General features: G+C 68.7%; 45 protein-coding genes and 1 pseudogene (1 of these 46 running past the window's edge). 12 read left to right on the top strand and 34 right to left on the bottom strand.

The genetic code is table 11. From position 1 onward, the window contains the following. The 3 genes from VFY73_RS28895 to VFY73_RS28885 all read right to left on the bottom strand — a co-directional run. Window positions 1-205, bottom strand: partial view of a formate dehydrogenase subunit alpha gene (locus tag VFY73_RS28895; protein ID WP_329725050.1) — the 5' portion only. It extends 2,783 nt beyond the left edge of the window; 205 of the gene's 2,988 nt are visible here — the first part of the coding sequence; it begins with the start codon at window positions 203-205; its stop codon lies off the left edge, out of view. 51 nt (window positions 206-256) lie between these two features. Beyond that, complete coding sequence (locus tag VFY73_RS28890) at window positions 257-475, bottom strand: formate dehydrogenase (protein ID WP_329725049.1); 219 nt, start codon at window positions 473-475, stop codon at window positions 257-259. 94 nt (window positions 476-569) lie between these two features. Continuing rightward, window positions 570-1,262, bottom strand: coding sequence for an arylesterase (locus tag VFY73_RS28885; RefSeq protein WP_329725048.1), 693 nt, complete (start codon window positions 1,260-1,262; stop codon window positions 570-572). Between VFY73_RS28885 and VFY73_RS28880 the strand changes: the two genes are divergently transcribed. Further along, window positions 1,261-1,935 (top strand): ABC transporter ATP-binding protein, encoded by a 675-nt coding sequence (locus VFY73_RS28880; RefSeq protein WP_329725047.1) that lies wholly within the window; start codon window positions 1,261-1,263, stop codon window positions 1,933-1,935. The genes VFY73_RS28885 and VFY73_RS28880 overlap by 2 nt on opposite strands. Window positions 1,936-1,947: 12 nt before the next feature. Here VFY73_RS28880 and chrA read toward each other — a convergent pair whose 3' ends face one another. The 6 genes from chrA to VFY73_RS28850 all read right to left on the bottom strand — a co-directional run bounded on the left by chrA (window position 1,948) and on the right by VFY73_RS28850 (window position 7,740). Next, window positions 1,948-3,312, bottom strand: a complete 1,365-nt coding sequence (gene chrA / locus VFY73_RS28875; protein WP_329725046.1) for a chromate efflux transporter — start codon at window positions 3,310-3,312, stop codon at window positions 1,948-1,950. 220 nt (window positions 3,313-3,532) lie between these two features. Beyond that, entirely contained in the window at window positions 3,533-4,330 is a 798-nt protein-coding gene (locus VFY73_RS28870; protein ID WP_329725045.1) for a peptidylprolyl isomerase, read from the bottom strand. Between the two features lie 151 nt (window positions 4,331-4,481). Further along, a complete protein-coding gene (locus tag VFY73_RS28865; RefSeq protein WP_329725044.1) occupies window positions 4,482-4,769 on the bottom strand; it encodes a BolA family protein in 288 nt (95 codons plus the stop codon). Next, complete coding sequence (locus VFY73_RS28860) at window positions 4,766-5,419, bottom strand: septation protein A (RefSeq protein WP_329725043.1); 654 nt, start codon at window positions 5,417-5,419, stop codon at window positions 4,766-4,768. Before VFY73_RS28860 ends, VFY73_RS28865 begins: the two co-directional genes overlap by 4 nt. Window positions 5,420-5,738: 319 nt before the next feature. Continuing rightward, on the bottom strand, window positions 5,739-6,158 hold the full coding sequence (gene msrB, locus VFY73_RS28855) for a peptide-methionine (R)-S-oxide reductase MsrB (protein ID WP_329725042.1): 420 nt from the start codon (window positions 6,156-6,158) through the stop codon (window positions 5,739-5,741). Between the two features lie 70 nt (window positions 6,159-6,228). Next, entirely contained in the window at window positions 6,229-7,740 is a 1,512-nt protein-coding gene (locus tag VFY73_RS28850) for a protein adenylyltransferase SelO (protein ID WP_329725041.1), read from the bottom strand. A gap of 164 nt (window positions 7,741-7,904) precedes the next feature. On the opposite strand from VFY73_RS28850, the gene VFY73_RS28845 reads away from it, so the two are divergent. The 6 genes from VFY73_RS28845 to VFY73_RS28820 all read left to right on the top strand — a co-directional run bounded on the left by VFY73_RS28845 (window position 7,905) and on the right by VFY73_RS28820 (window position 14,514). Next, complete coding sequence (locus VFY73_RS28845) at window positions 7,905-10,700, top strand: TonB-dependent receptor (protein WP_329725040.1); 2,796 nt, start codon at window positions 7,905-7,907, stop codon at window positions 10,698-10,700. Next, on the top strand, window positions 10,687-11,475 hold the full coding sequence (locus VFY73_RS28840) for a DUF1223 domain-containing protein (protein WP_329725039.1): 789 nt from the start codon (window positions 10,687-10,689) through the stop codon (window positions 11,473-11,475). The genes VFY73_RS28845 and VFY73_RS28840 overlap by 14 nt, the downstream gene beginning before the upstream one ends. Before the next feature lie 24 nt (window positions 11,476-11,499). Continuing rightward, window positions 11,500-12,939 (top strand): PLP-dependent aminotransferase family protein, encoded by a 1,440-nt coding sequence (locus VFY73_RS28835; RefSeq protein ID WP_329725038.1) that lies wholly within the window; start codon window positions 11,500-11,502, stop codon window positions 12,937-12,939. A gap of 19 nt (window positions 12,940-12,958) precedes the next feature. After that, window positions 12,959-13,447 carry a hypothetical protein gene (locus VFY73_RS28830; protein WP_329725037.1) on the top strand — a complete coding sequence of 163 codons (489 nt, stop codon included), beginning with the start codon at window positions 12,959-12,961 and terminating at the stop codon, window positions 13,445-13,447. Window positions 13,448-13,843: 396 nt separating this feature from the next. After that, on the top strand, window positions 13,844-14,038 hold the full coding sequence (locus tag VFY73_RS28825; protein WP_329725036.1) for a YqaE/Pmp3 family membrane protein: 195 nt from the start codon (window positions 13,844-13,846) through the stop codon (window positions 14,036-14,038). A 14-nt stretch (window positions 14,039-14,052) separates the two neighbouring features. Next, a complete protein-coding gene (locus VFY73_RS28820) occupies window positions 14,053-14,514 on the top strand; it encodes a hypothetical protein (RefSeq protein ID WP_329725035.1) in 462 nt (153 codons plus the stop codon). A 4-nt stretch (window positions 14,515-14,518) separates the two neighbouring features. On the opposite strand, the gene solA is transcribed toward VFY73_RS28820, so the two are convergent. After that, complete coding sequence (gene solA, locus VFY73_RS28815; RefSeq protein ID WP_329725034.1) at window positions 14,519-15,646, bottom strand: N-methyl-L-tryptophan oxidase; 1,128 nt, start codon at window positions 15,644-15,646, stop codon at window positions 14,519-14,521. Between the two features lie 113 nt (window positions 15,647-15,759). Between solA and VFY73_RS28810 the strand changes: the two genes are divergently transcribed. Continuing rightward, window positions 15,760-17,124, top strand: a complete 1,365-nt coding sequence (locus tag VFY73_RS28810; protein WP_329725033.1) for an SWIM zinc finger family protein — start codon at window positions 15,760-15,762, stop codon at window positions 17,122-17,124. Window positions 17,125-17,143: 19 nt separating this feature from the next. Continuing rightward, window positions 17,144-19,849 carry a DUF6493 family protein gene (locus VFY73_RS28805; RefSeq protein WP_329725032.1) on the top strand — a complete coding sequence of 902 codons (2,706 nt, stop codon included), beginning with the start codon at window positions 17,144-17,146 and terminating at the stop codon, window positions 19,847-19,849. A 14-nt stretch (window positions 19,850-19,863) separates the two neighbouring features. Here the strand turns inward: VFY73_RS28805 and VFY73_RS28800 are convergent, their stop codons facing one another. From VFY73_RS28800 to VFY73_RS28695, 22 genes and pseudogenes are all read right to left on the bottom strand, one after another. Beyond that, on the bottom strand, window positions 19,864-20,865 hold the full coding sequence (locus VFY73_RS28800) for a hypothetical protein (RefSeq protein WP_329725031.1): 1,002 nt from the start codon (window positions 20,863-20,865) through the stop codon (window positions 19,864-19,866). Window positions 20,866-20,950: 85 nt separating this feature from the next. Beyond that, window positions 20,951-22,459, bottom strand: coding sequence for a DUF6519 domain-containing protein (locus VFY73_RS28795; RefSeq protein ID WP_329725030.1), 1,509 nt, complete (start codon window positions 22,457-22,459; stop codon window positions 20,951-20,953). A 24-nt stretch (window positions 22,460-22,483) separates the two neighbouring features. After that, window positions 22,484-24,691, bottom strand: coding sequence for a hypothetical protein (locus tag VFY73_RS28790; RefSeq protein ID WP_329725029.1), 2,208 nt, complete (start codon window positions 24,689-24,691; stop codon window positions 22,484-22,486). Then, window positions 24,688-27,849 carry a putative baseplate assembly protein gene (locus VFY73_RS28785; RefSeq protein WP_329725028.1) on the bottom strand — a complete coding sequence of 1,054 codons (3,162 nt, stop codon included), beginning with the start codon at window positions 27,847-27,849 and terminating at the stop codon, window positions 24,688-24,690. The genes VFY73_RS28790 and VFY73_RS28785 overlap by 4 nt, the downstream gene beginning before the upstream one ends. After that, window positions 27,849-30,356, bottom strand: a complete 2,508-nt coding sequence (locus tag VFY73_RS28780) for a putative baseplate assembly protein (protein WP_329725027.1) — start codon at window positions 30,354-30,356, stop codon at window positions 27,849-27,851. The genes VFY73_RS28785 and VFY73_RS28780 overlap by 1 nt, the downstream gene beginning before the upstream one ends. 16 nt (window positions 30,357-30,372) lie before the next feature. Beyond that, complete coding sequence (locus tag VFY73_RS28775; protein WP_329725026.1) at window positions 30,373-30,729, bottom strand: GPW/gp25 family protein; 357 nt, start codon at window positions 30,727-30,729, stop codon at window positions 30,373-30,375. Window positions 30,730-30,738: 9 nt separating this feature from the next. Then, complete coding sequence (locus VFY73_RS28770) at window positions 30,739-31,092, bottom strand: hypothetical protein (protein ID WP_329725025.1); 354 nt, start codon at window positions 31,090-31,092, stop codon at window positions 30,739-30,741. Window positions 31,093-31,103: 11 nt separating this feature from the next. After that, window positions 31,104-31,640, bottom strand: coding sequence for a phage baseplate assembly protein V (locus tag VFY73_RS28765; protein ID WP_329725024.1), 537 nt, complete (start codon window positions 31,638-31,640; stop codon window positions 31,104-31,106). Beyond that, window positions 31,637-32,764 carry a hypothetical protein gene (locus tag VFY73_RS28760; RefSeq protein ID WP_329725023.1) on the bottom strand — a complete coding sequence of 376 codons (1,128 nt, stop codon included), beginning with the start codon at window positions 32,762-32,764 and terminating at the stop codon, window positions 31,637-31,639. Before VFY73_RS28760 ends, VFY73_RS28765 begins: the two co-directional genes overlap by 4 nt. 20 nt (window positions 32,765-32,784) lie before the next feature. After that, complete coding sequence (locus VFY73_RS28755; protein WP_329725022.1) at window positions 32,785-33,108, bottom strand: LysM domain-containing protein; 324 nt, start codon at window positions 33,106-33,108, stop codon at window positions 32,785-32,787. Window positions 33,109-33,133: 25 nt separating this feature from the next. Further along, window positions 33,134-33,787, bottom strand: coding sequence for a hypothetical protein (locus tag VFY73_RS28750; protein WP_329725021.1), 654 nt, complete (start codon window positions 33,785-33,787; stop codon window positions 33,134-33,136). A gap of 13 nt (window positions 33,788-33,800) precedes the next feature. Beyond that, window positions 33,801-34,628: a DUF4157 domain-containing protein gene (locus VFY73_RS28745; RefSeq protein ID WP_329725020.1), complete on the bottom strand. Its 828-nt coding sequence runs from the start codon at window positions 34,626-34,628 to the stop codon at window positions 33,801-33,803. Between the two features lie 11 nt (window positions 34,629-34,639). Then, complete coding sequence (locus tag VFY73_RS28740; RefSeq protein WP_329725019.1) at window positions 34,640-42,802, bottom strand: DUF4157 domain-containing protein; 8,163 nt, start codon at window positions 42,800-42,802, stop codon at window positions 34,640-34,642. Beyond that, a complete protein-coding gene (locus VFY73_RS28735) occupies window positions 42,799-43,173 on the bottom strand; it encodes a hypothetical protein (protein WP_329725018.1) in 375 nt (124 codons plus the stop codon). Before VFY73_RS28735 ends, VFY73_RS28740 begins: the two co-directional genes overlap by 4 nt. Next, window positions 43,170-45,314 carry an ATP-binding protein gene (locus VFY73_RS28730; RefSeq protein WP_329725017.1) on the bottom strand — a complete coding sequence of 715 codons (2,145 nt, stop codon included), beginning with the start codon at window positions 45,312-45,314 and terminating at the stop codon, window positions 43,170-43,172. The genes VFY73_RS28735 and VFY73_RS28730 overlap by 4 nt, the downstream gene beginning before the upstream one ends. Beyond that, window positions 45,311-46,633 carry a DUF4255 domain-containing protein gene (locus tag VFY73_RS28725; RefSeq protein WP_329725016.1) on the bottom strand — a complete coding sequence of 441 codons (1,323 nt, stop codon included), beginning with the start codon at window positions 46,631-46,633 and terminating at the stop codon, window positions 45,311-45,313. Before VFY73_RS28725 ends, VFY73_RS28730 begins: the two co-directional genes overlap by 4 nt. After that, window positions 46,630-47,559, bottom strand: a complete 930-nt coding sequence (locus tag VFY73_RS28720) for a hypothetical protein (RefSeq protein WP_329725015.1) — start codon at window positions 47,557-47,559, stop codon at window positions 46,630-46,632. Before VFY73_RS28720 ends, VFY73_RS28725 begins: the two co-directional genes overlap by 4 nt. Next, window positions 47,556-48,332 carry a hypothetical protein gene (locus VFY73_RS28715; RefSeq protein ID WP_329725014.1) on the bottom strand — a complete coding sequence of 259 codons (777 nt, stop codon included), beginning with the start codon at window positions 48,330-48,332 and terminating at the stop codon, window positions 47,556-47,558. Before VFY73_RS28715 ends, VFY73_RS28720 begins: the two co-directional genes overlap by 4 nt. 33 nt (window positions 48,333-48,365) lie before the next feature. Then, on the bottom strand, window positions 48,366-48,890 hold the full coding sequence (locus tag VFY73_RS28710) for a phage tail protein (RefSeq protein ID WP_329725013.1): 525 nt from the start codon (window positions 48,888-48,890) through the stop codon (window positions 48,366-48,368). Between the two features lie 35 nt (window positions 48,891-48,925). Next, window positions 48,926-50,527: a phage tail sheath family protein gene (locus VFY73_RS28705; protein WP_329725012.1), complete on the bottom strand. Its 1,602-nt coding sequence runs from the start codon at window positions 50,525-50,527 to the stop codon at window positions 48,926-48,928. A 369-nt stretch (window positions 50,528-50,896) separates the two neighbouring features. Beyond that, entirely contained in the window at window positions 50,897-51,577 is a 681-nt protein-coding gene (locus tag VFY73_RS28700; RefSeq protein ID WP_329725067.1) for a LysR substrate-binding domain-containing protein, read from the bottom strand. 84 nt (window positions 51,578-51,661) lie between these two features. Then, a pseudogene (locus VFY73_RS28695) lies at window positions 51,662-51,787 on the bottom strand (LysR family transcriptional regulator); the annotation flags it as partial. 137 nt (window positions 51,788-51,924) lie between these two features. On the opposite strand from VFY73_RS28695, the gene VFY73_RS28690 reads away from it, so the two are divergent. The 3 genes from VFY73_RS28690 to VFY73_RS28680 all read left to right on the top strand — a co-directional run bounded on the left by VFY73_RS28690 (window position 51,925) and on the right by VFY73_RS28680 (window position 54,608). Then, the gene (locus VFY73_RS28690; RefSeq protein WP_329725011.1) at window positions 51,925-52,893 is read left to right on the top strand and encodes a tripartite tricarboxylate transporter substrate binding protein; all 969 of its coding nucleotides are present in this window, start codon (window positions 51,925-51,927) and stop codon (window positions 52,891-52,893) included. 75 nt (window positions 52,894-52,968) lie between these two features. Beyond that, window positions 52,969-53,667 carry an RraA family protein gene (locus VFY73_RS28685; RefSeq protein WP_329725010.1) on the top strand — a complete coding sequence of 233 codons (699 nt, stop codon included), beginning with the start codon at window positions 52,969-52,971 and terminating at the stop codon, window positions 53,665-53,667. Continuing rightward, on the top strand, window positions 53,664-54,608 hold the full coding sequence (locus VFY73_RS28680) for an NAD(P)-dependent oxidoreductase (RefSeq protein WP_329725009.1): 945 nt from the start codon (window positions 53,664-53,666) through the stop codon (window positions 54,606-54,608). Before VFY73_RS28685 ends, VFY73_RS28680 begins: the two co-directional genes overlap by 4 nt. 50 nt (window positions 54,609-54,658) lie before the next feature. Here VFY73_RS28680 and VFY73_RS28675 read toward each other — a convergent pair whose 3' ends face one another. After that, window positions 54,659-56,770: a TonB-dependent receptor gene (locus tag VFY73_RS28675; protein WP_329725008.1), complete on the bottom strand. Its 2,112-nt coding sequence runs from the start codon at window positions 56,768-56,770 to the stop codon at window positions 54,659-54,661. A 9-nt stretch (window positions 56,771-56,779) separates the two neighbouring features. Next, window positions 56,780-57,671: TonB-dependent receptor plug domain-containing protein (locus VFY73_RS28670; RefSeq protein WP_329725007.1), on the bottom strand; the 892-nt coding region annotated here is incomplete at its 5' end.

The following is a 57,671-nucleotide window of genomic DNA, read 5'->3' as shown; positions in this document are numbered from 1 at the left end:
CGGCGGCGCGGGCCTTGCGAACCAGCATCAATTCGCCGGCAGCGATGCCGGCCCCGACACCCAGGCCCGAGCGGCGCAGGAACGCACGCCGGTCCATCGTCGGCATGGCGCGGGCGACGCCGCGGGACAGGCTGGCCACGAGGCTGGACGAGCCAGCGCCGGGGGGGCTTGCGTCGTTGGAAGGAGCTCTGCGGATCAGCAGCATGGTGTCTCCTGGCGGCCGCCCCGGCCGTGCCGGAGCACCTCGGTGAATGCGTCAGACCTTGGCGGTCTGGTAGTAGCGCTGGACGTGCGCGCTCAGGCGGTAACCACCGCCCTGCGGCTTGGGCACGGGGTCGGTGTTCGTGGTGGCAGGCGCCACCGGCACCAGGGGCAGGGCCACCGCGGTGGCCGCCAGCGCACCGGCGGTACCGGCGCCGGCGAACAGGCGTCGGCGCGACACGGCGGGTGGGTTCGATGGGGTCAGGTCAGCCACGGCAAACCTCCAGGCAGTGGGACCGCCAGATATGTAAAGGTTTGCATGTGTCGGGCGCCGAAGCACCCGTAAATACCCTTGAGACGGCGCGGATTCAGCGCAACGAGGCCTGAATCAGCGGGCGCAGCGTCGGCCAGACGTTGTCGACGATCAGCGGGTGGGCCTTGGCCAGCGGGTGGATCCGGTCGCCCTGGAACCAGTTTTCCGCGTCGGGCCGGTCGCCGACACCCTTCAGCAGGAACGGCACCAGCGCAATGCGCTCGGCCTTGGCCACGTCTTCGAAGCTCTTGGCGAAGTCCTCGGTGTACTGGCGGCCATAGTTGGGCGGCACCTGGATGCCGGCCAGCATCACCTTGGCGCCGGTGGCCTGGGCACTGCGGACCATCGCGGCCAGGTTGTCGCGTGTCTGGGCGAGTGGCAGGCCACGCAATGCGTCGTTGCCTCCCAGCTCGATCACCACCACCTTGGGTGCATGCGTCTTCAGCAGCGCCGGTAGCCGGCTGCGGCCGCCGGCGGTGGTGTCGCCGCTGATGCTGGCGTTGACCACCTCGATCGCCAGCTTCTCGCGCGCCAGCCGCTCGCTCAGCAGGGCGACCCAGCCGCTGCCGCGCGCCAGGCCGTACTCGGCCGACAGGCTGTCGCCGACAACGAGCAGCTTGGCCGGTGCAGCCGCCTGGGCCGGGATGCTGGCCGCCAAAAGCAACGCCGCGAGCCAGACGCTACAGTCGGCCACGAGCCGGCGGGCGACGCCTTGCCACGCCTTGACGAAGAAATTCAATCCACGCATGTCTGAACCCATCATTGCCGTCGAACACCTGACCAAGCGGGTGACCGATTCAACCGGCACGCTGACGATTCTCCACGACATCAACTTCACCCTGCGGGCGCAGGAGTCGGCGGCGATCGTCGGCGCCTCGGGCTCGGGCAAAAGCACGTTGCTGGCGCTGATGGCGGGGCTCGACGTGCCGAGCGAAGGCCGCGTCGTGATCGAGGGTGAAGACCTCTTCGCGCTCGACGAGGATGCACGTGCGGCGCTGCGCGCCCGCAAGCTGGGCTTCGTGTTTCAGAGCTTCCAATTGCTGGGCAACCGCACGGCGCTCGAGAACGTGATGCTGCCGCTGGAGCTGGCCGGCCGGCGCGATGCGCGCACGCTGGCGACCGAGATGCTGGGCCGCGTTGGCTTGAGCCAGCGTCTGTCGCACTACCCGCGCGTGCTGTCCGGTGGCGAGCAGCAGCGCGTGGCGCTGGCGCGCGCGTTCGTCGTGCGGCCACGCCTGCTGCTGGCGGACGAGCCGACCGGCAGCCTCGATTTCGCGACCGGCGAGACGGTGATGGCGCTGATGCTGGAACTCAACCGCGAGGTCGGCACGACGCTGGTGATGGTGACGCACGACCGCGCGCTGGCCGAGCGCTGCGAGCGCCAGTTGCACATCGAGGCCGGGCGCCTGCTCGACGCCTGAGCGTCAACCCCCTCAGCCCAGCAGCGGGCGCACGAGGCTGATCACCAGGCCGGCCAGCGCCGAACCCACCACGACAGGGATCACGCCGAGCTTGAAGCGGAACAGCGCCATCGCCGCGCCGGCACCGATGAGCGCCGACAGCCCGTCGAACGGCCCCGACCAGCCCTGCGGCCACAGCACGTGCCAGGCGAAGAACACCGCCAGGTTGACGATCACGCCGACCACCGCGGCGGTGATGCCGGTGAGCGGCGCAGTGAACTTCAGGTTGCCGTGGGTCGACTCGATGAACGGCCCGCCGAGCAGGATGAAGAAGAACGACGGCAGGAAGGTGAAGAAGGTGACCACGGTCGCGGCTGCTGCGCCGGCGAGGAACAGCGACTCGCTGCCGAAGATGGCCTTGGTCCAGCCGCCGACGAAACCGACGAACGAGACGACCATGATCAGCGGGCCGGGCGTCGTCTCACCCAGCGCCAGGCCGTCGATCATCTGCGTGGCGGTCAGCCACTGGTAGTGGTCGACCGCGCCTTGGTAGACGTAGGGCAGCACGGCATAGGCGCCGCCGAAGGTCAGCAGCGCGGCCTTGGTGAAGAACCACGCCATCTGGGTCAACACGGCCTCCCAGCCGTATGCAGCGGTCAGCGCGCCCATCGCGGCGGCCCACAGGCCGACGAAGACGACGATCACGCGACACAGGCGAGCCCAATTGAAGCGCGCATGCGCCGGCGTCGGCGTGTGGTCGTCGATCAGGGCGGCGCCGTACTGCTTCTTCGCCGCACCATGGCCGCCGCCGGCGCTGAACTTGTCCGGGGCGACGCGCCCACCGACGTAGCCGATCAGCCCGGCCGCCAGCACAATCAACGGGAACGGCAGCTGCAGCGCAAAGATCGCGACGAACGCGCCGGCCGCAATGCCCCAGAGCCACGCATTCTTCAGCGCCCGTGAGCCGACCCGGTAGGCGGCATGCACGACCAGGGCGGTGACGGCCGGTTTGATGCCGTAGAACATCCCCGCGATGACCGGCACATGGCCATAGGCCATGTAAACCCACGACAGGCCGATCAGGATGAACAGCGACGGCAGCACGAAGAGCCCGCCCGCCACGATGCCGCCGGCGGTGCGGTGCAGCAGCCAGCCGATGTAGGTGGCCAGTTGCTGTGCTTCGGGGCCTGGCAGCAGCATGCAGTAGTTCAGCGCGTGCAGGAAGCGGTTCTCGCTGATCCAGCGGCGCCGCTCGACCAGCTCCTCGTGCATGATCGCGATCTGCCCCGCCGGCCCACCGAAACTGATGAAGCCCAGCTTCAGCCAAAAGGCCAAGGCCTGGGAGAAGCTCACGTTCGCAGGGGCGGCGGGACTGGTCGTCAAGGTGTCGGTCGTCATGGCTATCAACGCGTCGTTGCGTGCGGGCCGGATGGGCGCGGCGAACGATACAGCCTGTGGCGCACCCAACCAGCCCGCCATGGCCGAAGGAAATCGTTCAAGCAGAGATGGCCCATGAAAAAGGCGCCCCGCGGGGCGCCTTCGTCGTGGTGAGGTGGCTCAAGCAGGGCACTGCGCTGGCGGCAGCGCCGGCCGGCCCTGGTTGCTCACCTCGAGTCGCTTACTGCTGGGCGAACTTGTAGTCGGTCTTGGCGGCCTTCTTCAGGTCGTCCTGGTACTTCTGCAGCTTGGTCTGCTCGACGCGCTGCATCAGCTGCGGCTTGACTTCTTCGAACGGCGGGAAGGTTGCTTCGCGGCTGTCTTCCAGCTTGATGATGTGGTAGCCGAACTGGGTCTTGACCGGGGTCTCGGTCATGTCGCCCTTCTTCAGTGCGGTCAGCGCGGCGCTGAACTCGGGCACATAACTGTCGGGCTTGGCGTAGTCGAGGTCGCCGCCGTTCTCGGCCGAGCCGGGATCCTTCGAGCTCTTCTTGGCCAGGTCTTCGAACTTGCCGCCGGCCTTGATTTCGGCGATCAGCTTCTTGGCCTCGTCTTCGTTCTCCACCAGGATGTGGCGAGCGCGGTACTCGGTGCCCGACTGCGCGGCCTTGACCTTGTCGTACTCGGCCTTGGCTTCTGCGTCGGTGGCGGGGTTCTTCTTCTTGAAGTCTTCGAACAGCTCGCGGATCAGCACGGTCTGGCGCAGTAGCTCCATCTGCTCCTTGTAGGCGGCGCTGGTCAGGATGCCCTTCTTCTCGGCTTCCTGGACGAAGATCTCGCGCATCACGACTTCGTCGCGGGCACGCGTCTGCAGCTCGGGCGTGGCCGGCTGGCCGCCTTTCGTCGCTTGCTTGATCAGCATATCGACGCGGGCCTTTTGAACGGGCTTGCCATTCACGGTGGCCACGTTTTGCGCCTGAACGGCGAGCGGCAACAGGATGGCAGCGGCAGCCAGGACGGCGGTGGATTTCAGGTTCATGCGTGTCGCCTTTACGTGGTGACTCGTGACGAGGGTCAACGGTGTGGAACTAGGGGGTTGCTTGTCAGGCATGCCGCGTCAATCGCGACCTGGAGGCAACGCGCGGCATGAGCCTCGCGTGGACACTAGGCGGTTTGCGCCAGCTACTTCTTCAGGGTTCATCCGGTGCGCGGGCGTCGATCGCCAGTGCGTGGATGCCCCGCGGCATCAAAGTGCTCAAAGAATCATACACGAGGCGATGTCGTGCCAATCGTGTCAAACCGCTGAAGCGATCGCTGACGATTCGCACCGACAAGTGGCTGCCTTCGCGGGCTCCGGCGTGTCCGGCGTGGGCGGCGCTGTCGTCGCGCACCTCCAGCTCTAGCGGGCTCAAGGCTTGCTGCAGGCAGGCTTGCACCGCGGTCGCGCTGACGTGCGGTTTGTCGGCCGGCGTGTTCATCGTTTTCCTTCCGGCGGTGCCTCGGCGGCGGCTTCCTCGTCGGGCAGGTAGCGACTCATGTACACGCCTTGACCCAGGAAGAAGGCGAACATCAGCCCGGTGGCGCCAAACACCTTGAAGTTGACCCAGGTGCTGGTCTCGAAGTTGTAGGCAACCCAAAGGTTGAGCAGGCCCATCAAGCCGAAAAACAGCACCCACGCGAGGTTCAGCCGGCGCCACACCGGGTCCGGCAAGACGATCTGTTCGCCGATCAAACGCTTCAACAAACTCTTACCAAAAACCGCCTGGCTGATCCAGAACGTCAGGCCGAGCGTCCAGTACAGGCCACTGGGTTTCCATTTGATGAAGGTGTCGTTGTGGAACCAGATCGTCAGGCCACCCAGCACGACCACCAGGCCGAGGCTGACCCACAGCATCAGATCGACCTTGCGGCCGCGCAATTTCAGGATGGCCACCTGCGCCAGCGTGGCGACGATCACGACGAGCGTTGCGAGCAGCACCGGGGCCTGCTCCGGCGTGACCACGCCGCCGGACACGAGTTGCCCGAAATGCTCCGAGGCGAAAGCGGCGGCCGCTTGCGGGTCGCTCCCGGTGTAGCGAAAGGTCACAAAAAACAGGACCAGGGGCAGGAAATCGAGCAGCAGCTTCATGAAAACAGGCAGGCCGGCCCACCGGCGGCAGGCGCGGGCCGGAGTCTACAGAACTGTCGCCCCCTAGGTCCGCCGTGGGCGGCCCGTCGCCCAAGGGGATCAAGCAGTAGGTGCGGCCCGTCGCTGCTTGAGGCCACGGACCGCCGCTGCACCAGGCGCTCCCGCAGGAGCCGTCGCCCTTCAAGTGGCGTGCGCGGATCCCCTCGGGGGGCTGAGGTCGGACACAAACAGTCCTGAGGACTGTTTGTGCCTACCGAAGGGCCGAGCCTCTGGCTCGGCGCGGCCCGCAAGGCAGGACCCGGAAGGGTCCGTGGGGGCCCTATTTCCCCGCGTCGAAATTGATCGCCGCCGAGTTGATGCAAAAACGCTCGCCGGTCGGTGCGGGGCCGTCGTCGAACACATGGCCCAGGTGCGACCCGCACTTGGCGCAGCGCACCTCGACCCGTGTCATGCCGTGTGACTCGTCGACCACCCGCTCGATGCGGCCGTCGTCGACCGCCTGCCAGTAGCTCGGCCAGCCGCAGCCGGCGTCGAACTTGGTGCCGGACTCGAACAGCGTCTCACCGCAGCCAACGCACTTGTAGACGCCACTTTGCCAGTGGTCCCAGAAGCGGCCGGTGAACGCTCGCTCGGTCGCGGCGTGGCGGGCGATCGCGTATTCGGCGGGGCTGAGTTGCGCGCGCCACTCCTCATCGGTCTTTTGGACCGGGTAGCGGGGGTCGTCATGTGCATGGCTCATGCCTGCCCCCCGTTCGCCGAGGGGGGAGCGGCCCGGCACTCGGCCCGAAGAAAGATGATGAATGCAGTCGTCATGAGGAACAGCTCACTTCAAGGTGTTGGGCCCAGTCGGGCGGGAAGGCGGCATCCGCCTCGTGCTCAGGCTGTTCGTCGAACGGGCGGCTCAGAACTTTCAGCAGGCGCATCACCTCGCTGAAATCGCCGGTCTCGGCGCGGTCGATCGCCGTCTGGGCGAGGTGGTTGCGCAGCACGTATTTGGGGTTCACCAGGCGCATCTGCAAGGCCCGCGCGGCGTCCTGGCTGTTCTCGCCCGCCAGCCGGCCCGCGTAGCGCACGGCCCAGGCGTCGAACGCGGTCCGGTCGATGAAGAGGTCGCGCAGGCCGCCGTTGGCGGCGTCGGGTGCGGTCGAGAAATCGCATAACCGGCGATGCGCGATCGTGAAGTCAGTCTTCTCGATGGCCAGCAACTGCAGCCAGCTGTCGATCAACGCCGCGTCGTCGTCGCGCGCTTCGGCCAGGCCCAGCTTCGCCCGCATCACACCAGTCATCGCCTGGCTGAAGGCCTCGGGGTAGGGGGCCAGCGCAGCCTGCAGGCCGTCGACGTTGTTGTCGACCAGCGGTGCCAACGCCTGGGCCAGCGCATGCAGGTTCCACCAAGCCACCTGCGGCTGCGCGGCAAAGGCATAGCGGCCGCGATCGTCCGAGTGGTTGCAGATGTGGCGAGGATCGAAGCCGTCGAGAAAGCCGAACGGCCCATAGTCGATCGTCAGGCCGAGGATCGACATGTTGTCGGTGTTCATCACGCCATGGCAGAACCCCACCGCCTGCCACTGCGCCATCAGCCGCGCGGTGCGCTCGGTCACCGCCTGAAGCAGTGCCAGCACCGGCGCAGGCTCGTCGCGGCACTCGGGGTAGAAGCGGTCGATCACGAAGTCGGCCAGCTGCGCCAGCTCGGTCGGCTTGCCGTGGTGCGCGAAATGCTCGAAATGGCCGAAGCGGATGAAGCTCGGCGCCACACGCGTGGCTACCGCCGCCGTCTCGATGCGCTCGCGCCGCACCGGCAGGCGCGAGCCGGTGACGCACAGTGCCCGCGTGGTCGGGATGCCCAGGTGGTGCATCGCCTCGGAGCACAGGAACTCGCGGATCGACGAGCGCAGCACCGCGCGGCCGTCGCCCATGCGCGAGTACGGCGTGAGCCCGGCACCCTTGAGCTGGATCTCCAGCGGCCCCGACGGCGTGTCCAGCTCGCCCAGCCACAACGCGCGGCCGTCGCCCAATTGGCCGGCCCAGACGCCGAACTGATGCCCGCTGTAGACCGAGGCCAGCGGCTGCATGCCGGGCCACAGCGCGTTGCCGCTGAAGACCTGCAGCGGTGGTGCATGGCCTTTGGCATGGCCGGTCTCGCGCCAGTCGGGCCCCCAGCCCAGCAGAGCGGCGCAATCGTCGCTCCAGGCCACCCAATGCGGATCGGGCATGCCGGTCGCGCCGAGTTCGGTGAAGAAGGCCGAGCCCAGGGTGGCAAAGCGGTTGGACCAGGCCAGCGGGGTCGTCGGGGCCGGCGCAGCGGCAGTGCGGTCGTTCATCCGCCCAGTGTAGGCAGCACCGCCTTCAGCACAGCGGGCAAGGTTTTCAGCAAGGCGCCGTGCCCGCCGATTGGGCCCAATCGCTGCGCCCGAATTGGGCCCCTGCGATCGATTGGGCCGATCCCAGAATTTCCGGCATTCCACACCAACGCAGGAGAGTCACGATGCCGCAACGCCGCCGCCGCACCCCCAGCCGCCTCTTCCACCCCACCCCCTTGGCCGGGGTGCTGGCATGGGCCTTCGGCATGGGTGCCATGGCATCGGCCTCGGCGCAACCGGCCACGCCGCCCGAGCCCGAGGCCAAGCCGCAGCGGGTGGAGATCACCGGCTCGTCGATCAAGCGCATCGAGGCCGAGACCGCATTGCCGGTGCAGGTGATCCGGCGCGAAGAGATCGAGTCGTCCGGTGCGACCAATGTCGAGCAGCTGCTGACCCGCGTCGCCGCGGCCACCAGCGGCGGTTCGGTCTCCGCGTCGATGGCCGCTGGCGCCACCACCGGCGGCCTGTCGAGCGCGTCGCTGCGCGGCCTGTCGGGCACGCGCACGCTGATCCTGATCAATGGCCGGCGCGTGAGCGCGTTCGGCGCCATCGGCGACAGCGTGTCGGTGGACGTCAACTCGATCCCGCTGGCCGCCATCGAACGCGTCGAGGTGCTGAAGGACGGGGCTTCGGCCGTGTACGGCAGCGATGCGGTGGCCGGTGTCATCAACTTCGTGCTGCGGCGCGACTACCGCGGCGCCGAGGTCGGCCTCGAGTACGGCAACTCGACGCAGGGGGGCGGCTCGATCACCCGCGCCAGCATGCTGTGGGGCCATGGCGAATCGGCGGTCGACGGCCACAACGTCACACTGATCGGCACCTACCAGAAGGAAGAAGGCCTGCGAGGGCGTGACCGGGACTTCGCCAAGTCGAGCGTCAATGTCGACCACCTGAACGACACAACCTCGGGCAACTCCTTCCCGGCCAACATCTTCTTCAACGGCCGCAGCTATAACCCGATGGCGCCGGACTGCGATCCGTCGGTGTCGAGCCCGCTGTTCGGCCCGGCCGTGTGCCGCTACGACCCCGCGCCCTCGGTGCAACTGGTGCCGCCGACCGAGCGCATCGGCTTCATGGCCAGCGCGATCTTGCCGTTGAACCCCGACATCGAGGCCTTCGGCGAGCTGTCGTACGGCCGCACGACCATCCGCACGGTGATCCAGCCGGTGCCGATCTCGGACCAGTTCGCGCTGCCGCCGAACCACCCGCTGTTCAACGTGGCGCCGTACAACGGCAACGCCACCATCGTGCTGCGGCCCGATTCGCCGTACTACCCGACCGACTTCGTGCGCGCGCAGCTCGAGCCGGGCGACCCGCTGCCGGACGTGCTGGTGCGCTACCGCTCGGCCGTGACCGGCGACCGCGACCTGACCGACATTGTCGAGCCAGCGCGCGGATTGGTCGGCCTGCGCGGCACGCTGGGCGCCTGGGATTTCGACGCCGCGCTGCTGCACAGCCAGTCGAAGGTGACCGAGCGGGTCAACAGCGGCTACCCGTCGTATGCCGGCATCCTGCCGCTGCTCAACAGCGGGCGGGTCAACTTCTTCGGCCCCAACACATCGGACGTGCTGGCCGAGATCGAGGCGACGCAGTTCCGTGGCAACGCCTATGTCAATCAGACGAGCCTGAGCAGCCTGGCGGCCAAGGGTTCGACCGAGCTGACCAGCCTGGCTGGCGGCGCGCTCGCGCTGGCGCTGGGGGGTGAACTGCGGCTCGAGGCCTACGAGTCGTCGCCGAGCGTGACGATCCAGTCCGGTGACATCACCGGCTACGGCGGCAACTTTCTGCCGGTCGACAAGGACCGCCAGGTCAAGGCGGTGTTCGCCGAGCTGAACGCGCCGCTGCTGAAGGGCCTGGAGCTGGATTTCGCGGTGCGCCACGACCGCTACGAAGGTTCGGGCTCGGCGACCACGCCGAAGGCCAGCGTTCGCTGGCAGCCGATGCGCGAGCTGCTGGTTCGCGGCTCGGTTGGCCGGGGCTTCCGCGCGCCGAGCCTGACCGACCTGTTCGGCCCGCAGACGACCGGCGTCACCGCCAACGGCCTGAGCGACCCATTGCGCTGCGGTGTCGACGGCAACAACAGCTCGAACGATTGCCAGACGCAGTTCCCGATCCTCGCCGGCGGCAACCCCACACTCGAGCCCGAGCGCAGCCGCAACACCACGCTGGGCCTGGTGATCGAGCCGATGGCCGGGCTGTCGCTGGGCATCGACGCCTTCGACATCCACCTCGGCAAGACCATCGTCGCCGGCGTGCCGGCCGGCAACATCCTGGCCGATCTCGACCGCTTCGGCCACCTCGTCCGGCGGGGCCCGCCGGACGATGCGTTCCCGAACCTGCCCGGGCCGATCATCGAGATCGACCAGCGCCAGATCAACCTGGGCGAAAGCCGGATCCGAGGGCTGGACATCGATGCCAAGCTGCGCTGGCCCAGGCTGCCGATCGGCGACATCGGCGTCAGCCTGAACGGCACCTACTTCCTGAAGTACGACGTGCAGGCGCCGGACGGCACCTTCTCGGACGGCATCGCCGACGCGAACAGCCTGGCCAGTGCCAACGCGGCTGGCATCATCCCGCGCTGGAAGCACTACCTGGCGTTCAACTGGCGCTTCGGCCCCTGGTCGGCCACGCTGGCGCAGAACTACCAGACCGGCCACAAGGACGTACCGGGCACCTTCGAAGACACCGAAGACCCGGCCTTCAAGCCGCGCCGCGTCAGCGACTACACGACCTACGACCTGCTGGCCAGCTACCAGTTCAGCCGCGCGCTGGAGCTGGGCCTGGGCGTGAAGAACCTGCTCGACACCGATCCGCCCTACACCAACAACGGCGGTCAGTCCTTCTTCCAGTCGGGCTACGACCCGAGCTATGTCGACCCACGCGGCCGCTTCGTCTACCTGCGCGCCAATGTCCGCTTCTGATGTCATGCTCGGCACGCTCGGCCTGCTGATCGTCGCTGCGGCCCCGCACGGCTTCGCCGCCGCGTCGGATCAAGGTTCGGGTGCGACACGACTGGCTTGCCGCATGGCGCCGCCCGGTGCGCGCATCGTGCTGGCCGAGCTGTACAGCTCGGAAGGCTGCGACAGCTGTCCGCCGGCCGAGCGTCGCTTCGGCGCGTTCAATCCCGGGCTGGAGCTGGTGCCGGTGGTCTGGCACGTCGACTATTTCGACAGCCTGGGCTGGGTCGACCGTTACGCACTGCCCGCCTCGTCGCAGCGGCAGAAGGCGTTGGTCGCGGCGGGCGGCGTGCCGGCGGTGGTCACGCCGCAGGTCTTCGTCGACGGCTTGGCGTTCCCAGCCTGGCGCGACGAGCGGGCGCTGCGCTCTCGCCTGTTGCGCCAGGCCGCGCAGACGCCGACGGTGGCGCTGGTGCTGCAGGGCCTGGCGCGCGACGGCGACCACCTGCGCTTCGAGCTGCGCGCCCAGGCGGCACCTGCCGCACCGCCGATCCAGCTGCAGGCGGTGCTGCTCGAAGGGGGGCTGGTGTCGCCGGTGTCGCAAGGCGAGAACCGCGGCGTCACGCTGCACCACGAGCACGTGGTGCGCGCCGTCGCGGGGCCGGTGGCGGGGGCCGGCCCCTGGCGTGCGCAACTGGCCTTGCCGAAGCCCACGCCGGCTGAGCTGGCGGTGGTGGTATGGGCGCAAGACGAGACTGGCCGCACGCTCAATGCGAGCTGGGCGCGCTGTACGCTGTAAGCCCGCGAACCATTCATCCCCGCCATGCACCTTGATCTCGACGGCGACGGGCCCCAGTACCTGCAGCTCAGCCGCGCGATCCGCAGTGCCGTGCAGCAGGGCCGGCTGGCCAGCGGCACGCGGCTGCCGCCCACGCGCGAACTGGCGCAGACGCTGGGCCTGGCGCGCAACACCGTCCGCGCTGCTTACGAGCACCTGGGTGCACAAGGGCTGGTCGAGGGCCGCGTCGGGGCGGGCAGCTTCGTCCACGCGAACGGTCACGACAGTGCGCCGGGTTCGACACCGGCGTCTTCGAACGGCGCCGCGCCGGCGCCCTCGGCGTACGCCCGCCGTGCGCGCGAGCTGCGGCGCGAGTTCCCGGCTTGGCAACGCCACCAGGGCGTGCGCTACAGCCTGCAATACGGCGAGCCGTTTGCCGATGTCCTGCTGCCCGAGCAGTGGCGAAACGCGTTGGCGCGAGCGGCGCTCTACACGCCGATGGGCTACCCGGCGATGGCCGGCGCGCCCGCGCTGCGCGAGGCCGTGTGCAAGTACCTGCGCGCCCGCCGCGCGGTGGACGCCACGCCGGACAATGTGCTGATCGTTGCCGGCACCCAGCAGGCGTTGGCGCTGTCCGCACGGGTGCTTCTCGACGAAGGCGATACCGCGGTGGTCGAAGACCCCGGCTACTTTTCGGCCCGCCACACCTTCCTGGCCCATGGCGCGCGGCTGGTCGGCGTGCCGGTTGACAAATCCGGCCTGATCGTCGACGAGCTGCCGCAGCGGCGGCCGGGGCTGGTGTTCGTCACGCCGTCGCACCAGTTTCCGCTCGGCGCGGTGATGTCGCAGCGGCGGAGGCTGGAACTGCTGCGTTATGCCGCGCGTCACGACACCTGGGTCGTCGAGGACGACTACGACGCCGAACTGCGCTACGACAGCCGCCAGGTGGCCGCGCTGCGGGCGATGGACCGCCAGGGGAGGGTCATCTTCGTCGGCAGTTTCTCGAAGGTGCTGGCGCCGTCGATCCGGCTCGCCTACATGGTGCTGCCGACGGCCCTGCGTGAGGACTTCGTCACCGCCAAGCGCCTGATGGACCTGGGATGTCCGGCCATCGAGCAGGCGGCGCTGGCCCACTTCATGGAGACCGGTGCATTCGAGCGCCATCTGCGCCGCGTCGTGCGCGCGCTGCGGGCGCGCCGCAACGCCTTGTTCTCGGCCATGCAGCAGCATGGCGCCGACTGGCTGGAGCTGCACGACAGCCATGCCGGCATGCATGTGGTGGGCCGGCTCAAAGGCCGAGCGGCCGCCCGGCAAGACGAGCTGATCGAGGCGGCGCGGCTGCGCGGCGTCGGCGTCTACACGCTGGCGCAGCACTACATCCGGCCGCCGGCCCAGCCGGGGCTGTTGTTCGGCTTTGCGGCGCTGTCGCCGAGCGAGATCGAAGTGGCGGCGCGCCAGCTGGGCCGCGCCGCGAGCGAGTTGTGAACGAAACCGCGAGGAGACGATGAACCAACCTGCACTGATGGCCATCCTGGCCGGCGGCGGCATGGCCGCGTTGAACGACGGCCTGTTGGCCTGCATTTTCTGGGGCGTCACCCGCGGTGCATCCCCGGAGCGGGTCTTCCAGAGCGTCTCGGCCGGGCTGCTGGGCCGTGAGGCGGCGATGGCCGGCGGGCTGCCCACGGCGCTGTTGGGCGTGGTGCTGCACGTCGTCATCGCGATCGGCATGGCGACGGCCTTCGTGCTGACTGCGCAGCGCGTGCCGGCCCTGCTGCGCTGGCCCTGGCCGCTGGTGGGCCTGGCCTACGGCGCGGTGCTGTATGCGGTGATGCACGGCGTGGTGGTGCCGCTGTCGCGCGCCTCGGCGCCGCCGTTCTGGTGGCCCTGGGCGATGGCCGACGTCGGTAGCCACCTGCTGCTGTGTGGCCTGCCGATCGTCTGGGCGGCTCGGTACTGGTTGGTCGCTGCGCCGCCCGTCCGCCTGGGAGGCTGATGTCAGCCGCGGCGCGGCCGGCATAAGAAAAGCCCGCGACCATTCGCATGGTGGCGGGCTTACTTCCGAGCGATGTGCAGTTGCACAACGACGCATCGCTCTGCACAGGGTCACGGGTTCCCTGGTTCCGCCCAGTCTGCGGCCGGTTGCGTGCTTGCGATGTCGCCATTGTGCGTGGCGGCACGGTCGGTGATCGATCGATTAGACGGCGCAATCGCCACCATCTTGACAGTTGGTATCCCCGTTCGGGCGCGAATTGGGCAGACCCTGAGCTGCCAGGGGTTGGCGGCGTCCGGCCCTCGGGCACTCGACCGGAGAATTGCGCTAACCTTGCAAGTCCTGGGAGTCGCGCGTCCGCGCGGCTCGGCGTCCTTTCAACCCACAGATCTCACTGCCATGCGTCTTCTTCTGGCCATGCTCCTGCCCTGGCTCCAGTTCTTCACCATCGGCCGCCCGTTCGCCGGCATCATTTGCCTGTTGCTGCAGCTGACGATCATCGGCTGGCTGCCGGCGGCGATCTGGTCGGTCTATGCGCTGAGCCAATACAAGACCGATCGGAAGATCGAGAAGGCGATGGCTGCACGGGGCTGACGGCAGCGACGCCCATGCCTTCGTTCGCTGTTCGCACCGAACTGCGCGTCACGCCCGCGGCGTTCTGGGCGCGGATGTCGATGTCCGCGGTGAATGCCGAGTTGTCACCGCTGGTGCGCATGACGTGTCCCGATCGATGGCGTCGGTGCCCGCTCGCCCAGTGGTCGACGGGGGCCGTGCTGTTTCGCAGCGTCGTGCTGCTGTTCGGCGTGTTGCCCGTCGATCTGCATTCACTGCGGCTCGAGTCGATCTACGCCGACGAGCGCGGTTTCCTCGAGCGCTCGTATTCGTGGTGCAACCGGCAATGGCAGCATGAGCGAACCACCACCGCCACGGCGGCGGGCTGCATCGTCGAAGACAAGGTGTCCGTCGAAGGCCGGATTCCGGCCGTCACGATGCTGCTGCTGCCCGTCTACCGATGGGTCTTTCTCCATCGGCACCGGCGATTGAAGGCGTTGTACGGGGCGGCTCTCTGACTGTCTAGCGCCATCGAAACAAACCGAGATCGAAGTGTGCCGGCTTGCCCTGCACCAGATCGGCGACGATCTCGCCGATCACCGGCGCGAACTTGAAGCCGTGTCCCGAGCACGGGCTGGCGACCAGCACCTGGGGCTGGTCCGGGCAGCGGTCGATCCAGAAGTGCTCGTCCGCCGTGTTGGTGTACAGGCACACCGACGATGCGAGCCGATGCCCGTCGGCGGCCGGCACGAACCGGCGTACTGCGGCGCGCAGCTCGTCGACGTCCCGCGAGGTGACCTCGCGCCGCACAGCGTCGACCGTGCTTGTTTCCCCGCCGTGGTGGAAGGCCAGCTTCACGCCGGCGCCCATGTCGGGCAGGCCGTAGAAGAAACGGGTGCCGTCGATCTGCCACAGGTGAACGGGGCAGCGGGTGGGGCCGAACGCCGCGGCATCGGCCGTTGGCGCCAGCCAGTGCAACACCTGCCGCTCGACCCGAAACGGCAGCCGCAGGCCAGGCAACAGCGAAGCAGCCCACGCGCCGGCGCTGATGATCAGTTGCCGGGCCCGGCAGTGGCGCAGCGCCGTGAAGACACTCACGTCGCCGCCATCGGGCTGCCAGCGGTCGACAGGCTCGTCGAAGTGCAGGGTGGCGCCGCAGCGCCGGGCCTGATCGAGCTGCGCCGCCACGCAGGCTTCGGGCGCCAGCACGCCGGCGCGCGGCTCCCATACGCCCACCATGTCTGCCTCGGGCTGGAGGACCGGAAAGCGAGCGCGGATTTCTGCCGCCGACAGCAGTTCGTGCGCCAGGCCGTGTTGCTGCGCGCTGCGGCGAGCGCCTTCGACCAGCACGCTGTCGGGCGCGCCGATCATCAGGCCGCCGGTGGGCGACAGCAGCGAGCTGCCCGTGCGCCGTTCCAGCTCGCGCCACAGCTCGAAGGCCCGCTGCACCATGGGCACGTACAGCGGATGCTCGAAGTAGGCCTCGCGGATGATCCGCGAGTCGCCATGCGAAGAGCCCATGGTGTGGGGTGGCGTGAAGCGGTCGAAGCCGACCACGTCGAGCCCGCGCCGGGCCAGCTCGAAGGCCGCCGCGCTGCCCATGGCGCCCAGGCCGATGATCGCGACGTCGTGGGTTCGTTCGATACTCATGGGTCAAGCCTACCTCGCCGGGCGTCGTGTGGGTGGACCATGGGCCGCGCGGGCCGCGGCGGCCCGTCGTTCGAGTTCTGTCTGGGCACGCGGGGCGTGCGGAGGATGTCGCGATGAGCGCTGCGCCGGTTCACCATGTGTACCGCTACGCCCACCCGTCGTTCGTGGTCGCCGGCGCGCGGCCCCGCCTGACGCTGGCGACCTCCATTTCCGAAGCCGGTGCCGGCGCCCATTTTTTCGAAGGGCAGATGCTGGCGCCGCGGCTGGTGGGCGAACTGTTGTCGGCGGTGCACCTCGTCGTCGGCTCGCGCTTCTTCACGCCGGCCAACACCGTGTCGCGCATTCTTGCGCTGGCCGATCCCGTGGTCACGGCCGGCGGCGGGCTGCTTCGCTTCGAGGGCTTCTCGGCCTGTTGCAGCACCTACGTGCGGGTGGATTTGCTGCCGACGGCCTACGACGGACAGGTCATCGGCACGGGCACGACGAACGTCGACTTCAATGCGCCGATGCGGGCCGCGCTCGCCGGCGTCCGCGACGAAAACGGCCTGCAGTTGTCGGTCGGGCCCGAGGCGGTGGGCCTGCGCAGCGGTGCGACCGAGGTCATCGAGCGCAAGGTTGAACTGCCGACGCGCTGGATCCGCGGCATGGTCGAGGTGCAGTCCTGCCAGTCGGCCATGCGGCGGCGCTTGGAGTGCACCGGTGTCGAGGCGCTGCGCTTTCTTCGCACGCTGCCGAAGGCGTCGACCAGCCGCACGCCGCTGTGGGTGGCGGCGGGGCCGGCCGGACTCTTCACGACGACACGGCCCGTCGACCGCGGCGTGCGGCTGACCGACGCCCGCCGCTTGCGCGTGCTCGAAGCCTTGTTGCCAAAGGCGCAGACGCTGAGCGTGTATGCCGACGACACGCAGCAGGCCAGTGCCTGGGTGGTGGACTGCGGGACGGCCCGGCTCACCCTGGCGTTGAGCGCTGAGGTGTGGCGCGGGTTTTCCGGCGAGGGCCAGGCCTTGCGGGCCCTGCTGCAGGCGGCCACGCGGGGGGCGCCGATGCTGGCCCGGGTTCGCTCTGCGCTGCATTGGCAGCCGCGGCTCGATGCACGGCAGCTGGCGAACGAACTCGGCCTGGGCGTGGCGGAGGTGACGGACGCGTTGCACGTACTCGGCGCCTGCGGCCTGGCCGGTTTCGACGTGACCGACGGGCACTACTTTCACCGCGTGCTGCCGCTGGACTTGTCGGCGGTGGACGACATGCACCCGCGGCTGGCGGACGCCAAGGCCTTGCTCGATGCCAACGCCGTGACCGTGCTGAAGGCCGAGCCGTTCGAGGCGACGGTACGCAGTGGCGAACTGTCGCACCGGGTGCGCGAGACGGCCGGTGAGCTGCATTGCACCTGCCCGTGGTTCGCCGCGCACCGCGGCCAGCGTGGCCCGTGCAAACACGTGCTTGCCGCCGAGGCGAGCCGAACGACTGGACAGCACTGACCACTGCATTTGACACACGATGTTTGAACCGAACACCCCACTTGAAGTTGCGATCCACTCGGGTGATGCCGATGCGACGCTGACCCTGCTGCGCGACCAGACGGCCGATCAACGTGCCAGCCACCGCGCGGGGCTGAAGCGGATGCTGAAGCTGGTGCAGGCCGCGCACTGGGGCGCCCAGCCAGGCGAGTGGGGCGAGAAGCCGACACCTGCGCAGCGGCAAAGCCTGTCTGCCGCCATCGTCTTGTGCGGAACGGCCGAGGATGTGGTCGAAGCGATGGTGGACGACGACCTGCTGGTCGCGCTGGGCCGGGAATGGCACCCCCGATCGCTCGATGGGCTGGTGCAGGCGATGCTGGCGCATTCGCCCCATTGGATCCGCACGGCGCAGCGACTGATCTCGGCCGGCCTGGCACCGCGGCCGGACAGCGATGGCTACACGCTGGGCTTGATGGCATTGCCGTACATCACCCGCAGCGCCGAACGGCTGAAGGCATTGTTCGATGCCGATGCGGGCCTGCGGCCCGCCTTGCTGCGCGTCTTCAGCGTCGAGGGCACGGCCGACGTCAGCCTCGCATCGAGCGACAAGTACAACCATGTGCCCGAGCTGGCCTGGGGCCGGCTGTTGCTGTCGCTGGTCGACGATGGGCTCACCACCCGCGCCGAGCTGCTGGACTTGACCCTGGGTGCCCTGGAGAAGGATTGGCCGCAATTCCGGGCGGGTTGGTTCTCACGCTTTCATGCCGAGCTGGCACCGGAACCCACCGCGATGCAGCCCCACCTGTCGCGCTACCTGGGGTTGTGCGCGAGCCGCATTCCGCCGACGGTGGCGCTGTCACTCGACGCATTGCGCCAGCTGGACGCCGCGCACCCGATCGAAGGTGCTGCCTTGCTCGCGGCGCTGCGGCCGGTGATGGCCTCCTCGGTGAAGGGGCAACTGGAGGCAGCGATGAAACTGCTCGATCGGCTGGTGCAGCGCGAGCCGGCCCTGTCGACACGGGCCTCCGACGTGGCCGCGATGGGGCTGCTGCACAACGCGGCGCCGGTGCAGGCGCAGGTGCTGCGTCGGCTGGAGACCTGGGGTGTCGACGATGCGCTGCGGGCACGCCTGCCGGACTTCATGCCCGGCCTCGCGGCAACGAACCGTTCCCGGTTGACCCAGCTGATCGGTGACGACGAGGCTGCGATCGAGCCCGACGCTTCGCAGTCTTCGTCGCGGGTGACGCGGCCCGCTCATCCGTTGGACGATGGTCGCCGCCTGCCTGCGCCGGGGGATTTGCAGGAGCTGGTCGAATGCATCGCCCACGTGTTCGAGCATGCCAACGACGTCGACGCCTTCGAGCGCGCCGCGGCACGGCTGGTCGAGGTTTCGCCCATTGCGGAGGCCGACAAGCCCTTGTTCGCCCCGGTGCGCAAGCGTGCGGCGAAGATGCAGCGGCCGCTTCCGCGTGGGCTGGCTCGGCTGCTGCTTTTCGTGCTGGACGGCACCGGGCCGACCGGGCGAGCCGTGGTCGACCATGCCGCCAGCGCCAGCCTGGCCGAGCAACTGCTCAGCGTTCGCATCGACGATCTCATCGCCGTCGCGGCGCAGGGCCGGCACCTGCCGCCGTTGTCGGCGCCCACGCACCGCGGCGGCTTCATCGCCGCCGAGATCTTCATCCAGCGGGTGGCGGCGCATCGGGCTGCGGGTCTGCTGTCGTCACGGGCCGAACAGGTGCTCGGCTTGTTGCGCTTGTGCCCGGACGGTTCGCGCCAGCTGTGCGCCGCGGCGCAGCGCTTGCCGGATGGGGCGTTGACGCAGGCCTTGCGCTACGCCCTGCACGACGACGTGGCGCACGGCGACGATGCCGAGCTGTTCGCGGCCGCCGCACGCATCCGCCATCCGCGCGAAGACGATCGGGCGCTCGATGCTCGCCACGCCGGCCTGGGGCCCGACGGTGCGCTTGCCGCGCGCTGGGTGTGGCGCACCGAGAGCGACTCGCACGAGGTGGAAGGCAAGACCTACACCCATCACAAGCTGTTTGTCGATGTGCTGGTCGAGCGGGGCGATGTGCCGCCGGAACGGCTGGCCGTGCTGCGCCACCCCAGCGCCGGCGCCACGGGCAGCTGGGGCCGCCCGTGGACCTTTGCGGGATTTGACGAAGGCGCTATCCGCTACTCGGCGACGCTGCTGCCTTCAGACCCGGGCGCGTACTTCGCCGAAGGCGCGCGCGTGGTCGGCAACAACCTGGACTGGTGGGAAGCGCAGTGGCAGAACCGCGCCTACCTCGACATGCTGCTCGACCCGGTGGCGCCGATGACACCGATCGCGTGCCTGCTGCTGGTGCTCGGCCTGGCCGGCAAAGAGCCGGGCCAGGGCGCGATCTCGGTGGATGCGCTGGTGCAGGCCCACGCCGACGGGCGGCTTGGCGAGTCGGGTGACCTGGCCGATGCCTTGCGGGCCCTGCTGGCCACGCCCTTGCTCAAGGCGGCCAGGCTGCACAAGAGCCTGCTCGCGGCGATCCGCGCCGACGCGGCGATTTCGTCGATGGTGTTCCACCTGCTGTGCGCGGCGTTGCAGGCCCGGCCCGAAGATCCGCCGCGCGACACCGCACTGCTGCTCGACCTGCTGCTGGAGCTGAAGATCAGCGGCGCACGCGCCTTGCCAGCCGCAGCCCGGCAGGCCTTGGCGGCGATGAAGCTGACCGGCAACGGCCGCAAGCTGCAGCAACGGCTGATGGCCTGAAGCCTGAGGCCGGCCTACCGCCGCGCCGTGTAATCGGCGCCCAGCTTGTTGCGCCCGTCGTTGCCGCTGATCAGGCCCGGGGCGATGCGCCAGACCTTGCCGTTGCGCAGGTCGCCGATGACCAGCGAGTAGGTCGCGTCGTAGGCATCGCTCGAGAACGCCAGCAGGTCTTCGTCGACCGGCGCCGGGTCGGAGTTGTCGCGGTCGCAGTCGTTCAGCGCCGGCACCTCGGGCTTGCCGCCGGCTTGGCCGATCGGGTGGCGCAGGATCTGGTCGTTGCGGGTGCCGGCCAGCGTGCGGGTGTAGAAGTAGGTCGAGTAGTCGCGCACGATGGGGTAGTACTCGTGGGCACCGGCGGGTGGGGTCGAGAACTGGGTGGCCTTGCGGGTGTGCATGTCCATGCGCCAGACGCGCATCGCATCGCCGGTGCCGACGATGTAGAACAGGTACTTGCCCGAGGGCGTCAGGTACGGCATCGACTCTTCGGTCGTCCAGCCGTCGTGGGTGACCACGTCCCACGCGCTGACGCTGCGGCCGTCGGCGGCCAGCGTGCCGATGCGGATGTCGCCTTCGTGCTTGATGACGATGGCCGCGCCGTCGAAGCTGTACTTCGGGTCTTCGTTGCGCCCCCCGATCGTCGCGGTCAGGTTGGCCGGGGCTTGCGGCGAGCCGAGTGTCCAGCTGAACACATGCCAGTTGCCATCCTGGCGGCCCATGAAGACCAGTCGTTGGCCGTCGGGCGAGAAGCGCGCATTCATCGGGTCGACGATGTTCCAGGCGGCGCTGTCGATCCGGGCCAGGGTCTTGGCGGCGAAGTCGTAGAGGAACAACCGCGAACTGCCGTCGCCATAGGCCACGTAGGAATGGAAGACCAGGCGGCCAGGCAGGGCCGGGAAGGTCGCGGCAGGTTCGAGCGGATGCTGGGGCACGCAGCCGGTCGCCGCGGCCTGCGCCGCTGCGGTGGTGCCGGCCAGCAGCGTGGCGGACAAGGTCAGGGCGAGGGTGGTCGATGGCATGCGCTGCATCGTAAGCAGCGCATGCCGCCACGTCGGTGTGGCATTGCAAGCAAACGAATCTGGCCGGTGCGGGCTTGCCGGCGCCTCAGCCGCCCGCCTTGCGGCGTCTCGTGTGCTTGGCCGCTTCGGCCGGTGGGCCCGGCGCGCGTGTGGGGCGCCGCCCTGGCACGAGCGCGTCCCGTGGCGGTGGGGGCGATGCGACCGGTGGCGAGGCGAGCGCACATTCCACCTGCTCCAGGCTCAGGCAACGGCGGCAATGGCTGAGGATCTGCAGCCCGTCGGCATCGTCGAACAGCAGCACGCCCAGCGGTGCGTGGTAGTGGACGATGCCTTGTGGCCGCTGCATCGCCTCGGGGGTGCCCTCGGCGGGCCAGAGGATGCCTTGCGTCGCGACGCGGGCGGGGATCAGCCAGTATTCACCGCTGCGGTACTCGCCGCCGGCCTCGAAGGCGACCTGGATGCCATCTTCGAGGTCCAGCCAGGTCAGCGGCGGGCCGCTCGACTCGACGATCGGCACGGCGCCTTCGTCCAAGGCCACGATGTCGCTGCCGCGCTGGTCCCAACGGCGCAGCTTGGGGTGGGACAAGGCTTCGGACCAGGCCATCAGCGTGCCGCCCGGCACGCTGGCCGCATCGACCACCAACTGGTCGCCGTCGACCACCGACAGGCGCACCAGTTGGCCCGGCTGGTTGGCCAGGTCGAGCCCATCGTGCGACAGCTCGACCCAGTCGCCGGCCGCGAAGCCCCGGGTGCTGGCGACGCTGAGCGTCGGCGCATCGCCGCTGCTGCCCACGCCCAGCCAGCGGGCGGCAACGCTGCCGTTCTCGCGCGACCATTTGAAGGTTGCGCCACCCGCCGCGCCGGCGGTGCCGGCGCGATGCACTTCCACCCGGTAGAGATGGTTCTGGGCGCCGCGGTAGGCCGCCTCCGGCGACACGATGCACGGGTCGGCGAACGGTGTGCCGGGGTCGAGCCGCGCGGTCATGCGGCCGGTGCCCAGGCCCGTCAGTGAAGCCAACGGCGTGTTGCAGGGATCCTGGTTGTCGCGCAGGTCGCCCCAGTTCTCTTCGTCCCACGGCAAGGCCTTGACCTGCCAGACGACCTTGGCGCGCGAGCAGGTGTCCGGCCCGCCCAGCGCGGGCTCGCGGATCGAGTCGTCTTCGATCCACGAGACGTGGCGCTCCCACACGTCGAGGTAGACCCAGAAGGCCTCGTTCGTCGTGGGCTGCGCCAGCCACGCGAGCAGCGCGTCGCCACCCTCGTTGTTGACCGGTGGCGCGGGTATGTGGTCCGGCTGGTCGGCGTAGTCCGTCCACTGCTCGTTCTCGCACAGGATGCCGCCCACGTAGTAGTGCCCCGGGCCGAGCGACAGCGTGGCGGGCTGGCTGGACTTGTCCAGGCTCAGGGTGAAGCCGCTGTCCGGTGGGCCGCCGCCGGCGCCGAAGAGATCGCGCGTCAGCATGCGCAGGTGGTGCAGCAGGATGGCCGAGGCCTCGTTGCTGTCGGCATCCAGCGCCACCCGGCCCTGCTGGTGCAGGACGCGGCTGTAGTGCTTGCTGCTGTCGAAGCCGAAGCGGGTGAAGTCGCCTTTCATGGGAGCTCCCTGGAGGTGTCGTCGTCAATTCGCATACAGCAGGCCGACATGCATGCCGGCCGGCGTGAATTCGGCCAGGCGCGCACGCAGGTTGGCCGCGCGCTGGGGCTGGAACAGGTCGTGGTACGCGCCCATCTCGGCGTCGTCGTCGGCGCCGCGCACGATCTCGACCGCGCAGTGCACGCCGAGCTGCGCATAGCCCGGCGCGCCGTAGTGCTCGGCGGTGAACTGCGGCCGCAGGCGCAACTGCTCGCTCAGGATCTCGGCGTAGAGCTTGTCGGCGTCGGTGATGCGGCGCCGCACTTCGGCAATCGCCTCGTCGGGCTGGCAACGGTAGCGGCGTGGCGTGCGGCAATGGCAGGGCACATAGCAGAAGCGCATGCAGCCGATCTGGCGCCGCGCGACGTTGACGCAGCCGGTGAAGATGCAGTTCTCGGCCAGCGCCATCGCGTGCACGTCGACGATGCCGAACACCGTCGAGTCGCTCATCGTCAGCGTCACGTGGGCGATGCCGTCGCCGGGGGCGCCGATGGCCTGACGGTCGCGTGCCGTCGCGTCGACGATGCTGTCGTGGATGTTCAGCGGCATCGGGTCGAGCCCGACCTGGTCCTGGCTGACGCGAATCGTGCCGACGATGCTGTGCTCGATGGTGACCGCCGCGCGCAGGTTGTTGATCTCCAGGCTCGGCTCGGCGGGCCGGCGAGGTTGGCAATCACAGTCGATGGCCCAGCCGGGCACGAGCGTGCAGTGGCGGATCACGACGCGGGCGCCGCACGGGTCGGCGGTGGCGTCGGAATCGGCACGGCCTTGCACGCGCAGCGGCCGGCCGGTGACAAGCAGCCCGTCGAGGCTGATGCGGCTGCTCTTGCCGAGCGAGATCGTCAGCGCATCGGGCAGGTCGGTCTGCCAATCGATCAGCCGCAGCACCGGCCGCGTGCGCTGTGCCGCACGCAGCTGCAGCGACTGGCCGTCGGCCAGCGTGACCGCCAGCGGCTCGACGAAGACCGCGCTGCTGCCGAGTTCGATCACGGCGTCGCCGGGCTGATCTTTCTGCCATTGGGCCAGTGCATCGCCGATGCGGTGGTAGTCGAAGCCGTCGCCTTCGCCGACGCGGTAGAGCGTGTGCTCGCCGGCGGGCGCCAGCATCGGCCGTTCGTACTCGCCGCCGCCGAGCCGCGCCGGCAGGCCGTAGCGGTAGCTGACCCGCACGCCTTTGCGCGGGAGCTGGTTGGGCGGAAAGGCGATGCGGCCCAGCACCGGATCGACTGCCACCTGGTTGGCGCGCGGCGCATAGGTCCAGCCGCTCAAGTCGGCCGGCACGATCTGCGCCAGCGGCACGATCGCGTCGCCCGGCGCGCCGGCCCAGCCGTCGGCACGGATCGCGAGGCTCAGGCCCTCGCCGTAGAACGCGCCCGGGTCGGTGTCGAACGCGTGGCGCCGGATGGCCGCGGGCAGGTTCAGCTCCTCGGCGATGTGGCTCGGGTCGGTCTCGGGCTGGGGGGCGACGAACAGCGGCGCGTCCTGCCCGAGCACGCTGAAGGTGAAGCAATGCGGCCCCATCTCTTCGATGCAGCAGGCCGGCGTGTCGCTGACCGGCAGGCTCAGCAGCCGCCAGACGTAGACGCCGACGTTCGGGATGTTGAACAGGCCCTGGGCCCGGGACGTGCTGTGCGAATCGATGCGTCGCAGGTCCACGCTGTGCGCGATCGATTCGAAGGGCCCACCGAGCCGGTCGAGCGCGTCCATCTCGCGCAGGTCGGCCAGGCGGTGCCGTTCGGGGTAGAGGTGGTTGATGTTCTGGTGGCGCGAGAGCAGCTTGAAGAACTCGACCGCGCGCGCCGGCCAGCCGGCCACGTCGGTGGCCAGTTGCTCCAGCAGCGCGAGCGTGCCCTTGGCGCGCCGGTTGCGGATGGTGTTGGCCACTTCGCGGCGCGGCACCAGCACGCGCGGGTTCTCGCAGGCCGGTGCGCCGGCCGGCACCCCCGCCTCGGCCAGCGGCACGTGGCCGACCAGGTCGCCGATGTACGGCACGGCCCAGTCCTGCGCGGTCTCGATGAACCAGTTGTCGTAGAGCTGGGTGATGTCGTCTTCGACGATGTTGACCTGCTCGGCGATCACGCGCAGCAGCGCCTTCAGCGGATAGCCGCGGTCGGCATCGCGCATGCGATGGACGGTGGGCAACAGCGCGTACAGGCGGTCGAGGCGCACCGTGTCGATGGCGGTGGTGTTCATGACGGCAGTGGGTTCAGGATGAGGGTGTCCGCCACGGCGGGGGTGAAGATCGCCAGCTCGGCGGGGCGCAGCACGCCGCGGTCATGGCCGCCCGGGAAGGCGATCACGTCGGGCGGCAGCTTGCTCGACAGCCCGATGCGACGATGGGTCTTGTACTGATTGCCGTGCAGCAGGGCAGCCACGGCGCCGGTGATCTGGGCTTGCGTCAGCAGCTGGCGCGTGCCGTCTGCGTCGGTGCGCCTTTCGGGGATCGCACCGAACGCATCGACGTCGACATACGCGACACCGCGCACGCCCTGGATCACGCTGACGACCTCGGCCAGCCGCGCATGCTGCCCCAGCGCGCGCTGGCCGAAACCGAAGTGCTGCAACAGCGTGCTGCGCACCGCCGCGGCCACTGGTTCCCAGCTGTGGTCGGGCAGGAGCGCCACGTTGGCCTGCAGCACCAGTGCCAGCAGCTCGCGCGGCTCGACACGCAGCGGCAGGTCGGCGTCGCCCAGCCTGCGCAGTGCGGCCAACAGGTTGCGGTACAGGTCGCTGGTCTTGTCGATCGGCGCGTCGTCGACGCCGGCAATGGTCAGCAGCACGTACTCACGCTCGCCGTCGCTCGCACGGGTGGCGACCGCCTTCGCGATCCCGGCGAAGGTGCGCGTGAAGTCGGCATGGTCGGACACCGACACCAGCCGGTCCAGCGCCATCACGGCCAACGGCGCGTTCGAGCGCGCGAGGTCGCGGTCTTCACGGTCGGCGCCGCCGGACGAGCGCAGCGGGTTGATGACGGCCTTCACGCCCAGCGGTCGCGTGGCCAGCAGGCTGATCTGTTCGGCCTTCACGTTGCCCGCCGCGCCGATGCCGTTGCGGTAGACGGCACGCACGTTCTGCACGCCGGTGGGCAGCCGTGCGCCGTGTTCGCCGTCGCCGAAGGTGATGTGGGTCACGCCGTCGTCGTCGGTGCGGGTGACGTAGCCGCGGTCCTTCGGGCCCAGCCAGGCGAGCGACGCCGATTCGTGCCAGAGCACGTCGTCCACGTAGACCGCCAGCGTGCTTTCCGCGCCGGCGGCCGTCGGCGCCGAGACGAAGGTCAACGGCGGCTGCTTGAGCGTGAAGCGCTGCAGCGCCTCGGTCGCATCGCCGTTGCCCAGCAGCTCGTTGCGCGTTTCGCCATGGGTGGCCCGCACGACGTTGCCGTAGACGACCACCGTGTCGCGCTTGTAGCGAAAGGCGCTCCTGGTCGCGAGCTTCAGCGTCGTGTGCGCCTTGTCGCCGGCCAGGTTCGGGTCGTAGCCGTGGACCAGGCTGGCGACCATCATCAGCTCGGCCGCCTTGACGCCCTTGACGCCTTCGATGTCGGCGCGTTCGCCGTGCAGGATCACCCAGCGGCCCGATTCGAGCTCCTTGTGCAGTGCGGCCAGTTCGATGCTGAGGTTGTCGGTGTCATCGGGCTGGCTGCCGACATCGGCCGTGATCGGCTCTTCGACCAGCGTCAGCGGCACGCTCTGGGCCCAGACCTGGGTGGCGCGCAGAACGGGCATGTCGTTCCAGCTGTCGTCGGGCTTGCGGGCTTCCCACCATTCGCCGTCGAGTTGCAGATGTGTCGACTTGCCGCTGATGCCATAGGCCGTGCGCGGGGTGGTCGTGGCCTGCTTGATGCGAAAGACGCGCGAAACCGGCTCGGTCGAATCCATGCGCCGCACCAGCGCATAGCTGGCGGCAGTGACTTCGGTGTGCAGCTGGTCCAGGTAGAGACCATCCTTGGTCTCGCTGGCGTCCAGCGGCCATTCGGTCCACTCGTTTTGTGGTGGCACGTTGCCGCCGGTCACGGTGACCAGCTTCGGCACGCTGGCGCCGAACAGCGACGCGCTGGTGCGCAGCACGAACACGCCGACCAGCGTGGCCCTGGCGATGTTCTCGTTGGCGCCGGCCCAGGCGCGGTAGTAGGTGTCGCGCAGCGGCGGCGCGAACTTCAGCAGCAGCTGCGGGGCGGTATCGGCACCGCGGGTGAACGCGTGGCCCAGGTCGCGCCGAAGTTGCAGGCTATTGCGGGCCTGCAGCACGCGGGGCCTGAGCAGGTCGTGCACGAACTTGTCCGGGCTGGTGGGCGGCGGTGGCGGCGGTGGCGGCGCAGGCACTTCCAACAGATCTTCCACGTCGCTGCGCAGGTCGTCGATCAGCGCCTGGACGTCGTCGTCGATGTCGCTCTCCCAGTCGTAGCGCTGGATGTCGCTGGCCCAGCCACGCGGTTGGGTCGCTGCCGAATCGAGCAACGCATGGCTCAACACCTCGCCGGCGCCGCGAATCACCCGGGCGGTGGGCTCGTCGGCGGTCGGCAGGAAGGGCTGCATCGCGGCCACTGTCGCGACCAGCAGGCCGATCGTCAGCGCCACGTCGCCGGGCACCGGGTCGAGGTGGATCGTCGACTTGCCGTCGGCCGTCGGCCCCTCGGTCGAACGAACGTTGCGCAGGGCCGCCAGGCTGCCGTCTTCGGCGAACAGCAGCATCAGCGGATCGCCGGCGCGCAGGCCATTGACCGAATCCGAGACGACGACACGTTCGATCAGCAGCGCGGTTTCCAGCGTGATGGCCTGCGGCCGCGTCATGCGCACCTGCAGGTTGTTCCACTCGCGGCGTGCGTCGAGGTCTTCGCTGGTCTCGAACGACTGCGGCGACTCGCCCGGCCCGGGCAGGCTCTGCGCCCGGGCGCCGGCGGCGATCACGGTGGGCTCGATCTGGTTGTCGTCCAGCGTGTAGGCGAGGTAGACGCTGGAGGCCACGCCGGGCCGCAGCGTGTAGCCGACCAGGCGCGCCAGTTCGAGCACCGAGCGGCGTTCGGTGGCGGTGCGCAGGTAGCCCTCGTTGGCGATGCGCTCCTGGTAGAACGACAGCAGGTCGGCCACGGTGGCCCAGCCGTCGAGCAGCGCGACACCGAAGTCGCTGCGATCGCGGGTGGTCAGCGCGTCGAGCGGACGCTGGCCGTCTTCGAGCACGGTCGTGGCCAACCGCGCCGTCATCGATTCGAAGAAGCTCGCATGCGTGCCGACGCGGTAGGCCAGGCCCGGCAGGCCGGGTCGGTTGTGGATGACGGCCGGCGTGGAAACGTCCGTGCCTTCGCAGCAGCCGCAGGGCAGGGCGAACGAGCCGCAGGTGGAGCATGGGCTCATCACAGGCCTCCTTCGACGCTGATCGCAATCACGCCGCGTTCGGGGTGGTTCGGGTCGTTCGCGAGTTCGGCGATCTCGTGCGGGGCCAGCGGCAGCACGCCGTTCTCGATCTCTTGGTTGGCCGGGCGGCCGTGCCGCTGGAAGGTCTGCACCTGCACGCACATCACGCCGGGCACTGCCATCACCGCAGCGACGATGCGCGACAGGTGGATGCTCTGGCCGAAGCCCAGCTGATCGCGGTCGAAGAAGCCGCCCGGCGTGCCGACCAACCGTTTCAGCAAGGCCGCCTTGACGTGGCCGCGCTCGTGGCCGGGCAGGGCGCAGACGTGCAGGCCCAGCGCGACCGGCACGTAGACGGCGCACTGCACGCGCAGGTCGTGGCCCATGCGGCGGACGCGGAAGAGTGCGGCTTCGACGGCCGCGAAGAGCGCCGGATCGGCGGCGTTGCGTTGCCACGGGTCCAGCGCCACATCGGCTTCGTACCAGCTGCCGGTCCACACCAGCGCTGCGTGCGCACCTTGCAGGCCGGGGTTCAACGCGGCGATCGCGGCGTAGTCGTCGGCCGTGATCGCGCGGCGCAAGGTTCTGCGAAACGCCAGTGGTGCGAATTCGCGCGCCTGCTCGATCGGCTCGGGGTCGGTGCCGCCTTGGGCGGGCAGCGGGTTCCAGGGCGTGAAGGTGACGCCGTCGAGCGTCAAGCCATGGATGACGATGAAGGAGATCGACCCGGCGCCGACATTGCCCCTGCTGCCGCCGCCGATGCGGTAGTGCGCTTGCAGCACCTGCCCGGCGCGGGGCTGGCGGCCGAGTTCACCGTCGCCGAAGCGCAAGTGGGCAACGCCGTCGTTGTCGATCTCGGCGACGAGGTGGCGGTCATCGGGGCCGCTGCCCAGCAGGTCGGGCCGGGCGGTCCAGACGGCCTCGCTGCCGTCTTCCGTGAGCCACAGCCGGGGCGACGCAGTGCGCGGGTCTTGCGCCAATGCGCTGGCTGCAGGTTGGGTCGGCGGCGGGGCCACTTCTGCGTGCGCGAGCGGTGCGCCGGCCAACCGTGGCCGGAAGGGGCGCGCATGCGTGGTCACCTCGGAGGGCTCGCCTTCGCAATCGCAGCAGGCCGCGCCGATGTCGCCAAGCACTGGCCCCAAAGCCTGTGGTGGAAGGCGGCGGCCATGGTCGACCAACACGATGTTGCCAAGCGCCACTGTCACGTCTTCGAAATAGGTGCAGTCGGGGGCCGCGCCGATCGTGGACAGGCACATCGTGAAGGGCAACGCATCGTGGCGGCCCCAGGCGATCCGCACCACCGGCGTGGGACGGGTCTGCTGGATTTCGCCGTCGCCGAACGGGACCGGGTACAGCGGGTCTTCGTCGGGCGTCACCTCGGTCAGGCGGACAGCCCAGCGGCGGGTCGGGTCGGCATCGGCCGGAAGGCCGGTGCGGGCACCGATGACTTCCGCGAAGACCAGCACGTCGCCTGGGTGCAGGTTCAGCGCCCGCCCGCCGTCGGACAGCCAGTCGTCGCGCAAGGTGGCACTGGTGGCACCGGTGTTCAGGCAGCACGAGCGCCGGCCCCAGCTGTAGAAGCTGATGCGCGTGTGGGCCGCGCGAAAGACCACGGTCTGCGCCGCGTCGACCACGCAGGGTTCGAACCATTCATAGCTCGACGGTGCGGCGTGTGCCAACTGCTCGGGCTGCAGCAGCCGCGGCAGATCGGCAAGGTCGTCGCGCCAGGGCGTGACGAAGGCGAGCTGCTCATACGCCAACGGCGGCGTGTCCACGTCCACGCCCACCTGCACCCACGCGCGCGCGTTGCAGCCTTCGTGCAACCGGTAGTCGACCAGCCGCGCGTGCCGCCGCACCGAGATGCGTTGGCGTGCGGTGCCGAGGTAGGCCTCGGTGCCCACGGCGTCCTGGTAGTAGCTCAGGTAGTCGCCGACATAGGCCAGCAACTCGACCAGCGTGATGCCGAGGTCGGGCACATGGCGTTCGCGCCAGGCCGGCACCAGCAGCGCCATTCGGTCGAGGATCAGCTGGCGCAGGCTGGCGTAGTCCTTGGCCAGGTAGTTGGGGCGGGGTTCGTCCAGCGCCTGCGGGGCGCAGCCGCAGGCCGGCTTGCAATCGAGGTCGCTCGCGCAGTCGATGCGAAAGCTGAAGTCGGCCGACGCGTAGTGCGGGTCGATGCCGTCGACGTCGATCAGGCGCAGCGTGTAGCGGGAGCGGTCGCCTTCGCGGTCGAGCCGGATCAGGAGGAAGTCGTCGCGCTCGGGGTCGGGGTCCACGTGCGGGTCGACATCGAGGATCTTCAGGCCGGTGATCACGTCGCCACCGTCGATCGCCAGGTGGCGCGGCAGGTCCGGCGCATCAAAGCTCAATTCGGGTGGCAGCTTGCCGAGGAAGTAGGCCACCAAGGTCACCGGGTCGTCGCCGGTCTCGACATAGTCCAGGCCATTGCGGCCGGTGGTGCGGCGCACATCCTGGCGGCGCAGGTCGGTCAGGCAGGTGGTGTCCATGGGGCTCCTGCTTGTTTCAGAGGCTGCGGGTGAAGTTGGCGGCCTGCGACTGGCCGCTGGCCTTGATGACATAGGCCAGGTCGATCGTCAGGCGGGCGTCGTCGGCGGTCACCGTCAGGTCGGCCACGTCGATCACGTCGCCCAGCCACATCTGCAAGGCGGCCTGCAGGGTGAACTGCACGGTGGCGGCCAGCTCGGGGCTGTTCGGCGCGAACACCAGCTGCATCGCACCGCTGCCGAAATCGGGCCGGTTGACCCGCTCGCCATGGTTGGTGAAGATCAGTTGCTCGATCATGTCGCGCACGTGCTCGTCCAGGCCGGCGCTCGCGGTGCGGCCCCGGGCGTCGAAGTGCAGCGGGAAGTCGATGTCCATGGTCGTTCCTCAGGTCGCGAACACGCGTGGCTGCATGGCCGTCACCATCGGCGGTCCGTTGGGAAGCTGCTCGGGCAGGGGGCTCAGGCACAGCCCGGGCCCGGGCCCGGGGGTGGGCTGAACGAGGGCCGGAGCTCCCGCCACCAGCACGCGCGTGGTGGGCATCAGCCACTTGACCGTCACGCAAGGCTGGGCCTTCGGGCCCGGCAACATGAACGGGCAGCCGAGCACAGTGATCTTGGTGACCATCGTGGCGACCGGCAGGCCACCGACCAGCACGCGCGGCTGTGCCGGCGGGATCTGCGCCGGGATGCCGTGGGGGCATTGCATCACCGCGCCGGTGTGGAGGAGGAAGCCGGGCATCTGTTGGCTCCTCAAGTGATCGTCAGCGCACCGACGTTGAAGTCGATGGTCGGGCCGATCATCGTCATCATCGCGCCCTTGCCGTTGGAGATATAGATGCCCGAATCGTTGACGACGATCATCGCGCCGGTCGTGCTCTTCAGGATGATTCCGCCGGTGACCGGCGACGGCGGCATGTCGCTGATCATCACCATGTGCTGCAGCAGCGACTGGATGCAGATGTTCGGGTCGGCCGGGTTGCCGGCCAGCGCGAGCGGCGGCACGTCGCCGGTGGCGACGCGGCAGCCCGTCCAGATCGGATGGTCGGGGTCGCCGTTCTCGAACTCGACCCACACGCCGGCCCCGATCGGCGGCACCATGTAGACCCCCATCGGCGGCCCCGGCGGACCACCCAGCGGGGCACAGGCCTCGCACCAGGTCGACGGCACCGGGCCCAGCACGTCGGGCACGAAGCAGGAGATGCGGCCGCGGAATTCCGGGTCGAGGTTGATCGCCACGGTGCCGCGGTACTTGCCCCAGAACTTGCGTTCGCTCGAGGTTTCACTCATACGACGACTCTCGGGGTAATGGAGATCAGACCATCGCGGCTGAGCTGGAAGCTCTGCTTGTATTCGCCGCGCTTGAGCGTGTGGGTGACGCTGTTGACGTAGTACATGCCGTCGTAGGCCAGGCCGCCGCCCCGAACACCGACCAGCATGCGGTTGCGCAGCACGCTGCCGTAGCGCGTGACGTCCAGCGAGCCCGAGACGCTGACCGCGTCCGACGAGCGGGCAAGGATGCCGAGCACGCGGTTGACCGCATTGGGCATCTGCTCCTTGGTCATGTAGTCGGGGAACTCGACCTTGGACGGCAGCGTCGGCCGCGCGCCCAGCGGCGGCTTGAACAGGTTGAAGTTCGGAATCGGCACGACGATGGGCACGCGGTTCTTCACCGGGTCGAAGATGGTCACGACGACGACCTTCTTGGCCAGCCCGTCGAGGCTGAAGTTCAGCGATTCGACGTTGGTGTGCGCATCCATGTTCGAGCTGAGCGCGCGCTGTGGCACGGGAATGCGGATGTCCGGCCCCCAGTAGGCGATGCTCTGGCCCGGCAATGGCCCGGGCTCGATGTAGAAGACGTAGCCGCAGCGGTTGGCCAGCTGCTTCAGGTAGGCGAGGTCGGTGCCTTTGTGGGTCGGGACTTCGCCGGTCGGAATCGGCGTGTCGTCGATGAACGGCGGAATCGCGAGCGGCACGATGCCGAAGGCCGCGTACTTGGCCAGGATCAGGTAGACGCGGCCGATCGACGGCGTGGCCGGGTAGCGCATGAACGGCATCTCGACCACGTCCATCAGCACGCTCAGGTCTTCGCCGGTGACGGTCAGTGTGGCCTGGCCGGGCTCGCTGCTGGGCACCAGCTCCTGCCGCGTCACGATGCCGTCCATCAGCACGTGCGGAAAGCCGCCCAGCGTCACGGCGATCACCACGCGGGTCGACATCGGGTCGAAGTAGCCGGCCGGCAGCATCGTGGTCAGCAGAGGTGACTTCTTGCTGACGGCGAAGGTGATCTGGAAGCCGGTCTTGTCCTTGCCGCTGGTCACCTGCACCGATTGCACGGCGTCGATCACGACCTTGGGCGCCGGCACCGGCAGCACCGGGCCGATCATCAAGGTGAGGTGGATGCCGTCCAGCATGGTGGGGTCTCGGGGCGGTCTCAAGCCAGCGGCGTGGCCGGAAAGCCTTCGGGCAGCGTGATGCGCAGCCGCCGGCCGATCTCGGCGGTCAGGTCGTCGGGCCGCATCGCGTCGTTGGCGTCACAGATGCGCCAGAAGGCCTGCGGGTCGCCCAGTTCGGCGCCGGCGATGTGGTCCATCCGTTCACCGGCGACGACGACATGCGTCGACAGCTGCGCGAAGCGGCTGCCCGGCGGCACGAATCGCCGGGACAGGTAGACCAGGTTCGAGCCATCGCTGGTCTCTAGCGTCTTGACCGGCGTCTCGTAGTAGCGGCTGGTCGGCGGGAAATTGAAGTTGGCCATCGCGATGTCTTTCAGCGAATGCAGCTCAGGGGATGCCGTTGATGCCCAGGCTGGCGAAGCTGCCGCTGGCGGCGCGGGTGGCCAGCTGCTCCTTGCCCTGCAGGTAGGTCATGAAGAGGTTGCCGCCCTTGGCATCGAAGCCGAGGTCGTCGACGGTCAGCACCCGCAGCCCCAGGCTGACCTTGGCGCGCATCGGGTTCAGGTGCGCATCGAACGCTTCCTCGGTGATCGACATCTCGGTGATGCGCACCGGCACGATGCGCTTCGGGCCGAAGACGAACAGCGGCAGCGGCGCCAGGCCAGGCGCGATTTCGAGCGAACCGGCAGAGGCCTGCGCGTTGGCCGACAGCAGCGCTGCGCTGCTTGGGTGGACGATGGTCTCCAGCGCCGCCAGTTGCGGATGCAGCCCGGCGTCGTTGGTGGTGCCGTCGTTGGCCTCCATGGCGTCGGTCGCGTCGATCTCGACCTCGACCTTGATCGTCTCGACCGGCGGGCCCTTCAGCCGCAGCGCTTCCAGGTGGTCGCCACTCTCGCCGCTGACGCCCTTGATTTGCAGGCTGCGGCTCATCGAGTCGGGGTTGTATTGCAGCGCGATGATGCGCTGCACTGCGCCGGTCGTCGGGTCGACGAGCACGAGGCCGCCGCGCAGCAGTCGGGGGGAGCCGGGGAAGGCGCTCATGGTGCTCGGGCCCTCAGAACTTCCGGGAGAACAAGGGGATGATCGGGGTCTGGACGGCGTCGGGGTGGGCGAGCTTCCAGTCGGCGTTGAATCGGTCGAAGCTGTTGGGATGCTCGCGGCCGAGCTGGTTGTCCAGCTGCACGCCCAGGCTCATGTTCAGCACGTCGTCGTACGTCAGCGTGCCCAGTCCATAGTTCAGCTTGAAGCTAGGCCCGATGCCGAAGAACTGCAGCTGCTGCACGATGCGCTTGCTTTCCTGCTCGATCGAGTCCGCGTCGCGCAGCGACATCTGCAGCCCACGGGCCGTGAACGGCTCGCGCAGCTTGGACCAGTCCAGTAGGCCGGGCGTGCTCAGCTTGAATTGCGGCAGGGGTTCACCGGGCTTCCAGGGCGTGTCAGCCGGTTGGTCGTCCGGGTCGCAGTGCAGGCCGGGGTCGGCACCGCCGAGCGAAGCGGCGTCGACCTGGCCGCCACCGGCGACCGTCTGCGCCGCGTTGCGTGCGTGATGCTCGGCGGCCGCGGGGGCGCCACCGCCCTGGCGCTGCTGCGTCACGTGGGCCAGTTCATGGGCGAGCAGCGTGCGGCCGGCGCTCGATTCGGGCGCATAGCGGCCGGGCGCGAAAGCGATGTCTTCGCCATCGGTGACCGCTTTCGCGCCCATGGCACCGGCCAGGGTCTGGGCGGCGCTGTCGGTGTGCACGCGTACTTGCGAAAAGTCCTGTCCGAAGGCGGTCTCGAAGAAGCTGCGTTGGGTGTCAGGCAGCGGGCGGGCGGCGGCGCTGTCGCTCGTGCGGCGCGTGGCGGGGCTGCGTTGGCTGCTGGAAGAGAACGAGCGGCTCATGCTGGTGGTCCTCATGGCGCTTTGGGAGGTGGCGACACTTCGTCCCGCGTGGGCGGGGCGAGCTTGGCCAGCTCGGTCGCATCGGCGAACAGGATGTCGCCGACGCGGATGTCGTTGATGAAGCCATCCTTGACCTCGACCTCCAGCGTCATCGTGTAGTTGGCCAGGCCCTTGACCTTGATGGACACGTTCTGAAGGCTGATTTCCCCGGTCTTGCCGATGCGGGTCTTGCCGTCTTGCGTCTTGCCGGCGGTGAAACCGGCGCCGCTGAGGAAGAACTGAGGGGCTTCCAGGTTGATCTGGTGGCCGAGGTTCGACTCGAGCAGCTTGATCTGGTTCTGGTCGGCCTTGTTGCGCTTGAGCTCGATCCAGGTGTCGCCATCGCCGAGCTTGCCGTCGCCGTCCTTGTCGCGGCCCATGCGGCCGTCGCCCAGCGCCAGCTGCCCTGTGAAGCCAATGAAGTCGCGCAGCGCTTCCGGCGGTTCGAACGTGCGTTCCGGTCGCGTCGCAGGCTCGTTCGCCAGTCCTTCGACCATCTCGCGGATCACGATCCGGCCGTAGTTGTACTTGCCCTCGTCGCCGTAGAACCCCGGCATCTTGCGCTTGAAGTCCTTGATCGTCTTGACGGTGACGACATTGCCGAGCTCGATCTTGTCGATGCCGTCCACCGTGTGCAGCTGCACCGAATAGTTGGTCATGCCGCCGAATTCCAGAACGCCGCCCTTGATCTTCGGCGTGATGTCGGGGTCCTCCCAGTTGCCGAGGCTGTATTCGCCGTCGAAACTGCCTTCCAGGGTCGACAGCGGCTCGGCGATGAATTTGCCCGACGGGTCGGCCTTCTCGGCCGCCTGCGCTTCCTCGAATTCCTTGATCGCCTCCGCGTATTCGGCGTCGGTCAGCTCGGCTTTCCTGGTCTTGACGATCTCGATGTTCAGGCCCTGCACATGGATCTGGCGCACCTTGGCCGCCAGCAGGTCCAGGCCCTTGGCGGTGCCCTGGCCCTTCAGGCCGAGTGCAATGTCCTTGATCTCCAGCAGCGGCAGTCGCACGGTCATGTCGCCGCTCTTGATCTGAAGGCCCTTGCCGATCACCGCGTCGATCGGCAGCGCGATCGTGCCGTTGGGCATGAACTTGGGCTTGATGCCCTTGATATCGATCGTGCTGCCGTAGCCGCCCACCTTGGTGGTCTTGCCCTTCGCGTCGGTCAGCGTGAGGTTGGGGTTGACGAAGCCGAGCGCATTCAGCACGAAGCTGCCGTCGATCTTGGTGCGGGTGATCTCCTCGGGTTTGCCGTCGGGCCCGGTGCGGGTGCCGAGCACCACGGTTTCGAAGGTGATCGCGTCGGCGGTCAGCGGGCCGCCGTGGATGTCGGTGGTCAGTTCCTTCTTGGTGGTTTCGCTGCCGATGGTCTCGACCAGTTCGGCCGACAGGCCCTGGATGCCGAAGGGGTGCGCGTCGGCCTTGGCGCCCGGGGCCTTGTTGACCTTGGCATTCTTCAGGTGGCTGATGCGCGTCAGCGGGTCGGTGTCGAAGTGGCCGACTTCGATGTGGCTGATGGTCGCGACGCTGCCCTTGATGTGCTGCTTGGAGGTGGTTTCCTTCTTGTCCTTGCCTTCGCCCACCGTGCCATGCGACTCGCCCTGGTAGTCCAGGCTGCGCGCGATCACGTCGAACAGCTCCAGGTTGTCGACATCGAGCTTGGCGGGAATCTTCTCGCCCTTGGTCGCCGGGTCGGTCGAGATCGTGTAGTTTTGGCGGACCTTGCCCAGCTTGATGCGGCCGACGGTGACCGCGTTCAGCTTCAAGGTGCGCGAGCCGTCGGCATATTGCAGGCCCGACAGCACGGTGCCGTTGACCTCCACGTTCTGCAGCTCGGTGTAGTCCGGCCCGATCGCCACCTTGCCGACGATGCTGCCCGTCGAGAAATTGGTGCGGAACTTGCCGGTGTCGACATGGCCGCCGGTGCGATCGATCTTGCCGACGTCGATCGTGAAGGCATCCTTGCCCACGATCTCGGCCTTCATGCCCTTGCCGCTGAGCGCCATGCCGGCGCTCAGGCCGGATGTCAGGCCCTTGTATTGGGCGGAGGCCTCGTAGGTGCCGACCTCGACCTTGCCGCTGCTGATGCCGCCTGCCGGCGTCCAGTTCAGGCCCCAGACATCGAGGTTTTCGATGAACAGTGGCCGGAAGCCGGCCATGTCGCGCTCGAGGTAGGGGTCGGCCGCGCGCAGCTCGATGCGGTTGTTCTCGTCCTGGTAGATCAGGTGTTCGGCCTCGACCTTCCCGATGTGCAGCCGCTCGATCGTGACGGCGCTGAGCTTGCGCTCGGGCTCGGCCTGCTGGCCCGGCTTGGCTTTGCCAGGCTCGAGCTTCGTCTGCAGCTTGCCCTTGAGCGACAGGTTGGTCAGCGTGCAGGGTTTGTCGGCCTCGATGAAGCCTCGCTCGCCCACCTTCCAGTGGATGCCGGCCACGCGCAGGCTGCCGAAGTGGAAGTCTTCGACATCGAGCTGGCCGTTGCGCCAGGTCAGCTTGGTGCCGAGATCCGCCAGCGACAGGCGCACCCAGCCATCGGGCCCGCGCACCGCGAAGTCGGTCAGGTCCAGGTCGCTGATACGGGCCTGGATCGCGCCGTCCTGCAGCAGGTCGACCCCGATGTTCTGCGCGTCGATGCGGCCGTGGTCCACCGCCCAGGCACCGGCCACCGCCTTGCCGATCACCAGCTTGTCGATCGAATCGATGCCGACGTGGCCGGTGACCACCGGCGAAGCCTTCGGGTCGGCAGGGAAGTCGACATCCATGCCGCTGGCGCGGATGCCGTTGATCGAACCGGACCGGATCTCGACCTCGAGCTTCTTGCCGATCAGGGTCAACCCCAGGCCGTTGCCATAGAGCTTGCCGATCTCGAACAGCTCGATGTGCGCGTGGGCCAGTTGGTAGTCCGCCAGGTCTTTGCTGTTCGGCACTCGCGAGTCCAGCCGCACGCTGCCGCGCAAGACCAGCTTCTCGAGCCCGCTCTGGCCGGTCGACCAGACCTGCAGGCCCTGCGCCGCGTCGTTCTCGCCGGTCAGCGAGGTCAGCAGCAACTGGTTGACCGAGATCGCGTCGAGCTCGAACTTGGGCACGTCGACGAACAGAGAGTCGCCCTCCTGGCGGGCGCTCAGCGAAACACGGGTCTCGCCGATGTCGAACGAGCCGACGTCGGCCTGCGTGTCCTTGTTGCCCTGCTTCGAGAGCGCGCCGGCACGGTGCAGCGACAAACTCTTGAACAGGCGGTCGTCGGGCCCGGTGCCGGCCACCTTGACGCCACCGCGCGAAAGCACCGCCAGCGGATCGATGCCGCCGCCCAGCGCGTCGGACAGCAGATCGCCGGCACCGGTGACGCCAACGCCGAACTCGTCGAGCTGCAGCTTGGCCGCGGCGTACATCGCCAGGTCCTTGGCCACGACCACGTCAACCTCGATGACGCCGTCCTTCGCGGCCTTGATCTCTTCCGGCGTGGTGGCGCGCTCCAGCCGCATGTAGGCGGCCAGGCGCTTGTCAGCCAACGCCTGCAGGTCGGTCACTTGCGTGGTGAGTTGGGCGATCTCCTTGTCGAGCGCCTGCTTCTCGGTGGCCGGCGCGGTGCGCAGCTTTTCGCGCAGGCTGTCCAGCCGGCGGCTGAGCAGGCCGAGCAGCGGCACCAGGCCCAGGCCTTCGCCGCTGAGCTGCTTCAGGCCCAGCTCGATCTCGTTGCCGCGGTCTTTCAGCTTGGCGTAGGCGCCGGTCAGCGTGGCCTTCTCGAACAGCAGGCCGTGGTACTTGCTGCGGGCGCCGCTGATCTCGAGGCTGTCGATATGGCCTTCGGCATCGCGCAGCTTCGTCTTCCAGTCGGCCCAGCTCAACAGGCCGCCCTTGGGCAATGCCGACACGCCGATGCCTTTGGCGCGGAGCTCGTCGATGTGGATGCCCTGCTTCGGCATCTCGATGCCGGTCACGCGCAGCGCGTCCGCCGCGAAGCCGATGCGGCCGTTGGCGATGTCGGCGTCCAGCCGCGCATTGGCGACGTGGATCGACTGCACGATCAGGTCGGCCTGGGCCGCGAGGTCGCGCCGCAATGCGCGGAACTCTTCGAGCTGAACCGCGTCGAGCTGCGATACGCCGCGCTGCACCATCAGCTCATAGCGCGCCGCTTTCGGCCGCAGTTGCAGCAGCGCTTCGTACAACGGCTGGAACTGCGGCGTCTGGCGCTTGGGCTCGAGCGTGGCGATCTCCCGGTCGATGTCGGCCACGCCACGCAGCCCGCCGCCGATGCGCAGCTCGCCGGTCTTGATATCGCCCAGCTCCAGCACCAAGCGCCCTTCCGTGCCGCCAGCCAGCGGCGGGGCCGGGCGTTCGCCGCTTTGGGCTTGCCGTTCGAGCTCGGCATTCGTGACCGCCGGCATCGCGATCAACTGCGCCAGCGCGGCCCCGCCGCCTTCGCCGTGCACGTTGCGGATGCCGATCGGCTCCTTGGAGGTCACGGTGCCGCTCAGGCCTGCGACCTCGATCGAGCCGATGTCGATGAACACACCGGCCCGCTGGTCGAACTTCAGCGCATCGAGCCGTGCCTGCAAGGTCTTCTGCCGCTCGGGCGATGGATCGCCGGTGCGCAGCTCCTTCATGATCGCCAGGTATTCCAGCTCGTCGGTCTCGGCAGTCTTCAGCTCGGCCTCGACCTGGGCACGCCGCGCGGTCAGCTTGGCGAGCGCGGTTTCGCTGCCGGGTGTGTTGCCCAGCGCCTCGATGCGTTGGGCGATCGACTTGGCTTCGGCGCGCAGCATGGTTGCCTTGTCCAGACCAGCCCGCACCGCGAAATCGCGTACCGAGGCGCGGCCCACGTGCTGGCCGCTGCTGGTGGTCAGGCTCTCGACCTCCAGGCTGCCGAGCGTGAAGCTGATCGCCTTGGCGCTGCGTGCAGCGTCGTCGGCCAGGTGGCTGTCGGGGTCCTTCAGGCCCTGGTTCTTCAGGTCGGAGACCAGGCCGGTGACCTTCTTGTACAGATAGATCGGCAGCGCCAACAGCAGCAACAAGGGCAACAGCGGCAGCACCACCAGCGGCACAGGCACCGATTTCTCGCTCGCGCCCGTCTTGCCCGGGCTGACGGTGTTGAGCGTGCCGGCCGCCAGGCGCAGCGCATTCACCACCAGCCGGGTGGCGGTGATCATGCTGGCGCTCTTGGCCAGCAGCAGGTCGTTGGCGACCAGCGAGTCGATCTTGGCCTCGGCCTTCAGCGGTTGCAGCAGGCTGTCCGAGTCGTAGCGGGCCTGGATGTGCAGGCCCTTCAGCGACACGGTGCCCGACTGCATCGTCGAGCTGCCGAACTGCAGGTTGGCCGATTCGATCTCCAGCTCCGGCAGGATCAGCTCGACCGACTTCCCGTCGAGCCCGACGAGCAGGGTGACCTTGTTCGCATCCGGGTGTGGCGGCGCGTCCTTCGGCGCGTTTTGCTTCGGGTCGGCCAGTTTGGCGCCCATCAGGTCGCCACCCATCGCCTCTTGCACGTGGCCCAGGTCGGCGCGGACACCGACCTTGCGGTCGACCAACAGGAAGTCGGCCGTGAAGAACGTGACGACGCCGCCCCAGAGCGACCGCAGCGTCGCGAACGGGCCTTCTTCGTACCAGCGCGTGCCTTGCAGGATGTCGGCCCTGTAGGCCGGCCGCTGCGTCGGGTGCCACAGGCGGTACTTCTCGACCAGCGGCTGCAGCGCGGGCTTGCCGGCGGCATCGAACTCGCGCGAGCGCTCGAAGGCGAAGCGGTGCTCGGTCATCGCGATCGCCATTCGCACCAGGTCGCCCAGCAGGCCGGCGTTGTCGGCTGTCCAGGTCTGGCTTTCAGCCAGCTGGCCGAGCACGCTGGCGCGGTCGGTGCCGGCCCGGTCGCCGATGTAGAGGTTCAGGTCGCGCGACTGGCGCATCGACTCGCTCATCTCGCCGGTCACGCGCGACCACAGCTCCGGCTCTTCGGCAATGAACTGCTCGCGCTCGTCCGGCGGCAGCGCCTTGATGCACTGGTAGGCAAGGTAGGCCTCGCCATCGTTGACCATCCAGTCGGTCAGGCGGCGCGAGACCAGCCGCCTTGCATGCGCCACCACGTGCGTCGGGTCGCGTGCCAGCATCAGCTTGACGGTGGCGATGCGGTTGTCTTCGGCGAACAGGAAGCTGTCGGGCAGTTCACCGAACAGCTTGTCCATCCAGCCCTGGCGCTCGAGTTCGTGGACGATCGTCGCGCGCAGGATGTCGTCGGCTGGGGCTTCGTGACCGGCCGTCAGGTTGGCGGCGCCGAGGGCGGCCAGGCGCACGAACAGGTCTTTCGCATCGGCCTCGCTGAAGCCGCGCTCCTTGGCGTCTTCGAAAGCCTTGATCAGCGCCTTGAGCGCCTGGTCGGTGCCGACCTCGAGCCGCTTCTTCTCGTAGACCTGCGAAGCGTTGTAGAGCAGCGCCTTGTCGTCGACTTCGGTAGCGCCGGCTTCGCGCATGCGCTGAATCTCTTCGCGCGATTCGGCGCGGCGGATCTCGATGCCTGGCAATTGCCCACCGGTGTCAGGATCGGCTGGCAGGTTGTCCAGCAGGCGCAGGTACCACTTGCCGCCGTCGCGCAGGCGAAAGCGGTATTGGTCGGCGATGGGCAGCAGGCGGATCAGCTTGTAGGCGAACATCGCCTCGTAGTCGCGAATCGCCCAATCGAACAGGCCGTAGGACAGCAGGTCTTCGATCAGCTTCTCGTTCTTGAACGGCAGCCGCGATTGCACGAGCGACAGCAGCGTGGCGCTGTGCTCCGCCGTGTCGAAGTAGTTGTGGGAGGGCAGCAGCCAGAGCAGCTGATCGATCAGGCCGCTTTGCTCCATCTTCTCGGCCACGTACAGCAGGCGAGGGCGGTTGTCCTGCGCCTGGGCCAGCAGATCCAGGGCCTCACGGGCATGCGTTGGCTGCGGCTGGGCACGGCCATCGTTGCCCGGGGGCGGCGAGAGCAGGCGCCGCACGTTGTCCAGCAGGTCGTTGCTGGTCGCGTCCGTTTCCATCGCCGCGATGGCCTGGCGCTCTTCGAACAGCTTGCCCTCGTCGCGCGCGGCCTGCTCGGACTCCTTGGCCATGCGCGCGATCTCTTCGGCCGTGGGACGCGGCGCCGAGATCAGTTTCGAGATCGTCAGGCCGTTGTTCGACTTCAGCAGCTCCTGCCGCTGGCCGGGCGAGAGATGGCGCAACACCCAGTTGGCCGCCTCGATCTCCTCGGTGGCCATGCCCGACATGCTGAGCGCGCGGAACACCTTCAGGTCGACCGCATCGCGCAGCCGCTCATCGCTCAGGGTTTCGTAATAGCACGCGAGCACCGAGCGGCGGTGCTGGTAGACATGCGGCGGATTGATGTTGTCGGCCAGCCAGAAGCGTTCCTTCTCGTCCAGCGCCTGCAGCAGCGGCTTGACGATCGGGTAGGGGACGCTGTCGAGGATGCGCAGCACGTCGAACACATCGCCGTCGGACACCCACAACCCCCCCAGCGCCTCCTTGATGACAAAGAGCTCGCGTGCCCGGCTGACGCGCACTGTGTCGGCGGTGATCGTCGGCGCCGCGTCGGGCTTGGCGCCGGCATCGGCCGCAGCGTGGTGGGTGACGAGCGCAAAGCGCGGCCTGCGCGGGGCACGGCCGGCGGCGAATTCGCGGCCCAGCTCGGCGGCCTCGGCTTCGGCGGCGGCCTCGTCGGCCGGGCCGGTCAGCGCACGTTGGGCGGCATGCGTAGCCTCATGCGCAAGCAGGTAGCGGCCTTCGGTGCGTTGCGGCAGGTATTGCGCCGGGTGCAGCCAGATGGTCGCGCCTTCCTGCAGGCCCTTGGCGCCGGCGCCGTCGAGGCGGTTGCCGGCACCATGGATTTCGACGCGGATGCGGCGCAGGTCCAGGCCCAGCGCCGGCGCGAGCTGTTCGAGCAGGCGCTGGGTGGCCTGGCGGCGCTGCGCGTCGGCGTCGACGACATGGCCGCTCGGCAGGGTGGCGAAACCGCCGTCGGCCTGGCCTGGCGCACGCAGCAGATGAGGTGCGATGGGTAGCACCTGGCCAGTGGGCAACGCATCGATCGGCGTCGGCTGCTTGGCCGGCGGTGCGGCGGCGCGGGCCAGCGCCGTCTTGGCTGGCGCTGGTGCGGCGGCAGTGGCACGCTGGTTCACCGCAACCCTCGCAAGGTGCAGAAGACCGATTGCGCCACACCGCGCCCCAGCGCTGCGGGCGAGTCCGCTGGCGAAGTCGCGATGGCCGGTGCCAGCGCCGCCGGCAGCGCGACGCTGGTGACGCCGGCCGGCCAACCGGGATCACGCGCCAGCCGCTGCAATTCGGCGGTCAGCGCATGGCTGAACTGGCGCGACTGCGCCGGTGTCATCGCGATGCCAGCCACCGACAGCCGCTCGATGTGCAGCCGGACGGCCTGGCCTCGCGCGGCGTCGCCAGCGCGCGTCGAGTCGCTGGTGCGGATCCGGCTTGGACGGTCCGCGGCATGAGCCCCTTCGGGGGGCAGCGACCGGAAGGGGGCGGCGGGGTTCATCGGAGCTCGGCCTCGTTGACCGGCTTGTCGAGCTTGCGCAGCTCGCTGCGCACTGCGCTGAGCAACACTGCCTGCGTCAGCTTGCCGCCACGGGCCGCGGCCATGAACGAAGCGTTCAAGGCGATGCTGTGGATGTTGCCGCCCGACAGGCCGAGCCGCGCCAGGCGGTCGTAGTCGAGCGCCTCGTGCGGTACGGCCGGTGCCAGCGCGCGTTCCCACATGCGCCGCCGCTCCGCCGGGCCGGGGTAGGGGAAGTTGACGATGAAGCGCAGTCGCCGCATGAAGGCGCTGTCCAGCGCGCTCTTCATGTTCGTCGCCAGGATGGCCAGGCCCGAGAAGGCCTCCATGCGCTGCAGCAGGTAGTTGATCTCGATGTTGGCGTAGCGGTCGTGGCTGTCCTTCACTTCGCTGCGCTTGCCGAACAGCGCATCGGCCTCGTCGAAGAACAGGATGGCGCCGCCTTGCTCGGCGGCGTCGAACAGCCGGCGCAGGTTCTTCTCGGTCTCGCCGATGTATTTGCTGACGACCGCCGACAGGTCGATCCGGTAGAGCGCGAGGTCGAGCGCATTGGCAATCACTTCGGCCGCCATCGTCTTGCCGGTGCCGCTTTCGCCGGCGAACAGCGCACTGATGCCCAGGCCGCGCGTCATGCGGTCGGCATAACCCCATTCCTGGTAGACCTGGTAGCGGTGCCGCACCTGCGCGGCGATCTGGCGCAGCAGCCCGGTGGCTTCGTCGTTCAGCACCAGATCGTCCCAGGTGGCCTTGGGCTCCAGGCGCTGCGCCAGTTGGTCCAGCTGCGGCTGCGTCAGGCGACGGCAGGCATGCCACAGCGGCTGCAGCGACAGCGGCTCGGAAGCTGCCGTGCGGGCCGTGGCGAGGCTGCGCGCGATGTCGCCAAGGTTCAGATCGAAGTGGCTGGCCAGTTGAGGTGCCAGCTGCTCGGCGCGCGAGGCCAGCGGCGTGACGGCCAGCGCCTCTTGCCATGCAGCGCACTGTTCGCGGGCACTGGGCTTGGCCACGTCGAACGTCAACGCGTGGCCTGCGGCGCGTGCCGGCGCCTCGCGCACGCCGACGAAGGCCAGCCCGATGTCGCGCGAGGTGAATGAGGCGAAGGCGTTGGCCAGCTCGCCGCCGGTGCTGGGCAACTCGTCGGCGTCCAGGTACAACGCGATCGGCAGCAGCAGCCGCTCGCGCTGCCACAGGCGTACCAGCAGCTCCAGCTCGTTCTTCGCCAGCGGCAGGGCATCGAGACTCAGCTGATAGAGGCGACGGCCGAGCGCGGCGCAGGCCTGGCGGGCCACATCCAGCCGGCTGCGTGCATCGGGCCCCACCAGTTGCACCAGCGGCACCTGGGCGCGTTCACCGGCGGCCTGCAGCTGCACGCGAACGGCTTCGGCCACCGCTTGTTGCGACGGTGCCAATGCCGCCGGAGCGCCGTCACCGGCCGGCGACAGCAGTGAGCCCAGCCGTTCGTCGATGACGTTCAGGCCCTTCAGGTAGTGGACGATGCGCTCGTCGGCGTGCAACGGCGTGGCCGTCAGTGGCAACGTGGCGTTGGCGCCCGCCAGCTCGACGAGGCGGGCGTAGCGCAGCGGGCGGTGCGGCGACAGGGCGTCCCAACTGGGCTCGTCCAAGGCCTGCAGCGCGAGCGCGAAGCTGGGCGTGCCGCGGTTGGGCTGGCCCTGCAGCTGCGCGAACAGCGCGGCGATGCCGGGGTCGATCTCTGCGGCGGCACACATCAGCAAGGTGTCGCGTTCGAACACCGACAGGCCGAGTCGCTCGGCCAGCAGGCACAGCGCGGGTGGCGGATCGATTGCCGCCGCTTCGGCCCGGGCCGCGGCGGCGGCCGCGAGCGCCGCTTCGGCGCCCTGGCTGGCCGGGTTGTCCGATGAGGCGGCGATGACCAGGGGCGGCGCTGCTTCGTGGCGGCTGAACCAGGGCTTTCGCGCCGGCTCGGGCGAAACGACGGGCGCTTCTGCCGGGGCGGATGGCGGTGAAGGGGCCACCGGCAACAGTTGCACCAGGCGCAGCCGCAGCCACTGCAGCGAGGCGGCCAGGTAGCGGTTGTTCTGCTCCTGCCAGACGGCCATCGGGCCGTTCGGCGTAGCTTCGGACGGCCGCGCTGTGCTCATGTTCATGACACCACCACCTGTTGGTCCGGGTCGAAGCCGAAGACGGGTGGCGAGCCGCTCAACAGCACCGGCAGGCTGTCCACCCCGTCGACACGCAAGCGCAGCAGGTAGCTGCCGGCTTCCAGCGCGGGCACGTCGAAGGTGATCGTGCTGGGTTGGGTCGTGTCGGGCGGGGTGACGATGGGCTGCGTCGGCGGCAGCTCGGTGCTGCCGATCAGCAGCCGCACGCCGGGCTCTTGGAGCTTGCGCAGGCGCGGCGCGCAGGTGACGGTGAGCGTGAACGGCGCGCCAGCCGCCGCGGCCAGTGGAGAGGCGATGATGCGCGGCGCGATCACCACCGGCACGCTGTTGGTGGTCCAGCGTGGCTGGCCAGGCCGTGCCACGCGCAGAGCCACGCCATAGGCGCCGGCGCCCCAGTCCTCCATCGCGGCGACCAGTTCGCTGGGTGAGGGCAGATGGCCGCGCCTTTCATGGGCGGTGCCGCCGGCGGCCAGCGGCAACTCGTTGACGACTGCCAGCCGGTCGTTGGTGAAGACAGCGCTCAGGCTCGCATCGCCTGCCAGGCCGGTGCCGACGAAGACCAGGTCGTCGCCCTGGCGCAGGGCCGGCAGCAGCGGCGACACCGGGTTGCGCACGGCCAGCAGCACCGGCGGTGCCGAGGCCTGAGATTGCGGACCGCGATCATCGGCGCCCCGTTGCAGCACCGGCGGCGCGGCCTTGGCGCTGCCCTGGGCCTGGATCAGCACCACCGAGACCATGTACGCCATCGACGGCCGGTAGCGCGCCTGCATCGCCGTCCACAGCTTGGACAGCTCCTCCGAGCTGAGGTAGTTGGGTGCGATCTTGATCAGCTCCAGCTGGTCCGCCAGGTCTTCGGCCGACAGCGTGCCGAAAATGCCAGGCACCGTGACGCCGTCCACCGGCGAGGGCGGCCCGAGCACGGTGCGCAGTTGCTGCCGCGTCAGCATCGGTGTCTCGTGCAGCAGTTGCATCGCGTAGCCGAGCAGGATCTCGGCGTTCATGTCTTGGGTGCCGTAGGCGGTGACCAGGTAGTGCAGGTCCAGCGCGAGTGGCGGGTTGCTGAGGCGCTGGCCGCGAGCGTCACGCGAGGGCAGGTCGGCGTTGCGCCAGCCCAGGTTCGGCGTGACCTGGTAGAGAAAGATGTTGAGCAGGTTGGTTTCGTTGTTGCCGGTGTTGATGCGGTCCGGCGCCTGCGCGGTGACCGAGAAGCTGCCGAGCGACGACAGGTCGTGGTTCAGCAGCCCGTCGTTGAGCAGGTCCTTCAGGGCCGCCGTGACGCCGGCGATCGCCAGTGCACCGCTCATCGCTGGCCTCCACGCTCACGCAGGTACTGGTCGAGGCCGAGCTGCGGCGCGCTGGCGCTGCGCTTGGGCTGGCTGGGCGCGGCGACCGCGCGCACCTCGATGCGGCCGATCGTGATGTCGATCGGCGCAAGCTCGCGCGGACGAGGCGGCTGCAGCGGTGCCGGCGATGCCGTTGGTGCATGCCGGCGCAGCGCCGCCGTCGGCGGCACGGCGGCTTGGGTCGGACGCGCCGCCGGGCTGGCCACCGGCGCCGGTGTTAGGCGCTGCCCGGTGGTTTGCACGGGTGGTGTCGGCGACGGCAACGCGCGCACGTTGCGCTCAGGCGCGGCCGTGGCGGCGGGCTCGATGGTGCGACGTGCGGGGCCGTTGCCGACTTCGGCACGCGGCGGCCGATCCGGCGCGCGAGGTGCTGCTGCCGGTGCCGGCGCCCGATCCTTCGGCGTCGGCACGCCGGTGCGAACGGCCGGCCCGGGCGGCGCCGGGGCGGCCACTGCGGCAGAGGGCACTTCGACCGTCACGATGCGCAGCGTGGCGTCCACGCGGGGCGGTTCGCTGGGCAGGCGACTGGCCGACGGGGTGACTCGTGTCGTCTGCGCCTCCGGCGCGGTGGGCCCATAGGGCGCTGCCGCCGGGGGGGCGGACTCTGCCGCGGCCATCGAAGCCGGCGCCGGTTTCGCGGTGACGGACGGGGTTGATTCGCGCGCCGGCCGCGCTGCGCTGATCGTGTCGACCACCAAGTCCGGCGCCGCCGTCATGGTTTCACGCGGCGCGCTCTCAAACATGGCGGGTTGGCGCCGGCGCAACGTGGGTTCCGCCGGCGCCACGCGCTCGACGAGCCGTGTGAGGTAGCCCGGCGCTGCGATCGGCGACGCGCCTGTCGGTGTGTCAGCCGGCACCGAAGCGGGTGGGTCGGAGCGCTCGTTCATGCGGGTACCGCCGATTGCTGAACCATGGCGATGTAGCGACGACGGCGCATGGCGCTCAGGCTCAGCACCACCGGCTCGCTCCAGCCGTAGGCGCAGGCCAGCGCGTGCACCTCGGCCAGCGTGCGCTCGGCCCAGTCCTCCAGTTCCTGCCAGAGGTAGTCGCCAATGTCGAAGCGCCGCTCGAAGCCGTGGCCGCAGGCGGGGCAGCTCAACGCGATGCGGATGTCGGCACCCGGGTCTCGCTGCGCCATGTCCTGCTGCAGGCGCTCGACCACGGCCGGCGGCAGCGCCTGCGGGGCGATCGGCTGGCCGGCTTGCCGCGCATGCAGCACGCAGCGTCCGATCAGCTGCCGAACGGCGGCGCCCGCATCGCCGGCCGCCTGCTGCACGGCGATCAGGTCGTCGCTGCCAGGCAGCCGGTAGTCCAGCTCATAGCCGTCGCACTGCAGCCGGGGCTGCTCGGCCACTTCATCGTCGGGGCGCAGCTCGGGGCGAACGTCGGCCGTGTGCAGCGAGAGTTCGAGGGCCTCACCGCAGGCCGGGCAGTCGACCAGCGTTTCCAGCGCAGGGCCGAAGAGTGCCTCGAACAGCGTGAACAGGCGGGCGTCACGCGCCCCCAGCGGCAGCGTGCCCCAGCGCTGCGGCGCCACGTCTGGCCAGGCCATTTGCAGCAGCGCGAGCGCGCGTTGCTGCGGCGGCAGGCCCTGCGCCTGTTCCCAGGCGTGCAGCACCGCTTGCGCGCTGAGCGCGCCGAAAGCGTGGTCGAGGCTCATACACGAGGGGCGCCGTGCGGTGCGGGGCGGCCGTCAGGCCGGGTCGGTGAAGCTCGGCTCCGACGGCTCGGGCGTCTCGACGTCGCGCACCCAGCCCTCGTTCTCCAGCTTCAGGTGCTGGATCGCGATCGCGTTGGCGTTGGCGTCGAGGTCGGGCAGGGCCTGGAACTCGGAGACCCAGGCGCGGAACACCTTGTAGGCCATCGCGAGCTGGCCGGTCTCGTTGTAGACCTCGATGATCACGTCCTTGCGGAAGTCCTTCAGCGAGCTTTCCGCGCCCAGCCCGGCACCGAAGTTCCAGACCTTGTTGGCCCACTGCTCGAACTCCTTGTCGTGGGTGACACCGCGCTCGAGCGTGATCGCTTCGAATTCGGTGCGGCCGGGTGACTTGCGGCTGCTGCTCGGGTCGCCGCCGTCGCGGTGCTTGACGACTTCGGTGGTGCGCTTGAGCGCACTCACCTTGCTGACGCCGGCGACGTACTTGCCATCCCACTTGACCCTGAACTTGAAGTTCTTGTAGGGGTCGAAGCGTTGGGCGTTGACGGTGAACTGGGCCATGGTCGGCTCCTTGATCGAGAGGGGTTGTCAGGCCTTTAGACGTCGATCTGGCCGGCCATCTGCTGCAGCTTGATGATCACGAACTCGGCCGGCTTCAGCGGGGCGAAGCCGACGACGACGTTCACGATGCCGAGGTTGATGTCGTTCTGCGTCGTCGTCTCCTTGTCGCACTTGACGAAGTAGGCGTCGCGCGGCGAGCTGCCCTGGAACGCGCCCTGGCGGAACAGGTTGTGCATGAAGGCGCCGGCGTTCAGGCGGATCTGCGCCCACAGCGGCTCGTCGTTGGGCTCGAACACCACCCACTGCAGCCCGCGGTACAGGCTCTCTTCGATGTAGAGGGCAGTGCGCCGCACGGGGATGTACTTGTATTCGTCACCCAGCAGGTCGGCGCCGCGCATCGTGCGGGCGCCCCAGGCCACGGTGCCGATGATCGGGAAGGTGCGCAGGCAGTTCACGCCGATGGGGTTGAGCTGCCCGTTCTCTTCATTGGTCAGGCTGACGGCCAGCCCTTGCACCCCCGACAGCGCCGCGTCGACGCCGGCCGGCGCCTTCCAGATGCCGCGGTTGGTGTCGGTGCGGGCCATCAGGCCGGCGATCGCGCCGCGGGGGGCGAAGGTGTCGAGCTGGCTGTCACGCTTCGGATCGGGCTGTCGCACGCGGGGGAAGAACAGCGCGGCGTTGCGTGCCCGCTCGCCGCTCAGCCCGAGCGCGGTCAGCTCCGCGTTGTTGTTGGCGACGATGTCGTTCGCCGAGTCCCATGCGGCGGGCGGGTCGACGATCAGCATCGCGCGGCGCTGGACGCAGAAGTCGAGCGCGCTGCTGTAGACGGCGGACGCGGTGTCACCTTCACGCGTGTCCGGCGGGATGCTCATCAGGTTGAACAGGTCGGTCTTCTTCAGCGCATAGATGCCGGTCTTGTTGGCCTCGCTGCCCTGGTAGGTGGCGGTGTCCAGCGGATCGCTGTCGCTGGCCTTGCCGGCGTCGGCCACCGGCGCGGAAGCCGTGTCGTCGTTCCAGATCGTCTTGCCGGCGCCAGGCTCGCCATGCTTGGGCGGCACGCTGGTGCCGGGCAGCGTGGTGGTGTCGGCCACGCGCAGCAGCGCCGATTCGTTCTGCAGCACGCGGTCGACGCGACGCGGGCTTTCCTTCACCGTCAGGTTGACGAAGGTCTCGATCGCGCCGTCGGAGCCGCGGCGCACCGTCAGGTTGAACAGGTCCGCCTTGGCCAGCCCGTAGCGCGTGGCGACGTCTTCCGAGACCTTGTCATCGATGCGCACCCGCAGCGTGTTGCCCCAGCTGCCGCGCGAGGAGGCGACGAGGTCGAGGTTGGTCAGCGAGATCTTGGCCGATTCGTTGACGCCTTCGCCGCTCTTCTTCTTGTACAGCCGGACGATCACCGCCTTGGCGCCGCCGTTCTGGAAGAAGTCGCGTACCGAATAGCTCAACGGGTACACGGGGTCGAGGCCACCGAACTGGCGCTCGAAGTCGCCGAAGGTGTTGATCAGGGTCGGCTCGTCGGTGCCCATCGCGGCACGGCCGACGAACGCGGTGATCGAGGTGGCGACACCGGTGATGGTGCGTACGCCGCTGGGCAATTCCTCGATATAGACCCCGGGGAACGAGACTGCGACTGGCATGTTGGGCTCCTCGCGCATCTGCGCCGTGCCGATGAACAGCCGCGCGTTGGAGCGCCCCCAAGACTGGGCTTCGCCCAGACCGCCCCCGCAGGGGATCAGGATCCGGGAAGCGCCCCCGATTCCTGAGAGGGTGGTACTGCTGAAGCCACAAGCGCGGGTTGATTTCCGTGCCGCTACTGTCGTCGCGCCGCATGCCGCCGGGCATCCCCAAGCCGTAGGATGAAATGCTGCGAATCTAGGGAGATCAGGTCAGGGACCCATCCGATGGACCGATAGCGATGCGAGGTGGCATCGCGCAGCGGGGCCACACGCTTCGGTCGACGAAAGGCGCGTTCTTGTCCGGATGGCGGTAGGCAAGTCGTCTGCCCCTCACGCCGAGTCTCGCACCCTCGAAAAGAGTTCCAGGAGTCGCGAAGCCGCTGGCGAGAGGTAGCCTTTGTCCCGGTAGGTGACGACGAGCCGCCGGCGCATCGTCGCTTCCCTGATCGGCACTTCCTTCAGGCCCGACTTCGCTGCACGTTCACCGAGGTGACGCCTCGAGATGAAACTCAACAGCCCGGTTTGCGCGATCAGCGCCGGCAACATGAGCAGCATCGTGCTCTCGACCTGCACCCGGGGGCGGGGCAGCCGCTTGCGATCGAAGGTGTGGTCCAGCCAGTCACGCGTCGGCGCGCCCGGTGGCTGCAGTGCCCAGCGGTAGGCGGCCAAGTCCTTCAAGGTCGGCTTGCCGCGGAACAGTTCATGATCGGCACTGGCCGCGACGACGATCGCGTCTTCTGCGAGCAGCCTGGAAACGTAGCCGGTTTCGGCGGAGCTTTCCGTGCCCACCATCATCTCGATCTCTCCGTGCTGGAGCAGCGGCATCAGGGTGGCGGTGAGGCCGACAACGGTGCGCAGCGTAACATCGGGCGCTTCGGCCAGCAGTTGCCTGGCCACCGAAGGCAACACGAACTGGGCCGCGGTCGGCACGATGCCGATGCTGATGTGACCGCTCAAGCCCTTGCCTATGGCGTCGAGCTCGTGCTGGGCGTCCTCGGCGTCGAAGCGCATGCGCTGTGCCCACTTCAGCAGCACTTTTCCGGCAGCGGTCAGGCGGATGCCGCGCCCGGCGCGCTCGAACAGCGCAGCGCCGCAGTCTTCCTCCAGCCGTCGGATGCAGCTGGTCAACGCCGGCTGGGTGCGATGCAGTTTTGCCGCGGCGCGGCCGACATGCTGCAACTCGGCGATGGTTTCGAAGTAACGCAGGTCGCGCAGGTCCATAGCAAAAGGGCCGCTTATGTTTCACAAGAAACTATCGATTGGACTGTAAGGCGACCAGCGTCAATACTCAATCGCATCGACGGACCTGCGCAGCAGGCGATCGAGAGAGCCCTCGAGCCACACACAACGGAGACAAGATGATTGCTGACCGACGCCTGTTCCTGGCCCTTGCCGCTTCGACGCTGTGCACGGGCGTCTTCGCGCAGGCCTGGCCCGCCAAGCCGATTCGCCTCATCGTTCCGTTTCCGCCGGGCGGTGGAACCGACATCATTGCCCGCGAAACCAGCCAGCGCGTCGCCGCTTCGACGGGCTGGACCTTCGCCATCGAGAACAAGCCCGGCGCGGGCGGCAACCTCGGCGTCGATGCGGTGGCCAAGTCGGCGCCCGACGGCTACACGATCGTGCTCGGGCAGACGAGCAACATGGCAATCAACCCGACGCTGTACGCGAAGATGCCCTACGACCCGCAGAAGGATCTGGCGCCGATTGTCCTGGTTGCGAACGCACCGCTGGTGATGGTCACCGGCGGCAACTCGCCCTACAAGACCTTGTCCGACGTCGTGAATGCGGCCAAGGCCAAGCCGGGGCATGTCAACTTCGCCTCGCCGGGCAACGGCACCGTCGCGCACCTGACCAGCGAGCTGTTTCAGAAGGCTGCCGGGATCACGACGCAACACGTCCCGTACAAGGGCGCGAACCAGGCGCTGACCGACGTGATCAGCGGCAACGTCGAGCTGTACATGTCTTCGGTACCGACGCTGATCAGTCAGATCAGGCAGGGCAAGCTGCGGCCTCTGGCGGTCACGTCGGCCAAGCGCGTCGACGACCTGCCGAACGTGCCGACGATCAACGAGTCGGGCTACAAGGGCTTCGACGCCTCGACCTGGTTCGGCCTGTTGGCGCCGGCCGGCACCCCCAAGGAGGTGATCGCCAGGCTCAATGCGGAGTTCAACAAGGCGTTGAACCAGCCGGAGCTCCGCAAGCGCATGAGCGACGAGGGCGCCGACCCTGCGGGCGGCACGCCCGAGCTGCTCGCCGCGCTGATCAAGGACGAGATTCCGCGCTGGGGCAAGGTCGTCAAGGATTCCGGCGCGAAGATCGACTGATCGGCGACCTTCGAAAGACGCGAACGCCCCCGCCCGCCGGGCTTGCACCGGCTCCAATTCATCCGCATCCACCTCATGAGTCAAGCCGTTGCATTGCCCGACGTCGTCCGTGAATTCGAGCGCGTCGACCCTGGCGTCGTTGCGCGGGCAGGCGAGTTCCCTTCTTCCATCCTGGCCGACGTTGCCGGCCGCCGTGGCGCCTTGGGCGGTCGTATCGCTGCACTGTCGCCGACGATGAAGTTCGCGGGGCCGGCGCTGACCGTCGAGATCCGCCCCGGCGACAACCTGATGATTCACGCCGCGATGGCGATCGCCAGGCCGGGCGACGTGATCCTGGTCGATGGCAAGGGCGACCTGTCGAGCGCATTGATGGGTGAAATCATGTGCCGGCAGTGCCTGGCGCTCGGCGTGGTCGCCGTCGTGATCGATGGTGCGGTGCGAGACAGCGTCGCCATCCGCGAACTCGGGCTGCCGATGTACGCCGCCGGCCTCAACCCAAATGGTCCGACCAAGTTCGTTCCGGGGCGTCTGAACCATCCGATCTCGATCGGCGGCGTCACCGTGAACCCCGGGGACCTCGTGGTGGGCGACGCCGACGGTGTCACCGTGATCGAACGGCACAGGGCTGCCGCCATGTTGCCGCTGGCGGCCGAAAAGGTCGCCGCCGAAACGAAGCGCATCGCCCAGATCAGGAGCCGCGAGTCGCTGACCCCGGCCTGGCTCGACGATGCACTGCGCGCCGCCGGCGTGATCAAAGCAGGGGAATCCATGTGAGTGCGAAGAAGCCGGCGTTTCTCGTCACCGGCAACGATCTGGCGCCCCAGGCGCTGGCGCTGCTCGGTGACTACGACGTGGTGTTCGCCGGCCGGACGCCGACGGAAGAAGACATCGTCGCGCTGTGCGGGCAGCACGATCCGGTGGCGATCATCGTGCGCTACGGCCGGGTCGGCGCCGCGGCGATGAGCGCCGCACTGAGCCTGAAGGTGATCTCCAAGCATGGCAGCGGCACCGACACGATCGACACGGTGGCTGCCAGGGCGCACGGCATCGAGGTCCTGGCCGCGGCCGGGGTCAACGCCGCGGCGGTCGCCGAGCAGGCACTGGCGCTGCTGCTGGCGTGCGCCAAGTCGGTCGTGGTGCTGAACGAGCGCATGCACGCCGGGTACTGGGACAAGGCTGTGCACAAGAGTGTCGAGCTCGAGGGTCGTACCGTCGGCGTGATCGGGCTCGGTGCGATCGGCCTGCGCTTCGCACGCATGGTCGACGCCATGGGCATGCGCGTGCTCGGCTTCGACCCCTACGCGAAGGACTTGCCGGCCTATGTTCAGAGCGCCGACCTCGACACCATCTGGCGCGAGTCGCACGCGCTCTCGCTGCACTGCCCGCTGACTGCCGACAATTCAAAGCTCGTCAACGCGCAGACGCTTGCCGCCTGCAGGCGAGGCGTCATCGTCGTCAACACCGCGCGTGGCGGCCTGATCGACGAAGCTGCGCTGCTCGACGCGGTGCGTTCGGGCCAGGTGGCCAGTGCCGGTCTCGACAGTTTTGCGGTCGAGCCGATGACGGCACAGCACCCCTTTCGCGGCGAGGCGCGCATCACGCTCAGCCCGCACATCGGCGGCGTCACCGCCGACGCCTACGTCAAGATGGGCGTGGCGGCGGCGAAGAACGCGCTCGGCGTGCTGAATCGTCGTGCTGAACGCGCACGGTCGTGAGCCTGCCGCCGTGGCCCGGTGCAAGGCCGATGACCGCACCGCCACGGCGTTCAAAGACGCCAGCTGAACTGCAGCAGCACCGAGCGCCCGGGCAATGGGATATCGAACGGCAGTGAGACGTAAGGCACGCCGTGGTTGCTGGGCTCGCGAGCGTCGGCGTCGAAGAGGTTGCGCACGGTCAGCGCCAGGGCCCAAGGGCCGCCGCCGGGCTCGGTGCGCAGGTTCAGGTCGACGGTGGTGTAGTCAGGCACCTTGGGTCGGGTGTCGTTGGCTTCACGGCGGCGATCGGCCACCCAGTTGACCTGCAGCTGTGCCTGCCAGTCGGCCGCGGGGCGCCAGTCGGTGCGCAGGTTGGCATGCTGGCGCGGTGCGAGGCCGGCGTCGTGGCCGGTGTCGCTGTCGACCGTGCGCTGGTAGCCATAGCCGCCGGCCACGCGCCAGGAGCGGCTGGGCTCCCATTGGGCTTCCAGTTCCAGCCCGTGGCCGTCTTGCTGGCCCTGGTTCTGAAAGGTGATGGCGGTGTCGGTGCGGATGATGTTGCTTTGTCGGAAGCGGTACAGGTTCAGCCCGAGGTGTGCGTGGGCGGCAGCTTGCCAGCTGACGGCGGCTTCGAGCGTGCGCAATGTCTCTGGCTTGAGATCGGGGTTGCCGATCGCGGCCGGGTTGTTGATCACGTACAGCTCGGTGAACGACGGGGCGCGGAACGCGCTGCCGTACATCAGCTTGGCCGTCACGTCGTAGGCCGCTTCCCAGACCAGCGCCACACGCGGGTGGGTGGTGCCGCCGAAGTCGGAGTAGCGGTCGTGGCGCAGGCCGGCGGTGAGCGACAGGTCGGGTGTCAGCGTCCACTCGTCTTGCACATAGGCGTGCACCACTTCGCGCTTGTGCGGCGTGGTGAACGGCACGGTGTCGGTGACGTCGATCTCGTCGTCGAGCGAGCCGGTGCCGATCGGGCTGAAGTCGGGATTGAAGTTCTTGGTCTCACGGTTCCTGTACATGTCCTGGACCGTGAAGCCGGTGCCCAGGCGGATGCGGTGCTGCGCGATGCCGGTGTAGACGGCGGTGGCCTCCAGCCGCAGGTGGCGCTCCCACTTGGCGGGGGCACCGATCATGCCGTCTTCGAACGTCCCCTTGCCGAGGTTGGTGCCGGCCGGGAACAGGAACAGGTGCGAGATCTCGTTGTAGTGCGACAGGTTGGCGCGGGCCGTCATGTCCCAGGCGTCGTTCCAGACCCGGTCGTGCCAGCTCAGGTCGAGATCGACACGTTCGCTCGAGCTGCGGCCGTTCGGGTCCAGCGCCTGCGCCACGCCGGTGCCCGAGCCCAGGCCGGTGACGTGCTTGTAGCTGGCGCGAAAGCGCCAGGCGTCGCGGCTGAAATCCAGCGCGCCGTCGAGAATCTTGCGGGCGTAGTTCGGTGGCCCCGGCGCCAGCGACGCCGGCGGCACCCCGAAGGGCGCGAAGATGTTGTCGAGCCCGGTTTGCGCGTCGGCCTCGACAGTAGGACGGGCACCATCGGTGCTGCTGAACGACAGATAGCCCGCGACATCGACCGCCCCCCATCGGCTGCCGCGCAGCAGCCAGCCGCCGGCCGTGTTGAATGAGCCGCCATAACCACCCAGCCGGGTGCCGCCGATGTCGGCAACGGTCTTGGTGATGAGGTTGATCACGCCGGCGTAGGCGTCGGCACCGTACAGCGCCGAGCCGGGGCCGCGGATGACCTCGATGCGGGCGATGTTCTCGACCGGCTGGCCGCCCCAGTTGATGCCGCGGTCGCCGGCGTAGACGCGGGTCAGCGGCATGCCGTTGACCAGCATCAGCACCTGCGGGTTGGTGATGCTGCCGCGGATGCCGCGCACCGTGTACATCGGCGTGAAGGCAAGCGTCGATCGCGCCACGTGCAGGCCTGGCACGGTTTCGAGCACCTCGTCGAGATCGGTCGCACCGCTGGCCAGGATCTCTTCGGCCGTGATGACGGTGGCGATCGACGGGGCCCGCGCCACCGGCACGCGCGAGCCGGTCGCGATGCTGACGAATGACTTGTCGCCGAAGGCCATCGACAGCTCTTGTTCTTCGGTGGGGGTGGCGGCATGGGCGCCGAGGCACATGCCCAGCAGCAGGCTGGTGGGCGGGCCGGTGGTACGCAGTGACAACAGGTGCTGCAAGCGGTGTCCTCAGAGCGCGTAGCTTGCCTGCAGGTAGACAGCACGGGGTGCCATCGGCAGGTCATTGGGAAGGGCCGTTCCCGGCGCGAGGCTGGGTTCGCGGACATCGGCGTTGAACAGGTTGCGCACCATGAAGGCGATGTCCCAGTGGTTGCTGCCGCGGATCGTGTGCAGAGCCAGGTCCAGCGTCGAGAAGTCGGCGATCGGCGGGCGCGCGTCGCCCGACGCACGCTCGCGGTCGGCGACCCAGTTGAGCTGCGTGCTGGCGAGCCAGCCGTTGGCGAAGCCCCAGTCTGCTCGCGCAAACAGATGGTGGTGCGGAGCGTAGCCGGCGTCCTGGCCGGTGGACCTGTCCACCGAGCGCTGATAGGCGTAGTTGCCGGACAGCCGCAGCGTGCGGCCGAGCTCCGAGACGATCTCCAGCTCCAGGCCGTGCCCGGTCTGGCTGCCGGTGTTCTGCACCGTGCTGGCGGGCGGCGGGGCGGCGTTGGGAACGCCGCGGATGATGTCCTGCATCGCGTACCGGAACAGGCTCAGGTTCATCTGCGTTCTGGCATCCACCGTCCACGCGATCGCCGTTTCCAGGGTCTGGATGGTCTCGGGGCGCAGGTCGGGATTGCCGCCCAGCACCGGGTTGTTGACGCTGTACTGCTCGGTGAACGATGGCGCCCGAAAGGCCCGGCCCAAGAGCAGCTTGGCAGTAACGTTGTAGCTGGCATCCCAGACCAGTGCCAGGCGCGGGTTGGTGGTGCGACCGGAGTCCGAATAGTTGTCGACGCGCACGCCGGTGGTCAGCGTCCAGTCGCGAGCGAAAGCCCATTCGTCCTGGGCATAGGCGTAGTGGACCTGGCGCCGATGAGGCTGCAAGAACTTGAGCGAGGTATCGGAGAAGTCGGTGACA

The organism is Ideonella sp. (assembly GCF_036277275.1).
Taxonomy (GTDB): domain Bacteria; phylum Pseudomonadota; class Gammaproteobacteria; order Burkholderiales; family Burkholderiaceae_C; genus Ideonella.
This window is presented reverse-complemented; position numbering and strand designations above follow the sequence as displayed.

Excerpts from the sequence above, each read along its gene's own strand:
- VFY73_RS28880 (WP_329725047.1), top strand. The coding sequence starts at position 1,261 with ATGTCTGAACCCATCATTGCCGTCGAACACCTGACCAAGCGGGTGACC.
- VFY73_RS28885 (WP_329725048.1), bottom strand. The coding sequence starts at position 1,262 with ATGCGTGGATTGAATTTCTTCGTCAAGGCGTGGCAAGGCGTCGCCCGC.
- chrA (WP_329725046.1), bottom strand. The coding sequence starts at position 3,312 with ATGACGACCGACACCTTGACGACCAGTCCCGCCGCCCCTGCGAACGTG.
- VFY73_RS28870 (WP_329725045.1), bottom strand. The coding sequence starts at position 4,330 with ATGAACCTGAAATCCACCGCCGTCCTGGCTGCCGCTGCCATCCTGTTG.
- VFY73_RS28865 (WP_329725044.1), bottom strand. The coding sequence starts at position 4,769 with ATGAACACGCCGGCCGACAAACCGCACGTCAGCGCGACCGCGGTGCAA.
- VFY73_RS28860 (WP_329725043.1), bottom strand. The coding sequence starts at position 5,419 with ATGAAGCTGCTGCTCGATTTCCTGCCCCTGGTCCTGTTTTTTGTGACC.
- msrB (WP_329725042.1), bottom strand. The coding sequence starts at position 6,158 with ATGAGCCATGCACATGACGACCCCCGCTACCCGGTCCAAAAGACCGAT.
- VFY73_RS28850 (WP_329725041.1), bottom strand. The coding sequence starts at position 7,740 with ATGAACGACCGCACTGCCGCTGCGCCGGCCCCGACGACCCCGCTGGCC.
- VFY73_RS28845 (WP_329725040.1), top strand. The coding sequence starts at position 7,905 with ATGCCGCAACGCCGCCGCCGCACCCCCAGCCGCCTCTTCCACCCCACC.
- VFY73_RS28840 (WP_329725039.1), top strand. The coding sequence starts at position 10,687 with ATGTCCGCTTCTGATGTCATGCTCGGCACGCTCGGCCTGCTGATCGTC.
- VFY73_RS28835 (WP_329725038.1), top strand. The coding sequence starts at position 11,500 with ATGCACCTTGATCTCGACGGCGACGGGCCCCAGTACCTGCAGCTCAGC.
- VFY73_RS28830 (WP_329725037.1), top strand. The coding sequence starts at position 12,959 with ATGAACCAACCTGCACTGATGGCCATCCTGGCCGGCGGCGGCATGGCC.
- VFY73_RS28825 (WP_329725036.1), top strand. The coding sequence starts at position 13,844 with ATGCGTCTTCTTCTGGCCATGCTCCTGCCCTGGCTCCAGTTCTTCACC.
- VFY73_RS28820 (WP_329725035.1), top strand. The coding sequence starts at position 14,053 with ATGCCTTCGTTCGCTGTTCGCACCGAACTGCGCGTCACGCCCGCGGCG.
- solA (WP_329725034.1), bottom strand. The coding sequence starts at position 15,646 with ATGAGTATCGAACGAACCCACGACGTCGCGATCATCGGCCTGGGCGCC.
- VFY73_RS28810 (WP_329725033.1), top strand. The coding sequence starts at position 15,760 with ATGAGCGCTGCGCCGGTTCACCATGTGTACCGCTACGCCCACCCGTCG.
- VFY73_RS28805 (WP_329725032.1), top strand. The coding sequence starts at position 17,144 with ATGTTTGAACCGAACACCCCACTTGAAGTTGCGATCCACTCGGGTGAT.
- VFY73_RS28800 (WP_329725031.1), bottom strand. The coding sequence starts at position 20,865 with ATGCCATCGACCACCCTCGCCCTGACCTTGTCCGCCACGCTGCTGGCC.
- VFY73_RS28795 (WP_329725030.1), bottom strand. The coding sequence starts at position 22,459 with ATGAAAGGCGACTTCACCCGCTTCGGCTTCGACAGCAGCAAGCACTAC.
- VFY73_RS28790 (WP_329725029.1), bottom strand. The coding sequence starts at position 24,691 with ATGAACACCACCGCCATCGACACGGTGCGCCTCGACCGCCTGTACGCG.
- VFY73_RS28785 (WP_329725028.1), bottom strand. The coding sequence starts at position 27,849 with ATGAGCCCATGCTCCACCTGCGGCTCGTTCGCCCTGCCCTGCGGCTGC.
- VFY73_RS28780 (WP_329725027.1), bottom strand. The coding sequence starts at position 30,356 with ATGGACACCACCTGCCTGACCGACCTGCGCCGCCAGGATGTGCGCCGC.
- VFY73_RS28775 (WP_329725026.1), bottom strand. The coding sequence starts at position 30,729 with ATGGACATCGACTTCCCGCTGCACTTCGACGCCCGGGGCCGCACCGCG.
- VFY73_RS28770 (WP_329725025.1), bottom strand. The coding sequence starts at position 31,092 with ATGCCCGGCTTCCTCCTCCACACCGGCGCGGTGATGCAATGCCCCCAC.
- VFY73_RS28765 (WP_329725024.1), bottom strand. The coding sequence starts at position 31,640 with ATGAGTGAAACCTCGAGCGAACGCAAGTTCTGGGGCAAGTACCGCGGC.
- VFY73_RS28760 (WP_329725023.1), bottom strand. The coding sequence starts at position 32,764 with ATGCTGGACGGCATCCACCTCACCTTGATGATCGGCCCGGTGCTGCCG.
- VFY73_RS28755 (WP_329725022.1), bottom strand. The coding sequence starts at position 33,108 with ATGGCCAACTTCAATTTCCCGCCGACCAGCCGCTACTACGAGACGCCG.
- VFY73_RS28750 (WP_329725021.1), bottom strand. The coding sequence starts at position 33,787 with ATGAGCGCCTTCCCCGGCTCCCCCCGACTGCTGCGCGGCGGCCTCGTG.
- VFY73_RS28745 (WP_329725020.1), bottom strand. The coding sequence starts at position 34,628 with ATGAGCCGCTCGTTCTCTTCCAGCAGCCAACGCAGCCCCGCCACGCGC.
- VFY73_RS28735 (WP_329725018.1), bottom strand. The coding sequence starts at position 43,173 with ATGAACCCCGCCGCCCCCTTCCGGTCGCTGCCCCCCGAAGGGGCTCAT.
- VFY73_RS28730 (WP_329725017.1), bottom strand. The coding sequence starts at position 45,314 with ATGAACATGAGCACAGCGCGGCCGTCCGAAGCTACGCCGAACGGCCCG.
- VFY73_RS28725 (WP_329725016.1), bottom strand. The coding sequence starts at position 46,633 with ATGAGCGGTGCACTGGCGATCGCCGGCGTCACGGCGGCCCTGAAGGAC.
- VFY73_RS28720 (WP_329725015.1), bottom strand. The coding sequence starts at position 47,559 with ATGAACGAGCGCTCCGACCCACCCGCTTCGGTGCCGGCTGACACACCG.
- VFY73_RS28715 (WP_329725014.1), bottom strand. The coding sequence starts at position 48,332 with ATGAGCCTCGACCACGCTTTCGGCGCGCTCAGCGCGCAAGCGGTGCTG.
- VFY73_RS28710 (WP_329725013.1), bottom strand. The coding sequence starts at position 48,890 with ATGGCCCAGTTCACCGTCAACGCCCAACGCTTCGACCCCTACAAGAAC.
- VFY73_RS28705 (WP_329725012.1), bottom strand. The coding sequence starts at position 50,527 with ATGCCAGTCGCAGTCTCGTTCCCCGGGGTCTATATCGAGGAATTGCCC.
- VFY73_RS28700 (WP_329725067.1), bottom strand. The coding sequence starts at position 51,577 with ATGCGCTTCGACGCCGAGGACGCCCAGCACGAGCTCGACGCCATAGGC.
- VFY73_RS28690 (WP_329725011.1), top strand. The coding sequence starts at position 51,925 with ATGATTGCTGACCGACGCCTGTTCCTGGCCCTTGCCGCTTCGACGCTG.
- VFY73_RS28685 (WP_329725010.1), top strand. The coding sequence starts at position 52,969 with ATGAGTCAAGCCGTTGCATTGCCCGACGTCGTCCGTGAATTCGAGCGC.